This window comes from Chelatococcus sp. XZ-Ab1, assembly GCF_029309855.1.
Taxonomy (GTDB): domain Bacteria; phylum Pseudomonadota; class Alphaproteobacteria; order Rhizobiales; family Beijerinckiaceae; genus Chelatococcus_A; species Chelatococcus_A sambhunathii.
On sequence record NZ_JARKII010000011.1, the window covers coordinates 113,539 to 158,219 of the forward strand.

At 67.2% G+C, this 44,681-nt stretch carries 47 protein-coding genes and 1 pseudogene (1 of these 48 running past the window's edge); 29 read left to right on the forward strand and 19 right to left on the reverse strand.

Features of this window, described 5'->3' with window-relative positions; translation table 11 throughout:
• From P2T65_RS16475 to P2T65_RS16500, 6 genes are all read left to right on the forward strand, one after another.
• Positions 1–219: the final stretch of a circularly permuted type 2 ATP-grasp protein gene (locus P2T65_RS16475; protein ID WP_276200224.1), read on the forward strand. 1,200 nt of this gene lie to the left of the window's left edge; the window shows 219 of its 1,419 coding nt (coding positions 1,201–1,419); its start codon lies off the left edge, out of view; it ends in the stop codon at positions 217–219.
• 13 nt (positions 220–232) lie between these two features.
• Positions 233–1,180, forward strand: a complete 948-nt coding sequence (locus P2T65_RS16480) for an alpha-E domain-containing protein (RefSeq protein ID WP_055460486.1) — start codon at positions 233–235, stop codon at positions 1,178–1,180.
• Positions 1,181–1,188: 8 nt separating this feature from the next.
• Positions 1,189–2,016: a transglutaminase family protein gene (locus P2T65_RS16485; protein ID WP_055460487.1), complete on the forward strand. Its 828-nt coding sequence runs from the start codon at positions 1,189–1,191 to the stop codon at positions 2,014–2,016.
• A 101-nt stretch (positions 2,017–2,117) separates the two neighbouring features.
• Complete coding sequence (locus P2T65_RS16490) at positions 2,118–2,855, forward strand: peptidase (RefSeq protein ID WP_063187065.1); 738 nt, start codon at positions 2,118–2,120, stop codon at positions 2,853–2,855.
• A 466-nt stretch (positions 2,856–3,321) separates the two neighbouring features.
• Positions 3,322–4,599, forward strand: coding sequence for a multidrug effflux MFS transporter (locus tag P2T65_RS16495; protein WP_276200225.1), 1,278 nt, complete (start codon positions 3,322–3,324; stop codon positions 4,597–4,599).
• A gap of 105 nt (positions 4,600–4,704) precedes the next feature.
• Positions 4,705–5,709 (forward strand): aldo/keto reductase, encoded by a 1,005-nt coding sequence (locus P2T65_RS16500; RefSeq protein WP_276200239.1) that lies wholly within the window; start codon positions 4,705–4,707, stop codon positions 5,707–5,709.
• Positions 5,710–5,737: 28 nt separating this feature from the next.
• Here P2T65_RS16500 and P2T65_RS16505 read toward each other — a convergent pair whose 3' ends face one another.
• The 18 genes from P2T65_RS16505 to P2T65_RS16590 all read right to left on the reverse strand — a co-directional run bounded on the left by P2T65_RS16505 (position 5,738) and on the right by P2T65_RS16590 (position 24,591).
• Positions 5,738–6,322 carry a HupE/UreJ family protein gene (locus P2T65_RS16505; protein WP_276200226.1) on the reverse strand — a complete coding sequence of 195 codons (585 nt, stop codon included), beginning with the start codon at positions 6,320–6,322 and terminating at the stop codon, positions 5,738–5,740.
• A 57-nt stretch (positions 6,323–6,379) separates the two neighbouring features.
• Positions 6,380–7,003 carry an urease accessory protein UreG gene (gene ureG, locus P2T65_RS16510; RefSeq protein ID WP_063187059.1) on the reverse strand — a complete coding sequence of 208 codons (624 nt, stop codon included), beginning with the start codon at positions 7,001–7,003 and terminating at the stop codon, positions 6,380–6,382.
• A 28-nt stretch (positions 7,004–7,031) separates the two neighbouring features.
• Positions 7,032–7,778, reverse strand: coding sequence for an urease accessory protein UreF (locus tag P2T65_RS16515; protein WP_245316238.1), 747 nt, complete (start codon positions 7,776–7,778; stop codon positions 7,032–7,034).
• Positions 7,723–8,325, reverse strand: coding sequence for an urease accessory protein UreE (locus P2T65_RS16520; RefSeq protein ID WP_055460492.1), 603 nt, complete (start codon positions 8,323–8,325; stop codon positions 7,723–7,725). The genes P2T65_RS16515 and P2T65_RS16520 overlap by 56 nt, the downstream gene beginning before the upstream one ends.
• A gap of 93 nt (positions 8,326–8,418) precedes the next feature.
• Positions 8,419–10,128, reverse strand: a complete 1,710-nt coding sequence (gene ureC / locus P2T65_RS16525) for an urease subunit alpha (protein ID WP_071924212.1) — start codon at positions 10,126–10,128, stop codon at positions 8,419–8,421.
• 15 nt (positions 10,129–10,143) lie between these two features.
• Positions 10,144–10,536 (reverse strand): type II toxin-antitoxin system VapC family toxin, encoded by a 393-nt coding sequence (locus P2T65_RS16530; protein WP_055460494.1) that lies wholly within the window; start codon positions 10,534–10,536, stop codon positions 10,144–10,146.
• Positions 10,533–10,820: an AbrB/MazE/SpoVT family DNA-binding domain-containing protein gene (locus P2T65_RS16535; RefSeq protein WP_055460495.1), complete on the reverse strand. Its 288-nt coding sequence runs from the start codon at positions 10,818–10,820 to the stop codon at positions 10,533–10,535. Before P2T65_RS16535 ends, P2T65_RS16530 begins: the two co-directional genes overlap by 4 nt.
• A 52-nt stretch (positions 10,821–10,872) precedes the next feature.
• A complete protein-coding gene (locus P2T65_RS16540) occupies positions 10,873–11,493 on the reverse strand; it encodes an urease subunit gamma (RefSeq protein WP_276200227.1) in 621 nt (206 codons plus the stop codon).
• 14 nt (positions 11,494–11,507) lie between these two features.
• Positions 11,508–12,275 (reverse strand): urease accessory protein UreD, encoded by a 768-nt coding sequence (locus tag P2T65_RS16545; protein ID WP_276200228.1) that lies wholly within the window; start codon positions 12,273–12,275, stop codon positions 11,508–11,510.
• A gap of 85 nt (positions 12,276–12,360) precedes the next feature.
• Positions 12,361–13,056: an urea ABC transporter ATP-binding subunit UrtE gene (gene urtE / locus P2T65_RS16550; protein ID WP_071924209.1), complete on the reverse strand. Its 696-nt coding sequence runs from the start codon at positions 13,054–13,056 to the stop codon at positions 12,361–12,363.
• Between the two features lie 6 nt (positions 13,057–13,062).
• Positions 13,063–13,818, reverse strand: coding sequence for an urea ABC transporter ATP-binding protein UrtD (gene urtD, locus P2T65_RS16555; RefSeq protein WP_063187051.1), 756 nt, complete (start codon positions 13,816–13,818; stop codon positions 13,063–13,065).
• Between the two features lie 4 nt (positions 13,819–13,822).
• Entirely contained in the window at positions 13,823–14,968 is a 1,146-nt protein-coding gene (gene urtC / locus P2T65_RS16560) for an urea ABC transporter permease subunit UrtC (protein WP_063187049.1), read from the reverse strand.
• Complete coding sequence (urtB, locus tag P2T65_RS16565; protein WP_276200229.1) at positions 14,965–16,563, reverse strand: urea ABC transporter permease subunit UrtB; 1,599 nt, start codon at positions 16,561–16,563, stop codon at positions 14,965–14,967. Before urtB ends, urtC begins: the two co-directional genes overlap by 4 nt.
• Before the next feature lie 61 nt (positions 16,564–16,624).
• On the reverse strand, positions 16,625–17,926 hold the full coding sequence (gene urtA / locus P2T65_RS16570; protein WP_276200230.1) for an urea ABC transporter substrate-binding protein: 1,302 nt from the start codon (positions 17,924–17,926) through the stop codon (positions 16,625–16,627).
• 230 nt (positions 17,927–18,156) lie between these two features.
• Positions 18,157–21,441, reverse strand: coding sequence for an error-prone DNA polymerase (locus tag P2T65_RS16575; protein ID WP_276200231.1), 3,285 nt, complete (start codon positions 21,439–21,441; stop codon positions 18,157–18,159).
• Complete coding sequence (locus P2T65_RS16580; protein WP_276200232.1) at positions 21,438–23,024, reverse strand: DNA polymerase Y family protein; 1,587 nt, start codon at positions 23,022–23,024, stop codon at positions 21,438–21,440. Before P2T65_RS16580 ends, P2T65_RS16575 begins: the two co-directional genes overlap by 4 nt.
• Entirely contained in the window at positions 22,915–23,706 is a 792-nt protein-coding gene (locus P2T65_RS16585; protein WP_055460503.1) for a hypothetical protein, read from the reverse strand. Before P2T65_RS16585 ends, P2T65_RS16580 begins: the two co-directional genes overlap by 110 nt.
• 174 nt (positions 23,707–23,880) lie before the next feature.
• Positions 23,881–24,591: a protein phosphatase CheZ gene (locus P2T65_RS16590; protein WP_082464887.1), complete on the reverse strand. Its 711-nt coding sequence runs from the start codon at positions 24,589–24,591 to the stop codon at positions 23,881–23,883.
• 174 nt (positions 24,592–24,765) lie between these two features.
• On the opposite strand from P2T65_RS16590, the gene P2T65_RS16595 reads away from it, so the two are divergent.
• From P2T65_RS16595 to P2T65_RS16705, 23 genes are all read left to right on the forward strand, one after another.
• A complete protein-coding gene (locus P2T65_RS16595) occupies positions 24,766–25,152 on the forward strand; it encodes a response regulator (protein ID WP_055460505.1) in 387 nt (128 codons plus the stop codon).
• A gap of 286 nt (positions 25,153–25,438) precedes the next feature.
• Positions 25,439–26,059: a helix-turn-helix domain-containing protein gene (locus tag P2T65_RS16600; protein ID WP_071924204.1), complete on the forward strand. Its 621-nt coding sequence runs from the start codon at positions 25,439–25,441 to the stop codon at positions 26,057–26,059.
• A gap of 659 nt (positions 26,060–26,718) precedes the next feature.
• A complete protein-coding gene (locus tag P2T65_RS16605; RefSeq protein ID WP_055460507.1) occupies positions 26,719–27,393 on the forward strand; it encodes a response regulator transcription factor in 675 nt (224 codons plus the stop codon).
• A gap of 241 nt (positions 27,394–27,634) precedes the next feature.
• Positions 27,635–28,603 carry a flagellin gene (locus tag P2T65_RS16610; protein ID WP_071924203.1) on the forward strand — a complete coding sequence of 323 codons (969 nt, stop codon included), beginning with the start codon at positions 27,635–27,637 and terminating at the stop codon, positions 28,601–28,603.
• A 656-nt stretch (positions 28,604–29,259) separates the two neighbouring features.
• Complete coding sequence (locus P2T65_RS16615; protein ID WP_071924202.1) at positions 29,260–30,231, forward strand: flagellin; 972 nt, start codon at positions 29,260–29,262, stop codon at positions 30,229–30,231.
• Between the two features lie 222 nt (positions 30,232–30,453).
• Entirely contained in the window at positions 30,454–32,085 is a 1,632-nt protein-coding gene (gene fliF, locus P2T65_RS16620) for a flagellar basal-body MS-ring/collar protein FliF (RefSeq protein WP_063187202.1), read from the forward strand.
• Entirely contained in the window at positions 32,085–32,720 is a 636-nt protein-coding gene (locus tag P2T65_RS16625) for a hypothetical protein (protein ID WP_276200233.1), read from the forward strand. Before fliF ends, P2T65_RS16625 begins: the two co-directional genes overlap by 1 nt.
• Positions 32,717–33,943 (forward strand): flagellar motor protein MotB, encoded by a 1,227-nt coding sequence (locus tag P2T65_RS16630; protein ID WP_055457859.1) that lies wholly within the window; start codon positions 32,717–32,719, stop codon positions 33,941–33,943. Before P2T65_RS16625 ends, P2T65_RS16630 begins: the two co-directional genes overlap by 4 nt.
• Positions 33,940–35,352, forward strand: a complete 1,413-nt coding sequence (locus P2T65_RS16635; protein WP_055457858.1) for a hypothetical protein — start codon at positions 33,940–33,942, stop codon at positions 35,350–35,352. The genes P2T65_RS16630 and P2T65_RS16635 overlap by 4 nt, the downstream gene beginning before the upstream one ends.
• Positions 35,349–36,695, forward strand: coding sequence for a flagellar hook-length control protein FliK (locus tag P2T65_RS16640; RefSeq protein WP_063187163.1), 1,347 nt, complete (start codon positions 35,349–35,351; stop codon positions 36,693–36,695). The genes P2T65_RS16635 and P2T65_RS16640 overlap by 4 nt, the downstream gene beginning before the upstream one ends.
• A complete protein-coding gene (locus tag P2T65_RS16645) occupies positions 36,646–37,206 on the forward strand; it encodes a transglycosylase SLT domain-containing protein (RefSeq protein WP_055457950.1) in 561 nt (186 codons plus the stop codon). Before P2T65_RS16640 ends, P2T65_RS16645 begins: the two co-directional genes overlap by 50 nt.
• An 83-nt stretch (positions 37,207–37,289) precedes the next feature.
• On the forward strand, positions 37,290–37,673 hold the full coding sequence (flgB, locus tag P2T65_RS16650; RefSeq protein ID WP_055457856.1) for a flagellar basal body rod protein FlgB: 384 nt from the start codon (positions 37,290–37,292) through the stop codon (positions 37,671–37,673).
• Positions 37,673–38,095: a flagellar basal body rod protein FlgC gene (flgC, locus tag P2T65_RS16655; RefSeq protein WP_055457855.1), complete on the forward strand. Its 423-nt coding sequence runs from the start codon at positions 37,673–37,675 to the stop codon at positions 38,093–38,095. The genes flgB and flgC overlap by 1 nt, the downstream gene beginning before the upstream one ends.
• Positions 38,092–38,421 (forward strand): flagellar hook-basal body complex protein FliE, encoded by a 330-nt coding sequence (locus tag P2T65_RS16660; RefSeq protein WP_055457854.1) that lies wholly within the window; start codon positions 38,092–38,094, stop codon positions 38,419–38,421. The genes flgC and P2T65_RS16660 overlap by 4 nt, the downstream gene beginning before the upstream one ends.
• Before the next feature lie 10 nt (positions 38,422–38,431).
• Positions 38,432–39,220, forward strand: coding sequence for a flagellar basal-body rod protein FlgG (gene flgG / locus P2T65_RS16665; protein WP_055457853.1), 789 nt, complete (start codon positions 38,432–38,434; stop codon positions 39,218–39,220).
• Between the two features lie 17 nt (positions 39,221–39,237).
• Entirely contained in the window at positions 39,238–39,723 is a 486-nt protein-coding gene (gene flgA, locus P2T65_RS16670) for a flagellar basal body P-ring formation chaperone FlgA (protein ID WP_245282592.1), read from the forward strand.
• An 8-nt stretch (positions 39,724–39,731) separates the two neighbouring features.
• Positions 39,732–40,832 carry a flagellar basal body P-ring protein FlgI gene (flgI, locus tag P2T65_RS16675; RefSeq protein ID WP_245280461.1) on the forward strand — a complete coding sequence of 367 codons (1,101 nt, stop codon included), beginning with the start codon at positions 39,732–39,734 and terminating at the stop codon, positions 40,830–40,832.
• A gap of 90 nt (positions 40,833–40,922) precedes the next feature.
• Complete coding sequence (locus tag P2T65_RS16680) at positions 40,923–41,429, forward strand: MotE family protein (RefSeq protein WP_055457851.1); 507 nt, start codon at positions 40,923–40,925, stop codon at positions 41,427–41,429.
• Positions 41,429–42,145, forward strand: coding sequence for a flagellar basal body L-ring protein FlgH (gene flgH / locus P2T65_RS16685; protein WP_055457850.1), 717 nt, complete (start codon positions 41,429–41,431; stop codon positions 42,143–42,145). Before P2T65_RS16680 ends, flgH begins: the two co-directional genes overlap by 1 nt.
• Positions 42,146–42,172: 27 nt before the next feature.
• Complete coding sequence (locus P2T65_RS16690; RefSeq protein WP_072249414.1) at positions 42,173–42,670, forward strand: flagellar basal body-associated FliL family protein; 498 nt, start codon at positions 42,173–42,175, stop codon at positions 42,668–42,670.
• 73 nt (positions 42,671–42,743) lie between these two features.
• Positions 42,744–43,454 (forward strand): flagellar type III secretion system pore protein FliP, encoded by a 711-nt coding sequence (fliP, locus tag P2T65_RS16695; RefSeq protein ID WP_276200240.1) that lies wholly within the window; start codon positions 42,744–42,746, stop codon positions 43,452–43,454.
• A gap of 101 nt (positions 43,455–43,555) precedes the next feature.
• Positions 43,556–43,969 carry a DUF6152 family protein gene (locus P2T65_RS16700; RefSeq protein WP_245316233.1) on the forward strand — a complete coding sequence of 138 codons (414 nt, stop codon included), beginning with the start codon at positions 43,556–43,558 and terminating at the stop codon, positions 43,967–43,969.
• Positions 43,966–44,451 carry a DUF2214 domain-containing protein gene (locus tag P2T65_RS16705; RefSeq protein ID WP_276200234.1) on the forward strand — a complete coding sequence of 162 codons (486 nt, stop codon included), beginning with the start codon at positions 43,966–43,968 and terminating at the stop codon, positions 44,449–44,451. The genes P2T65_RS16700 and P2T65_RS16705 overlap by 4 nt, the downstream gene beginning before the upstream one ends.
• Before the next feature lie 102 nt (positions 44,452–44,553).
• Here P2T65_RS16705 and P2T65_RS16710 read toward each other — a convergent pair.
• A pseudogene (locus P2T65_RS16710) lies at positions 44,554–44,681 on the reverse strand (IS5/IS1182 family transposase); the annotation flags it as partial.

A 44,681-nucleotide genomic window follows, 5' to 3' on the forward strand; every position in this document is an offset into this window, starting at 1 on the left:
ATCGCCCAGCCGACGCTGGCGCTCTCCACCTGCCCGACCTTCGTCGGCTCGGGCATCGCCCCGCGTCACGTCGACCTGCGCCCCTTCGTGCTGACCGGCGCCGACAAGGTGCGCATTGTCCCCGGCGGGCTGACACGGGTGGCGCTCGTCGAAGGCTCGCTCGTCGTCAATTCGAGCCAGGGCGGTGGCACGAAGGACACCTGGATCCTGGGCGAATGATGGCGAACGACCGATGACGCTTCTCTCCCGCACGGCCGACAATCTGTTCTGGATGGCGCGCTACATGGAGCGGGCCGACAGCGTGGCGCGCATTCTCGATGCCGCCTATCGCCTTTCCTCGCTGCCGACCGCTTACGGCGGGCTGACCAGCGAGTGGGATTCGGCGATCGCCACGGCGGGCTGCACCGCTGCCTACGCCGCCGCGCACGAGAAGGTGACGCCGGAGGCGGTGGTCCACTTCCTGGCCGTCTCGCCGGAGAATCCCTCCAGCATCCGGCGCTGCCTCGAGATCGCTCGCGCCAATGCCCGCGCCGAGCGCACGGCGCTGACCATCGAGATGTGGGAGGCGATCAACGACAGCTATCTGACCATGCAGGGTTGGGTCGACCGCGGCGTGTCGCTCGCCGATCTGCCGCGCTTCCTCGCCTTCGCCAAGGAGGCGGCACTGCGCTTCGACGGCTCGGCCCATCGGACCATGCTGCGCACGGACGCCTTCTGGTTCACCTGCCTTGGCCTGTGCACCGAGCGCGCCGACAATACCGCCCGTATCCTGGACGTGAAATACCATGTGCTCCTGCCGGATCATGCACGAGTCGGCGGCGGGCTCGACTATTACCAGTGGGCCTCCATCCTGCGCTCCGTCTCGGCGCTGACGAGCTATCGCTGGGTCTATCGCGACAGCGTCAAACCTTGGCTCGTGGCGGATCTCCTCATCCTCAAGGAAGACATGCCACGCTCGCTTGCTGCCTGCTACCGCAGCATCAACGGCTATCTCGACGAGCTCTCCACGGCCTATGGCTGGCAGGGCAACAGCCAGCGCCTCGCCCGCAGTGTTCACATGCGTCTCGGCAACACCTCCATCGAGACCATCTTCCAGTCGGGCCTGCATGAATTCGTCGAGAGCTTCCTCGCCCAGAACAACGAGCTCGGTGCAGCCATCGCCGAGCAATACCTGAGCTGAACCGGGCCATGCGCATCCGTGTGTCGCACACCACCCGCTACGATTATTCCCCGCCCGCAAAGTCGGCGATCCAGCTTCTGCGCCTGACGCCGCGCGGCCACGAAGGCCAGCACGTGCGCCACTGGCGCATCGATGTCGACGCCCCGTGCCGGCTTAAGGCGGGGGAGGACGCGCTCGGCAACATCACCCATGCCTTCACGCTCGAGGGGCCGATCCAGTCCTTCTCGGTGACCGTCGATGGGGAGGTGGAGACGCAGGACAGCGCCGGCGTCGTGCGCGGCACGGTGGAGCGCTTCCCGCCCGGCCTCTTCCTGCGCACGACGACACTCACCGAGCCAGACGATGCGATCCTCGCGCTTGCGGGCGAGGTGCGCGAGGCGATGAGGCGGGATCCCATCGTCGGTTTACACGACCTGTCGGGCATGATCCACGCCCGCATGGCCTTCGACACCGAGGCGACGACCACGGCGACGAAGGCGGGCGCGGCGCTCGCCCTCGGCCACGGCGTCTGCCAGGACTTCGCTCACATCTTCATCAGTGCCGCGCGCGTTCTCGGCGTGTCGGCGCGCTACGTGTCCGGCTATCTTCTGCGTCATGACGGGCTCGTCGTGCAGGAGGCGGGGCACGCCTGGGCCGAGGCCCATGTCGGCGGACTTGGTTGGGTCGGCTTCGACCCCGCGCACGGCCTCTCGCCAACGGACGCCTATGTAAGGCTCGCCGCCGCGCTCGACTACCACGGGGCCGCGCCGATCCTCGGCAGCCGCTACGGTGGCGGGCAGGAGAGCCTCGACGTCAGCGTGCGCGTGGAGCACGCCCGGCGCCAGATCCAGAGCTGAGGGTAGACGCGGGCTTGCCTCGGGGCGCGGCTTCGTTCTATCGCAACGTCGCCGCCCGAAAGCCGGCGGCGAGGGATATTGCGGGAAAGGCGGGCGCAGCCATGACCTATTGTGTCGGCATCCTGGTGCGCGAGGGGCTCGTGATGCTGGGCGACACCCGCACCAATGCCGGGCTCGACAACATCGCCACCTTCCGCAAGCTCACCGTGCTGGAGGAGCCGGGCGAGCGCGTGATCATGCTCGCCACCGCCGGCAACCTGTCGATCTCCCAATCGGTCATGACCCTGCTCACCGAGGGCATCGAGACGGACGCGGGCATGCGCAGGACGCTGATGGACGTCGAGAGCATGTTCGAGGCGGCGACGCTCGTCGGCGATGCGATCCGCAGGGTCTACGGCACCTACGGCGAGGCCCTGCAGCAGCAGAGCATGTCCTTCGACGTGACCTTCCTGATCGGCGGTCAGATCAAGGATCGCCGGCTGCGTCTCTTCCAGGTCTATGCCGCCGGCAACTTCATCGAGGCGACGCAGGACACGCCCTATTTCCAGATCGGCGAGCACAAGTACGGCAAACCCATCCTCGACCGTTCGATCTCCTATGACGTCGAGTTGCTCGATGCGCTGAAGCTCGCGCTCATCTCGATGGATTCGACCCTGCGCTCCAACCTGAGCGTCGGCCTGCCGGTCGATGTGGCGGCGTGCCGACGCGACGAACTGAAGGCAGCCATCTCCTATCGCATCGCGCCGGACGAGCCCTATTTCCGCGACCTGCGCGAGCGCTGGTCGAAAGCCCTGCGCCAGGCGCATCTCGCCATCCCGCGCCCGCCGTGGATCGGGTGATCGCTGCCCACGGCTGGTGGTTATCACTTTGCGTGGTGCGAAGTGGAGGGCCGCGGAGCGCAACGGCCCCCGTCTTGGCCGGACTTGCCCAAAGCAGGTTGGGCCTGCCCGATTTGCGTCACTTCGAAGAGACGCAACGGGCGCGTTGCTGTTGCCATTCAAGCCTTTCAGCTTAGTGCCGGCGTGTGTGGAGGTCGCGATAAGCGCGGGCGGGACGGGGAGGGCGAGCCGGAGCGTTTTTCGGCATGGGCGCGCTTCGCATGAACCGACGGCCGCGCCGCGCTGGCATCATGCGCCATACGCGCCTCTTTGACGGCATTAAGACGGGCGACATGCATATCATGCATATATTTCCCCGCAGCTAGGTCTCGTCCTTCCTTGCCGGCGCGGGGCGGTCGCGGGTAGAACGGTCATCATCCTGAGAATGGCCGCACCCGCCTGCCGGCAGGGATGCGACGGATTTGTCATGCGAACCGACCTGTCGACCCAGCCCCAGACCGGTGGCGAGCGTTTCGCGCCGGCCTACCCGCCGTTCTTCGAGTTCGTGGCGCTCGTCGCGCTGCTGATGAGTCTTGCCGCCTTTTCGATCGACAGCATCCTGCCGGCCTTCGGCCCCATCCAGCAGGAGTTCGGCGTCGTCGACGGCAACGACCTGCAACTCGTCGTCTATGCCTATATGGCGGGCTTCGGCATCATGCAGCTGTTCTTCGGCCCGGTGGCCGACGTCGTCGGCCGCCGGCCGACGCTGATGGCGGGTCTTGCCATCTATGTCGCCGGCACCGGGCTCGCTTTGATGGCCGACGGCTTCCACATGCTGCTCGTGGCGCGCTTCGTGCAGGGCACGGGGGCGGCGGCGGCGCGCGTGCTCGTCGTCACCCTTGTGCGCGACCGCTATTCCGGTCGCGAGATGGCGCGCGTCATGTCGCTCGTCATGATGCTGTTCATCACCGTGCCGATTATCGCGCCGGCCGTCGGCAGCGCCATCCTCGCGGCGAGCGAGTGGCACATGATCGTCGTCGCCATGTTCGTCATGGCCGTCCTCATCTTCACCTGGTTCGCGCTGCGCATGCCGGAGAGCCTCAACCCGGCCTATCGCAAGCCGGCGGCGGTCAGGCCGATCCTCGTCGACGTGCGCCGCATCCTCGCCTCGCGCCTGTCCTTCGGCTACGCGAGCGCGATCATGCTGATGCAGGGCTGCATCATGATCTACATCGGCCTTGCGGCGCAGGTCTTCGAGACCGACGGCTACCGCCTCGGCCCCGTCGGCTTCCCGCTCGTCTTCGGCCTGCTCGGTATCATGCAGGGCGTGGCGTCCTACCTCAATTCGCGGCTCGTCGGCCGTTTCGGCATGCGCCGCATGTCCCATGCCGCGCTCTGCGGCTTCTGCGTGACGACGGGGCTGCTGCTCGTCATCGCCCTTGCCACGGGCGGGCTGCCGCCGCTCTCCGTCTTCGTCGGCCTGCTGGCTGTCAGCCATTTCCTCTTCAGCCTGACGATGCCCAATTTCAACGCCATGGCGATGGACGAGCTCGGCGACATCGCCGGCACCGCCTCGTCCTTCATTGGCTTCTATTCCACCGTTGCGAGCGCGATCACCGGCGCCCTCATCAGCCGCACCTTCGACGGCACGGTCATTCCCCTGTGCGGCGGCTATCTCGGCCTCGGCCTTGCCTGCCTCGCCGTGGTGCTGTGGGCGGAACGGGGCCGACTGTTCAATCCGCACCAGGCCGAAGCAACGCGATAGAGCAATGCCCGGCCGGGTTGTCCGGCCTGGGCTTTCATGGTCTCATCGCGCCTCTTTCCGGGCCTCAGGCCCCACAGCTTGCGGGATGATCCCATGACGCAGACGATGCCCATGCGGCGGCTCGGCCGCTCGGGCCTGACGGTGTCGCGCCTCGTCCTTGGCACCATGATGTTCGGCGGGCGCACGGACGAGGCCGAGGCGGGCCGCATCATCGCCCATGCGCGCGAGGCGGGCGTCAATTTCATCGATACGGCGGACGCCTACAATGACGGCCGCTCGGAGGAGATCGTCGGCCGCGCCATCCGGGCGCAGCGCTTCGACTGGGTGCTGGCGACCAAGCTCGCCAATCCGATGGGCGAGGGGCCCAACCGGCGCGGCCTCTCCCGCCGTTGGATCATGCAGGCGACGGAGGATTCGCTGCGGCGCCTCGGCGTCGAGACCATCGACATCCAGTACCTGCACAAGGAAGACAACGAGACGCCGCTCGAGGAGACCGTGCACGCCATGGCCGACCTCATCCGGGCCGGCAAGGTGCGCTATTTCGGCGTTTCCAACCACCGGGCCTGGCGCGTGGCACGCATCGCGGCGCTGTGCGACGAGATCGGCATCGACCGGCCGGTGGTGTGCCAGCTCTATTATCATGCGCTCTATCGCCCGGCGGAGGTTGAGTTGCTGCCGGCCTGCGCGGCACTCGGCATCGGCACGGTCGCCTACAGCCCGCTGGCGCGCGGCGTGCTGACGGGCAAGTATGCGCCCGGTGCCGCCGCCCCCGAGGGCAGCCGGGCCGCGAGCGGCGACAAGCGCATGGGCGAGACAGAGTTCCACCCCGCCAATCTCGAAGCTGCCGCGCGGCTCAAGGCCCATTGCGACCGGCGCGGCCATGACATGGGCGCCTTCGCCGGCGCGTGGGTACTAGCCAATCCGCTGATGACCGGCGTCATCGCCGGGCCGCGCACCATGGAGCAGTGGCAGGCCTATCTCGCCGCGCTCGATCTTTCCCTCGACGCGGACGACGAAGCGGCCGTCGATGCCGTGGTGCGGCCCGGGACGACGGCCATTCCGCAATATATCGACCCGGCCTATCCGGTGGAGGGGCGGCCGGTCGCGTGACGCACTGCCGCCCGATCGGGCATTCTGCCTAGAGAACGAGCAGACCGATGCCGGCGAGTGCCATCGCCCCGCCGGCCGCGCGCGTCGCCATGAGCGGCAGGCGCGGCACGGCGCGGGGGGAGAGCGTGATGCCGATGCCGTGCAGCAGGGCCGTGGCGGCGACGAAGCCCACGGTATAGCCGGCCGCATCGGCGCCGGCCGCCATCTCGGCCCCGTGCGCATGGCCGTGGAAGACGGCGAAGGCCGCCACAAGTGCGGCGCCCGCGGCCGCCGGCAGCTTCAGGCCGAAAGCGAGCGCCGCCCCGAGCACCACGACGGACAGGGCGATGCCGATCTCGACGGCGGGCAGGCCGACATCGGCGATGCCGAAGAGGCCGCCGACTACCATGAAGGACAGGAAGGCGAGGGGATAGGACCAGACCGCGCGGCCGCCCGAGACGCCGGCCCACAGGCCGACGGCGACCATGGCGAGGACATGGTCGAGGCCACCGAGCGGATGGAGGAAACCGTCCATGAAGCTCGCGGCAGCGCCCGCTCCGGTGTGGGCGAGTGCCGGGGATGCGGCGAGGGTGAGGACGCCGAGGGCGGCAAGGCGGGCGGTTCTGGTCGGCATGGATGCTGGCCTCGTTGGTTGCGCTGTTGCTGCCGCATCACGCAAATGTCGGGCCATTCACGCAGCCGATTTCAGCCCGCCGGCCTCCTCGATGAAGCGCGCCACCGTCTCGACGCCTTCCCCGCTGCGGATGTTGGTGAAGACGTAAGGCCGCGACGGACGCATGAGCCTGGTGTCATGCTCCATCACGGCGAGGCTCGCGCCGACATGAGGCGCAAGGTCGATCTTGTTGATGACGAGGAGGTCGGAGCGCGTGATGCCGGGCCCGCCCTTGCGCGGGATCTTCTCGCCGCCCGAGACGTCGATGACGTAGATGGTGATGTCGGCGAGCTCGGGCGAGAAGGTGGCGGCGAGATTGTCGCCGCCGGATTCGATGAGCACGAGGTCGAGCCCGGGGAAGCGGCGCATCATCTCGTCTACGGCGGCGAGATTGATGGAAGCATCCTCGCGGATGGCCGTGTGCGGGCAGCCGCCGGTCTCCACGCCCATGATGCGCTCGGCCGGCAGGGCGCCGGTGCGCGTCAGGATCTCGGCGTCCTCTTTCGTGTAGATGTCGTTGGTGATGGCGCACAGGTCGTAGGTGCCAGCGAGGCGCTTGCACAGCGCCTCCATCAGCGCCGTCTTGCCGGAGCCGACGGGGCCGCCGATGCCGACGCGCAGGGGACCGTTGGGGGAGGGCATGGGTTCGTCTCCTTGAGGCTCGGCCCGTTCACGAGCGGAACAGGCGGGTATATTGCGTCTCGTGCCTGAGCGAGGCGAGATCGGAGCGGAAGGCGGCGCCGCCGAGATCGTCGAGGCCCGCCGCCTCGGCCTCGCCCGCCACCTGCCGGCAGAGGGGCACGAGCGCGGCCGTCACCGCCTGCCCGTCGGTCTGGCCGACGACCCCGAGGCGCACGGCGGCCGAGACGAGATTGGCCGTGAAGGCGGCGAGAAAGGCTTCAAGCGTCATGGCGAGCGGCAGGCCGTGGCCCGCCGCCGCGACGCCGAGCGCGACGGGATAGGCGACGTCGCCCTCCCACGCGCCGTTCAGCAGGTCGAAGGCGGGCGTCGGCCAGGTCTTGCGGGCCGTAAGCACGAAGGCATTGCCCTGGGTAACGGTCTCCAGCAGCCGCTCGCGGGTCGTGGCGAGGGCGAGCGCCAGCTCCGCGACGCCGGCGAGGGCAGCTCGGTCGCGGGCCGTCACAGCCCGGTGGGACGCGGCGAGCAGGATGGCGTCGTTGCGGCCGGCGCCGTGGGCGAGGATGTCGGCGAGCCAGTTCTCAAGGCTCGCCGCATCCCGGATATCGCCGGCCTCGGCCGCCCATTCGAGCCCGTGGCTGTAGGCGAAGGCGCCGACCGGGAAGGCCGGGGACAGCCACGTCATCAGGGTCAGCATGGGCGAGGCGCCGGCGGGCGCCGCCTCACCTGTGGTCATGCCCGTGATCGTGATGGTGGTGGCCATGCTCGTGATGGTCATGGTCGTGATGATCGTGGCCGCAATCGCAGGCGCCATGCTCATGGTGATGCGCGTGGTCGTGCCCATGGGAATGATCAGGCCCGTGGCTGTGACCATGCCCGTGATCGTGCCCGCCGTGATCGTAGGCGCCGCGCTCGGGGCGGAAGGGGCGTTCCACCCTGGCGACGGCGCAGCCGAGACCGCGCACCATCTCGGCGAGTACAGGGTCGTCGGAGATAAAGATGGCGTCCGCCGTGATCTCGGCCGGCGTGTGGCGGTTGCCGATGTGCCAGGCGACCTTGAGTAGCCTCAGCGGGCTCTCGGCGCGGATCTCAATGAGCTTTTCCGGCGCGGCGCGCACGGCGACGAGCCGCCCGTCCTCGAGCTTCAGGGCGTCGCCGTCGTCGAGCACGGTCGCCTTGTCGAGGTCGAGCAGGAAGGAGAGGCCGCCGTCGGCGGTCAGGGTCACGCGGCGGCGGTGGCGGTCGTCATGAACGAGGGTGACGGTGTCGACGACGCGCTCGGCCTTGACGGCCGGGCGGCGGACGACGGAAGCGGCACGGAGCATGATGTTCTCCAGTTCAGTCGGGCGATGTGCCCGCGTTAGTAGCAGGAAACGGCGTTTGTGCTACTAACCTGCCCGATGTCGGATGTATCTGCATCAGAACAGGAAATACCGCTGCGCCATGGGCAGCACCTTGGCCGGCTCGCAGACAAGCAGTTCCCCGTCGGCCGTCACGGCATAGGTCTCCGGATCGACATGGATATCCGGCGTCGCGCCATTGTGGATGAGCGAGGCCTTGGAGATGCCGGAGCGGGTGTTGTCGACGGGCAGCAGCTTCTTCTCGACGCCCAACCTGTGATCGATGCCGCGGTCGAGGGCGGCCTTGGAGACGAAGGTGACGCTCGTCTCCGTCAGGGCCTTGCCGAGGGCGCCGAACATGTGTCGGTAGTGCACCGGCTGCGGCGTCGGGATGGAGGCGTTGGGGTCGCCCATGGCGGCGGCCGCGATGGTGCCGCCCTTGACGATGAGGTCCGGCTTCACGCCGAAGAAGGCCGGCGACCACAGCACGAGGTCGGCGAGCTTGCCGACCTCGACCGAGCCGATGTGGGCCGAGACGCCGTGGGCGATGGCCGGGTTGATGGTGTATTTGGCGATGTAGCGCTTGACTCGCTGATTGTCGTTGCCGCTCTCGCCGGGCAGATGGCCGCGCTGCACCTTCATCTTGTGCGCCGTCTGCCAGGTGCGGGTGATGACCTCGCCGACGCGGCCCATGGCCTGGCTGTCGGAGGACATCATCGAAAGGGCGCCGATGTCGTGCAGGATGTCCTCGGCCGCGATCGTCTCCTTGCGGATGCGGCTCTCGGCGAAGGCGAGGTCCTCGGGGATCGACGGATCGAGGTGGTGGCATACCATGAGCATGTCGAGATGCTCGTCGAGTGTGTTCACCGTGAACGGTCGTGTCGGATTGGTGGAGGAGGGCAGCACGTTCGGCAGGCCCGCCACCTTGATGATGTCCGGCGCATGGCCGCCGCCGGCTCCTTCCGTGTGGAAGGCATGGATGGTGCGGCCCTTGAAGGCGGCGATGGTGTCCTCGACGAAGCCTGACTCGTTGAGCGTGTCGGTGTGGATCATTACCTGCACGTCGTAGTCGTCGGCGACGGAGAGGCAGCAGTCGATGGCCGCGGGCGTCGTGCCCCAGTCCTCGTGCAGCTTCATGGCGCAGGCGCCGGCCTCGATCTGCTCGACGAGCGCGCCTGGCAGCGCGGCATTGCCCTTGCCGGCGAAGGCAAGGTTCACCGGCAGCGCGTCGGCGGCGCGGATCATCTGCTCGATGTGCCAGGGGCCGGGGGTGCAGGTGGTCGCATTGGTTCCCGTCGCCGGGCCCGTGCCGCCGCCGAGCATCGTGGTGATGCCGGACATCAGGGCATCTTCCACCTGCTGCGGGCAGATGAAGTGGATGTGGGCGTCGAAGCCGCCGGCGGTGAGGATCTTGCCCTCGCCGGCGATGACCTCGGTACCCGGGCCGATGACGATGGTGACATTCGGCTGGATGTCCGGGTTGCCGGCCTTGCCGATCGCCGCGATGCGCCCGCCCTTGAGGCCGACGTCGGCCTTCACGATGCCCCAGTGGTCGACGATGAGCGCATTGGTGATGACGGTGTCGACCGCCCCCTGCGCGCGCGTCGCCTGGCTCTGGCCCATGCCGTCGCGGATCACCTTGCCGCCGCCGAACTTCACCTCCTCGCCATAGGTGGTGAAGTCGCGCTCCACCTCGATGAAGAGCTCGGTGTCGGCGAGGCGCACCTTGTCGCCCGTGGTCGGGCCGAACATGTCCGCGTAAGCCGCGCGGGAGAAGGGGAAGGGCATGGGCGTCCTTTCTGGCTAGACGGGACGGAAGAGCCGGCTTCGGCTCGCCTTTCCGTCGAAGGTCAGGGTGCCGTCGCAGCCTGCGCGCTTGTTCAGGGCGGCGATCAGGGCGTCGGCGAAGTCGAGTTGCTCCGCTTTCATGATTTCGAGGCCGTCGATGACGGCATCGCGGTCCGCGATGACATAGCCGGGGCTTTCCAGCAGCGCCTCGATGGCCATGATCACGTCGGTGCGGCTCGCCCGGTAACGCCGCTGCAGGTTCCAGACGAGCTCGACAAGGACGACACTGTTGACGAAGCCCGGCGCCTCGGCGCTCAATGTCTCGAGCAGCCGCACCGCTTTCGGCGATTGCGCCGGGTCGTCGTTGGTCAACGCCCGCAGCAGGACGTTCGTGTCGAGCCCGATCACGGGGCTTCATCCGAAGCGGAGCGCTTCGACCTTTCGTCACGCGCAGCCGTTTCCGCGGCAATGGCCTCATCGTCAGACCCGAAACGAGGATCGGGCTTGAGATGGGCCAGCATGCCGGCGAGCGCCGCGGCGCTCTTGGCCCTGATGCGCATCCTGATCGTGCCGTCGTAGCCCTCGAAGAACTCGACGAGGTCGCCGGACCTGATGCCGAACTTGTCGCGCAGGGAGGCAGGAAGGGTTATCTGCCCCTTGCTGGTAACCGTAGAGGCGCCTATGTGCGTCATATTAGATATCTCCTTACAAATTTGAAGGAGGATAGCATTTTAACGGTACGCCTTACAGTCTGCCCATCACCTGCTGGCGGAAGCCGTAGACCTTGCGCTCGCTGGCGAGCGCAACGAGCGTGACCTCGCGCGTCTGGCCGGGCTCGAAGCGCACGGCGGTACCGGCGGGGATGTCGAGGCGCATGCCGCGGGCCTTGTCACGGTCGAAGGACAATGACGGGTTCGTCTCGTAGAAATGGTAGTGCGAGCCGACCTGGATCGGTCGGTCGCCGGTGTTGGCGACGGTGAGCGTCACGGTCTCGCGGCCTTCGTTGAGGACAAGTTCGCCCGGCCCGGCCAGCGTTTCGCCCGGCTGGAGCGCGCCGGTTGCGCCACGGATGGGGTTGTGCACGGTGACGAGCTTGGTGCCGTCGGGGAAGGTCGCCTCCACCTGTACGTCGGGGATCATCTCGGCGACGCCGTCCATCACCTGTTCCGGCGTGAGCACATGGGCGCCCGCTTCCATGAGGTCGGCGACCGAGCGGCCGTCGCGCGCGCCTTCGACCACGAAATCGGTGATGAGGGCGATGGCCTCGGGGTAGTTCAGCTTGACGCCGCGCTCCAGGCGCCGGCGGGCGACCATGGCCGCCACGGCGATCAGGAGCTTGTCCTTCTCACGCGGGGTGAGGTTCATCGCATCTCCTCCAGCTACCAGTAGCGCGGCACGCTGCGGCCGCGGAAAGCTTCGATCGTGCGCACGAGGTCGGCGCGCAGGGCCGCCGGGTCGGGTCCCATCAGGCGGGCGACGAGCAGGCCGTTCCAGGCGCTGGCGGCGCATTCGCTCGTCGCGCCGGCGAGAGTCGCGCGCATGGCGTCGAGCTGCGCCTCGGCGTCGGGGGCGACGTGGAGGATCGTGGCGAGCGCGCGTGCTTCACCGCCGATGGCCGGGCGTGCGAGCCGGGCCGCGATGCCGCCGTCGAGCCTGACCGCCTCCGCGAAGATGAGCCGGCCGTCCCGGCGGATCGACCAGCGGTCGTCGAGACGCCCTTCGGTAACCGCCTCGCCCATGGCGGTGCGGCCGAAGACGAGGCTCTCCGCGAGGGTGAGCGAGGCGTCCGGCGCCATCTCGACGTCGAGCCGGCGCACGAGCCGCGCCCGGTCGAAGAGGATCATCTCCTGTGGCAGCCAGGCAAGATGGCTGCCCGCGCCGAGTCTGAGCGCGATGTCGATGCGGGTGGGAGCATCCTCGGCCCGGTAGAGTTTCTCCGCTGCCTGGCTCGTGACGAGGGCTTGCGCGCCCGGGGCGAGGGCGATGTCGACGCGCATGTGGTCGCCGCCCGCCATGCCGCCGCCGGTGTTGATGAGGGTGCCTTCGCAGATGTCGGCGTTCCGCGGGAAGCGGATGCGGTAGCCCCCGCTCTCGGCCACCGTCAGCGCCTGTGTGCGCTCGCCGGCTGTCCCGAATGCGACGCGCACGCCGCCTTTCGCGCGCACGAAAGCGGGCACGCCGGGGACAGATGCGGCCGGAGCCGCGCCGGCGTGGCCCATGTCGGACCGCATATCAGACCGCAAGGCGCTGGCGGACATCGTCCTCCACCATGGTGTCGCGCGTGCCGGAAAGGACGATCTGGCCGCGCTCCATGACGGCGAAGGTATCGCACAGGTCGCGGGCGAACTCGAAGAACTGCTCGACGAGCACGATCGCCATGTCCCCCTTGCCGCGAAGATAGTCGATGGCGCGGCCGATGTCCTTGATGATGGAGGGCTGGATGCCCTCCGTCGGCTCGTCGAGCACCAGCACCTTCGGGCGGGTGACGAGCGCGCGCGCGATGGCGAGCTGCTGCTGCTGGCCGCCGGAGAGGTCGCCGCCGCGCCGGCCGAGCATGTCCTTCAGCACGGGGAAGAGCGTGAAGATCTCGTCCGGCACGTGCCGGTCGCCGCTCTTCAGGGGCGCAAAGCCGGTCTCCAGGTTCTCGCGCACGCTGAGCAGCGGGAAGATCTCGCGGCCCTGCGGCACGAAGGCGATGCCGCGGCGGGCACGATCATAGGGCTCGAGCCGCGAGATGTCCGCGCCGTCGAGGCCGATGCGGCCGGCGGAGATCGGCTGGCGGCCGACGATGGCGCGCATCAGCGAGGTCTTGCCGACGCCGTTGCGGCCGAGCACGCAGGTGACCTTGCCCGCCTCTGCGTCGAGCGAGACCCGGCGCAGCGCCTGGGCGGCACCGTAGTGCAGATCGATGGAATCGACGCTCAGCATGGCATTCTACCGTCCGAGATAAACTTCGATGACGCGCTCGTTGGCCGAGACCGCGTCGATGGAACCTTCGGCCAGCACCGAGCCCTCATGCAGGACGGTGACCTTGCAGCCGAGGTCGCGGACGAAGGCCATGTCGTGCTCGACGACGACGACCGAATGCTCGCGGGCGATCTCCTTGAGCAGATGCGCCGTCTCGGCGGTCTCCGCGTCGGTCATGCCGGCGACGGGCTCGTCGACGAGCAGGAGCTTCGGATCCTGCGCCAGCAGCATGCCGATCTCGAGCCACTGCTTCTGGCCGTGCGAGAGATCGGCCGCGAGGCGCCCGCGATGCTCGGTGAGGCGTACGGTCGACAGAATGGTGTCGATGCGCTCCTCGGCGATGCGGTTGCGGGCGCCGAAGAGGGCCGAGAAGGGCGAGCGCGCGCCGGCGAGCGCCAAGCGGATGTTGTCGGCCACCGTGTGGCTCTCGAACACCGTCGGCTTCTGGAACTTGCGGCCGATGCCGAGTGCCGCGATCTCGGCCTCGTCGAGCATGGTGAGGTCGATCATGCCGCCGAAGAACACCTCGCCCTCGTCGGGTCGTGTCTTGCCCGTGATGATGTCCATCATCGTCGTCTTGCCGGCGCCGTTGGGGCCGATGATGGCGCGCATCTCGCCCGGCGCTATGGCGAGCGAGAGCTTGTTGATGGCGCGGAAGCCGTCGAAGGTGACGGAGACGCCGTCGAGATAGAGCACGGTGTTGGTGAGGGTGGGGCTGGTCATCGCTTCACTCCGCCGCCTCGGCCGCGATCCCAGCGGTCTTTGCCGTGGCCGTCGCCTTGCGCTTCTCTCGCCGCTCGGAGAGCGTGCCGACGATGCCCTTCGGCAGGTAGAGCGTGACGACGATGAAGAGCGCACCAAGGGCGAAGAGCCACAGCTCCGGCAGAGCGCCGGTCAGCCAGGATTTCGCCATGTTGACGACGACGGCGCCGAGGGCCGCGCCGACAAGCGTGCCGCGGCCGCCGACGGCGACCCACACCACCGCCTCGATGGAGTTGGCGGGCGAGAACTCGCTCGGGTTGATGATGCCGACCTGCGGCACATAAAGTGCGCCGGCGACGCCCGCCATCATGGCCGAGACGGTGAAGGCGACGAGCTTGTAGTGCTCTACCCGGTAGCCGAGGAAACGCGTGCGGGATTCAGCGTCGCGGATGGCGATGAGCACCTTCCCGTAGGTGGAGGTGACCATGTAGCGCGCCACGCCATAGCCGAGAGCGAGTGCGATGACCGTCGCGACGAAGAGCGCAAGCCGCGTGCCCTGCGCCTGCACGGAAAAGCCGAGGATATCCTTGAAATCGGTGAGGCCGTTGTTGCCGCCGAGCCCCATGTCGTTGCGGAAGAAGGCGAGCATCAGGGCGAAAGTCATCGCCTGGGTGATGATGGAGAGATAGACGCCCGTGACGCGGGAGCGGAAGGCGAGCCAGCCGAAGACGAGGGCGAGGAGGCCCGGCACGGCGAGCACCATCAGGGCCGCGAAGGGGAAGATGTCGAAGCCCGACCAGTACCACGGCAGTTCCTGCCAGTTGAGGAAGACCATGAAGTCCGGCAGCACGGGGTGGCCGTAGACGCCGCGCGGGCCGATCTGGCGCATGAGATACATGCCCATGGCGTAGCCGCCGAGGGCGAAGAAGGCGCCGTGGCCGAGCGAGAGGATGCCGCAGTAGCCCCAGACGAGGTCGAGCGCCAGGGCGAGCAGCGCGTAGGAGAGATACTTGCCGAGGAGCGAGACCGCATAGGTCGGCACGTGCAGCGGCGATGTCTCCGGCAAGAAGAGGTTCGACAGCGGCACGAGGACGGCGAGGGCGGCGAGGACACCGAGGAAGATGGCGCCCTTGCCGTCGAGCATCGCAAGGAGGATGGGGCGTCGCGTCATGCTTCCACCGCCCGTCCCCTGAGGGCGAAGAGCCCGCGCGGGCGCTTCTGGATGAAGAGGATGAGGAAGACGAGGAGCAGGATCTTGCCGAGCACGGCGCCGGCGAAGGGCTCGAGGAACTTGTTGGCGATGCCGAGGGTGAGCGCCGAGACGAGCGTGCCCCACAGGTTGCCGACGCCGCCGAAGACGACGACCATGAAGCTGTCAACGATATAGCTCTGGCCGAGGTTGGGCGAGACGTTGTCGATCTGCGACAGGGCCACCCCGGCTACCCCGGCGATGCCCGAGCCCAACGCAAAGGCCATGGTGTCGACCCATGATGTGCGGATACCCATCGAGGCGGCCATGCGCCGGTTCTGCGTCACGGCGCGGATCTTGAGGCCGAAAGAGGTGGCCTTCAGCGCGACGATGAGGGCCGAGAAGACGGCGAAGCTGAAGACGATGATCCAGAGCCGGCCGTAGGTGATGGTGAGGCCGCCGAGGTCGAAGGCGCCGGCCATGTAGGAGGGGGCGCCCACCTCGCGGTTCGTCGGCCCGAAGAGGGAGCGCACCGTCTGTTGGAGAATGAGGCTGACGCCCCAGGTGGCGAGCAGCGTCTCCAGTGGGCGGCCGTAGAGATGGCGGATGATGCCGCGCTCGATCGCCACGCCGACGAGCGCGGCGACGAGGAAGGCCATGGGGATGGCGAGCGGCAGCGTCCAGTCGAACAGGCCGGGGGCGTGAGTGCGCGCCAGCTCCTGGATCACGAAGGTGGTGTAGGCGCCGATCATCACCATCTCGCCGTGGGCCATGTTGATGATGCCCATGACGCCGAAGGTGATGGCGAGGCCGATGGCGGCGAGCAGCAGCACGGAGCCGAGCGATAGGCCGTACCAGACATTTTGCAGCATCGACAGCACGGCAAGCCGCCGCTCGACGGCGGTGATGGCGCCTTCCGCAGCCTCGCGCACCGTCGGCGATCCCTGCGCGGCGGCAGCGCGCAGGAGCGCGAGCGCATCCTGGTCGGCCCGTGTGGCGAGGATGTCGACGGCCTCGATCTTCTGAAGGTCCGAGGCTCCGGCATCGCCGAGCAGGATGGCGGCGCGGGCCTCGCCCATTAGGCGCCGGATGCCGGCGACCTCCTCGTGGGCGATGGCCTCGTCGAGCGTTGCGAGGGCAGTGGCATCGCGCGAGCGGAAGACTGCTTCGGCCGCCTGGCGGCGGGCGGCGGCGTCGGGCGCCATCAATGTCAGGGCGCCGAGCGCGGCCTCGACGGCGCGGCGGATGCGGTTGTTGAGGCGCACGGCCTTGGGCGAGGGAGGCGCTTCGGCAAGGGCTTCCCCCGTCGCCGCGTCCGACCAGCCGCCGTTCGCGCCCTCGATGACCACGCGCTTGTCGGCGGCGACCGCGAGGCGGCCGTCGCGCAGTGCCTCAATGATGGCTTGCGTGCGGGCATCGCCCGAACGGGCGAGGAGATCGACGCCCTTCTCAATGTCGGGGAAGCGGCCGCTGGCGATGAGGAGGAGCGCGTCCCCGGTATCGGCCGGTGCCGCGCAGACCGGCGCGGCAAAAAGGCCGCAGGCGAGCGCAAGGATGAGGCAGATGAGGCGTGACATCGCGCGTCTTTCGGGAGAATGACCGGCGGCCTGGATGCCGCCGGCCTGGTGCGTCGGGCGCCTACTGGGCGACTGGGCCCTGGCCGCCGCACTTGCCGGTCTTGACGTTGAAGTTGCCGCAGGAGAGCGGGGCGCGCCAATCGGCGATGAGGTCCTTCGACCCGTCGAGATAGTCCGACCACTCGTCGCCGACGACGAGGCCCGGCGTCTGCGAGACGACGGAGAATTGGCCGTCCTCCTGGATCTCACCGATGAGCACCGGCTTGGTGATGTGGTGGTTCGGCATCATCGTGGAATAGCCGCCCGAGAGATTGGGCACCGAGACGCCGATGAGCGCGTCGATGACGGCGTCGGGATCGGTCGTGCCGGCCTTCTCCACCGCCTTCACCCACATGCTGAAGCCGATGACATGCGCCTCCATCGGGTCGTTGGTGACGCGCTTGTCATTCCTGGTGAAGGCCTTCCACTTGGCGATGAAATCGTTGTTCTCGGCCGTGTCGACGGACTGGAAGTAGTTCCAGGCCGCGAGATGGCCGACGAGCGGTTTGGTATCGATGCCGGCAAGCTCCTCCTCGCCAACCGAGAAGGCGACGACCGGGATGTCGGTGGCCTTGATGCCCTGGTTGGCAAGTTCCTTGTAGAAGGGCACGTTGGCGTCGCCGTTGATGGTGGAGACGACCGCCGTCTTCTTGCCGGCGGAACCGAACTTCTTGATGTCGGCGACGCGGGTCTGCCAGTCGGAATGGCCGAAGGGCGTGTAGTTGACGGAGATGTCCTCGTCCTTGACACCCTTGGCCTTGAGATAGGCCTCGAGGATCTTGTTGGTCGTGCGCGGGTAGACGTAGTCCGTGCCCTCCAGCACCCAGCGCTCGACGCCCTCGTTTTCCATCAGGTAGTCGACGGCGGGAATGGCCTGCTGGTTGGGCGCGGCGCCCGTGTAGAAGATGTTGCGGGAGGATTCCTCGCCCTCGTACTGGACGGGGTAGAAGAGGATGCCGTTCAACTCCTCGAAGACGGGCAGGACGGATTTGCGCGACACGGAGGTCCAGCAGCCGAAGGTGGCGGCCACCTTGTCCTTGGTGAGGAGTTCGCGCGCCTTCTCGGCGAACAGCGGCCAGTTGGAGGCTGGGTCGACGACGACGGCTTCGAGTTTCTTGCCGAGGAGGCCACCTTTCTTGTTCTGCTCCTCGATGAGCATCAGCATCACGTCCTTCAATGTCGTCTCGCTGATGGCCATCGTGCCCGAGAGCGAATGCAGGATGCCGACCTTGATGACGTCCTGAGCGCTGGCGCCTGCGGCCGGCAACGCGATTGTCGCCGCCGTCGCGAGCGTTGCGAGTATCTTCTGGAAACGATTTCGCATTGTCGTTGCTCCACCCCCGGATGATTGTTGCCTCGGGAGGGCAGCAAGCCCCGTGCCAGCCGCGCCGGCGGCGCGCAGGCTGCAGGCGGGGCCCGATCGACAAACGCGCTGATGATTTTTTGGGCAGAGCGATGCCCGTTTGCTGCGCGCCCGTGCGTCCGGCAGTTGCAGCAACCGGGGTGTGGGCATCTTTCCTGCGCGGGGGGAGGTGTCGCATCCTTCTCCGGTGCTCAGTGAAAATCGCGCGACTTGGGCAGGATGCGCACGTTGCGCGGATGGCCCGCGGAGCGCGGATGTTGTGGATGGGCGGACTCGTCGGCGCGCGACAGCGTCGTGCGCGCCTCGTGCGCCTGCGACAGCGCGGCAAGGTCCTGCGAGCGGTCGTCCACCACCTCGGCCATGAGGTGGACGACGCCCTCCGGGCTCTTCTGCACCCGCCCGGCAACAAGGGCGAGCCGCGCGCTCATGACCTGCCGGCGGAAGCGCTCGAAGCGCCGCGTCCACAGGACGACGTTGGTGATGCCCGTCTCGTCCTCCAGCGTCATGAAGATGGCGTTGCCCTTGCCGGGGCGCTGGCGCACCAGCACGACGCCGGCGACCTTGGCGAAAGCGCCGTCCGGCAGGGCCGCGATCTCGGCCGTGGTCCTGACGCCCTTGCGCCGGAAGCCCTCGCGCAGGAAGGCCATGGGGTGAGCCTTCAGCGACAGGTGCAGCATCTGGTAATCGGCCACCACATGTTCCGACAGCGGCATGGCCGGCAGGGCGGCATCGGTTTCGTCCGCCAGTTCGCGTGCCGCGGCGGCGGCGAAGAGCGGCAGGGGCGCGTCGTCGGGCAGGCGGCGCACGGCCCACAGGGCCTCCCGCCGGTCGAGCCCGATGGAGCGGAAGGCATCGGCATCGGCGAGGATCTTCAGGGCTCGCTGCGGCAGGCGAGCGCGCTTCCACAGAGCTTCGACGCTGTCGTAGCCGACCCCGCGCGCGGCCAGGAGCGCCTTCGACCAGTCCGCGCTGAAACCGTCCACTTGGCGAAACCCCAACCGCAGGGCGAGCGCGCCGTCCGGGCGTTTCTCGAGCGTGTTGTCGTGGACGCTTGCGTTGATGTCGACGTTGCGCACCTCGACACCGTGTTCGCGCGCATCGCGTACGATCTGCGCCGGGGCATAGAAGCCCATGGGCTGGGAATTGAGCAAAGCGCAGGCGAAGACGGCCGGGTGGTGGCATTTGATCCAGGCCGAGATGTAGACGAGCTTGGCGAAGGAGGCGGCGTGGCTCTCGGGAAAGCCGTATTCGCCGAAGCCCTTGATCTGGTTGAAGCAGCGCTCGGCGAAGGCGCGCTCGTAGCCGCGCGCCACCATGCCCTCGACCATCTTCTTCTCGAAGGTATGGATGGTGCCGACATGGCGGAAGGTGGCCATGGCGCGGCGCAGGCCGTTCGCCTCTTCGGGCGTGAAGCCGGCCGCCACCATGGCGATCTTCATGGCCTGCTCCTGAAAGAGGGGCACGCCGAGGGTGCGGCCGAGCACCTGTTTCAGTTCGTCCGGCGGGCCATGTTCTGGCGAGGGAGCGGGATAGCTGACCTCCTCCTCGCCGTTTCGCCGGCGCAGGTAGGGATGCACCATGTCGCCCTGGATGGGGCCGGGGCGCACGATGGCGACCTGGATGACGAGGTCGTAGAATTCCCTCGGCTTGAGGCGCGGCAGCATGTTGATCTGCGCCCGGCTCTCCACCTGGAAGACGCCGATGGAATCGCCCTTGCAAAGCATGTCGTAGACGGCGGGATCCTCCCTCGGCACGGCGGCGAGATCGAGGTCGAGGCCGCAGTGGCTGCGCAGAAGATCGAAGGCCTTGCGGATGCAGGTGAGCATGCCGAGGCCGAGCACATCGACCTTCATGAGGCGGACGGCGTCGATGTCGTCCTTGTCCCACTCGATGAAGGTGCGCTCGTCCATGGCGGCATTGCCGATGGGCACCGTCTCGTCGAGGCGGCTGCGCATCAGCACGAAGCCGCCGACATGCTGGGAGAGATGGCGGGGAAAGCCGAGGAGTTGCGTCGCAAGGTCGACCGCGCGGCGGATCACCGGGTTCTTCGGGTCGAGCCCAGCCTCGCGGATGTGCTTGTCGGCGATCGGCGAGCCCCAGCTCCCCCAGACCGTGCCGGCGAGGCGGGCGGTCACGTCCTCCGTCAGGCCGAGCGCCTTGCCCACCTCGCGGATGGCGCTGCGCGGGCGGTAGCTGATGACGGTGGCGGCGATGCCGGCGTGGTCGCGGCCGTAGCGCTCGTAGATGTGCTGGATCACCTCCTCGCGCCGCTCATGCTCGAAGTCGACGTCGATGTCCGGCGGCTCGCGCCGCTCGCTGGAGATGAAGCGGGCGAAGAGGAGGTCGTTATCCTCCGGGTCGACGGCGGTGATGCCGAGTACGTAGCAAACGGCGGAATTGGCGGCCGAGCCGCGCCCCTGGCAGAGGATGCCATGATCCTCCGCATAGCGCACGATGTCGCGGATGGTGAGGAAGTAGCGCGCATAATCGAGTTCGGCGATGAGGGCGAGTTCCTCCCGCAGGAGCTTCTCCACCTTCTGCGATATCCCCTGCGGATAACGCAAGGCGGCGCAGCGCCAGGTCAGCTCCTCGAGCCAGTCCTGGGGGGTCCTGCCGGGCGGCACCGGCTCCTCCGGATAGTCGTATTTCAGTTCGGAGAGCGAAAAGTCGATACGGTCGAGGACCTGCAGCGTTTCGCCGATCGCCTCAGGCGCATCGCGGAAGAGCCGCGCCATTTCCTGCGGGGGCTTCAGGTGCCGCTCGGCATTGGCGGCCAGGAGGCGCCCGGCCGTGTGGATGGTGACGCCCTCGCGGATGCAGGTCAGCACGTCCTGCAGCGGACGCTGGGCGGGTTCGTGATAGAGCACGTCGTTGACGGCGAGGAGCGGCACATCGGCCCGGGCCGCGATCGCTTTCAGCCCGGCGAGGTCGCGCCGGTCGCTGCCGCCATGGGCCATGGCGGCGGCGAGCCAGGTGGCGCCCGGAGCGGCTTCCTTCAGTTCGCGGAGGATGTCGAGGGACATGCCCTCGGGCTGGCCGGGCATGACGATGAGGAGGAGGTTCCGCGCATCGGCCACGAGATCGGCGCGGGTGAGGATGCACTCGCCCTTGTCCGCTTTCAGCTTGCCCATGGTGAGGAGGCGGCACAGGCGCCCCCAGCCGGTGCGGTTCACCGGATAGGCGAGGATGTCGGGCGTGTCGTCGGCGAAGACGAGGCGGGCACCGACGACGACCCTGAAGGGAGGCAGCGTCTTGCCCTGTTCCTGCAGAAGCGTCCTGATCTCCTCGAGCGCCGAATGGGCCCGCACCACGCCGGCGACCGTGTTACGGTCGGCGATGCCGATGCCGGCAAGGCCGAGGAGGAGCGCCTGCTTGACGAGGTCCTCGGCCTTGGAGCCGCCGCGCAGGAAGGAGAAATTGGTGGTGACAGCAAGCTCGGCATAGGCTGCCGCCGGCATTGGGGCATGAGCGCTCATGCGAAGATCCCGTGCAGGAACCAGCGCGGGGCGGGCGCTTCGCCGAAGAGGCCCTGGCGGAAGACCCAGAAGCGCCGTCCCCTCGCATCCTCGACGCGGTAGTAGTCGCGCGTCGGCTCCTCACCCGCCTCGTCGCGCCACCATTCGGGCGCGATCCGCTCCGGTCCCTCGGCGCGGGCGATCTCGTGCAGCACGCGCCGCCAGCGGAAGCGCAGCGGCGGCCCGTCCGGCACCTCGGCAAGCGCCTCGATGGGCTGTGGCGGATCGAAGAGATGGACCGGCCGCGCCGGGGGATCGGCCGGCCGCTCGACGGGCCAGCCGCAAGGTGGCGCCGTCCCGTCGTCGTCGAGAGCCGCCGGCACCATGCGCACGGCCCTTTCGGGAATGTGCGTGTCGACGAAGGCCGGGCGGAGGACGGCCGCCCCGCCGAAGCGGGCACCGAGCCGATCGACGAGGGCGGCGACCTCCTCGTCCTCGACCATTCGCCCGTCGAGGCTCACCTGGCTCTCGCCGAGCGGCTCGCAGGCCGTGACGGCAAGGCGCAGCAGGTCGAAGCCGAAGCCGGGGTCGAGGGGATCGGCGAGCGCCGCGAGCCGCTCCCGGAACAGGCGCATGACGACGGCCGCGTCGCGCGCCGGCCGGCCGGTGGCGACCGCAAGGCGCGTGACCCGCCCGTCGGCGCGGAAGAAGGCGGCCTCGAAGCGCCGTCCGCCCTCGCCGCGCTCCGCGAGGATGCGGCCGGCGCGGTGGGCGAGCCCGGCGAGGGCGGCGTCGATGTCCTCCTCGCGGGCCACGGGCTCGGCGAAGCGCCGCTCGACGAGGCAGGGTGGCAGCGGCCGGCGCGGCGAGATGCCGATGTCCTCCTGGCCCAGGATACGCGCGAGACGGACCGGCAGGTCCGCGCCGAAGCGGGCGGCAAGCGGCGCGCGCGGGCGCTCCGCCAGGTCGCCCACGGTCTTCAGCCCCGCCCGGGTGAGGGCGAGCAGTACTTCCGGCGAGACGCCGAGCGCGGCCGCCGGCAGCGGCCGCACCGCCATCTCCTCCTCGCCGGGCGGGACGATGTCGTGCCGCCCGAGCGCCTTGCGGCCGAAGCGGGCGAGCGCCGCTGCCGCCTGGGGCGTGCCGGCGACGCTGCCCCGCACGGTCAGTCCACCGCGGGCGAGGCCCTGCATCACCGTCCGGCGCAGGCCGGCCTCGCCGGCGAAGAGATGGACGCAGCCGGTGATGTCGAGCACGAGGCCGTCGGGCTCCTCGACGGTGACGAGCGGCGTATAGCGGTCGCACCAGTCGGCGAGGCGGGCGAGCAGGGCGGCATCGGCCGCGCGGTCCATGTCCACCGCGACGAGATGGGGAATGCGGGCGCGCGCATCAGCCAGGGTGAGGCCGGGGGTGAGGCCGAGCAAGAACCCCTGCCGGTCGACGGCGGCAAGGCGCAGCGCGCTCGAGACCTTCTCGACGAGGACGAGCGGCGCCTCAGCCTGTGCGGGCGAGGGGGGCGAGGTCCGGCGCTGCCGGTCGGCCGGCAGGAAGGGGAACCACAGGGCGAGATAGCGGCGCGGGCTCGCGGAAGAGACGGTGCTCACGGTGCCACTCCAGGCGCCAGCGGCGGCCCTCAAGGCCGGCGCGATGGCGCAGCAAGGTGATGTCGAAGGCGGGATGGCCGGGGGCGTTGGCGGCCAGCGGCCGGGACGGGGCGGCGGCGGCCGACCAGCGTGTCGCCGCCGCGCTCGGCCGGGGCGTCGCCGCGATGCGCAGCAGAAGGGCGGGAACACCGGATTGCTCGGCCGCGAGCGCGAGGCGGCGGCTCGCCGTCAGGTCGAGGGATTTCGGGTCGCCCCACGGCTCGATGACGACGGCGCCGAGCGCCGGGCAGCGCAAGGCCTCCGCCCCCGCCTGCAGCACGCAGGTGGCATCGGGCCCCGTCACCACGACGAGCAGGCCCGGGTCGAGCCCGAGGGCGGCAAGGCCCGGCGCGTGAAGCGCGCCGGTTTCCGCCACGGAAAAACCCTGCCGCACCCAGACCACGCGGCGGTCATCCGCCGCGGCTCGCGCCGCAAGGGCGGCGGCAAGACCGGCAGCGGCGCCGGCATCCGCCTCCTCGTGCGCGAAGATCTCGTGCACCGCGGCCCGGAGGAAGCCGCCGCCCAGCAGCCCATCCACGGCCGGCGCCCCGCATGTGAAGCGCCGGCCTGTTTCGGAAGCCGCCGGTTCGATCGCGGCAATGCTCCGCCGCAGCGCCTGCAATGTATCCTGCACCGCGCTCATGATTTTTGTTCCTGTTTCGTTCTATAACGACTCAGGAGAACGCGAGAGTCAATGCCGGGCCCGCGAGCGCCGTCAGTCGACAGCCGGCATGAGCGGCCGTACCTGGCGGCGGCCGTTCATGCCGCCGCCAGCAGATGTCCGATGGCGAAAGGGAAATGAGAGTGGGGATGCTCTTCAGCGGAAGAGGGAATCGACGTCGTCCTGCGACACGACGTTCATGTCGCCGGCGAGCGGCGGCCCGTTGAGCAAGGCCTCGTCGCCCTTCTCCTCCTCTTCCTCCACCTCGGCCTCGGCAAGGCTCGAGAGGCTGTCCGGCCCGCCCCAGATTTCCATCATGCTGGCGACACGCTCCTCGATGAACTTGAGCGTGCCGACCACCTTGCCGATGCGCTGGCCGGTGAGATCCTGGAAGTTGCAGGCCTCGAAGATGCGGATAACCTGCTCGTAGATGTGGTTGGCGAGTTCCTGCTGCTCGCCCGTGAGCTGCTCCATCAGCACGCCTGTGGCGTCGTTGATGGCCTCCGCCGAGGAGAGGATCGTCTCCGTGGCGCTCTCGGTGTCCGAGACGACGGCGTCGAGCTCGTCTGTCACGCGGCTCTTCTGCTCGCCGCGCAGACCCTTGGCATGAAGTGTCGCGAGCTCCAGCTTCGTCCTCTGGATGCTGCGCTGGATGGCGTCGACATCCTGCCAAAAGGCGCCACCTTCCGAGATCTGACCGATTCGCTCGTCGCGGCTGTTGATGGCTTCGACCAGAGTGCGCAACTCGGCGAGCTGCTGCGTGATCTGTTCGAGCTGCGCCGACACCGCCGGGCTCCCCATGAGTGTGTCGCCGAAACCGGTCTCGACCATGGATTCGATGCGAAACGGCCGATGGCCCGCAGTCATCGGCACCTCCCTTTTTAAGGATTGGTCAATTCAGGGCGTTACTATACGTGCTCGGCTTCAACCAAGGCAAACGGTCCGGCTTCCGTCATGCAAGCTTCGTGCAAGTTTTCTGCAAGAGTCTCCGCGCAGCGAAATGCGCCCCTGTCAACAAAGTGCAAAGCGGTGGAGTGAACTATGGCGCTTGATCTTTCGATGCCGATCCTCGTGGTCGACGATTATAAGACCATGGTTCGCATCATCCGCAACCTGTTGAAACAGCTCGGCTTTCAGGATGTCGACGAGGCGGCTGACGGCACCGAGGCCTTCGCCAAGATGAAGGAGCGCGACTATGGTCTCGTCATCAGCGACTGGAACATGGAGCCGATGACTGGCTACGAACTGCTCAAGCAGGTCCGCGCCGACGAGAAGCTCGCCCACACGCCCTTCATCATGGTGACCGCCGAGGCGAAGTCCGAGAACGTCGTCGCTGCCAAGAAGGCCGGCGTCAACAACTACATCATCAAGCCGTTCAATGCGCAGACACTGAAAGGCAAGATCGAGGCGGTCTTCGCTGAGCAGTAATCCTCTGCGCATTCGTTCGAATGGGCCTGTGGCGCACGCCCTGCCGGGGGCAGGGCGTGCCACTTTGTATTTTAAGCGTGTAAATCCGATGGTTTCTGCTGGTCGAGACGGTCTGGCAGGCTGCTGCCGGTCCGGCTTGTCTTACCTGGCAGCAACTTTTAATATCAGAGACTTGTAGATGGGCGCGGCTCGACTTCGAGCGGATGCCCTCGACGATTGGGGGGCGGAAGTTGCGTCGTCCTGCGGCGTCTCGTTCCTGCTGGGCCTCCTCCTGCCGGGGGCCGGAATGAATTCCGAGAACAGCATCGCTCAGCGCCTCCGGGCGGCCCGGCGCCGCGCGGGCTTTGCCAGTGCGGCTGCGGCGGCGCGGGCCTTCGGCTGGAGTGAGGTGACCTACCGCGCCCATGAGAACGGCTTGCGCGGCATTCGGTCTGCCGTTGCCGAGCATTATGCGGCGTGTCTCAACGTCAGTCTCGCCTGGCTCCTGACCGGGGAGGGCCGACATCCCCGGCGACACCATCTCGACATCGCCGGGGAGGTCGGCGACGGCGGCAGCGTCCGGCCCCGGCTGAGGGCGGGGCCGCCGCGTGCGGTTTTCAGCGTCGAGACGCCCGTCGCCATGTCGCCACAGGCCATAGGCTTCCGGATCGCCGGGACGGCGCTGCAGCCGCGCTACGATCCCGGCGACATCGTTGTCTGTGACCGAACGGGGGATAGTCCGCGTAACCTCATCGGTCGGGAAGCCGTCGTGATCACCAGCCAGGGCCGCGGCTACCTGCGCATCGTGCGCAAGGTCATGCGCTCGGGCCTCGTCGATCTGCAGTCCGGCGACGGGCATGTGACGCGCGCCGTCCACGTCGCCTGGAGCGCGGCAGTCACATCGGTGGTGCGCTCCCGCCGGGGGTGACGGCTGGCCGCGATGCTGCCGCGCGCCCATGACACCCTGCCGGGACGTTCCCGCATCGCTGATGTCCCGCGCGTTCTCCACCGCACTCCAGGGCTCAAGTCATCGGGTCGGCTGAAGGCTGATGAGATGGCCGTTTCAAGCGCTTTTCGCGCGCTGGTGGCATGGCGCTGCCGTTAAAATTTTAGCGATAATTGTAGCGGACCGATGCAAAAATGACTCAGTGCAGCACATGCATTCCAAATCGATACAAAACGTATTGACCCTTAACGGATGATTAATAATTCTTGAATTGCTGATTCGCTGTTGGCGCGGCCGTTTCAGGTGTCGTCGTCAAGGCTTCAGGATCGCTGCGGCGTGTTGGGTGTCGTCGACGGATGATCGGTCGCTCCATGTGACGGCATCTTCCGTGCTCAGGCTTGTCCGGGCATTGCCTGTCGCTGTCGGCGGTCGAGTGCGGGGTGGAGTGCGTATTCCTCTCTCACGAGAGGGGAGATATGGAGCTGATATCTACAGAACGATAAAATCGCAGATATTATAATTGTGTAATGACCAAACGATATATGTCGCCTTATCAAGGTAAATCAGTGCTGCGTGCCTGATCTTGATTGATCGGGTGTGGCGTGATGACTGATTTTTCGAACGGGCTGGGGGGTCAGGCTGTGTATATCGTTGTTGACGAAAGGCAACTTGTCACATCCGGCTATGTGGCAAGCTTCGGACGCGAGGGCGTGCCGTCCATGGGCTTCTACTCGGGCGAGTTCCGGGAATGGCTGGAGACGGCATCGACCGTGGATCTCAATGCGGTGCAGGGGTTCGTGCTCGGCGACTTTGCCGACCGCTCGAGCTATCCCGAGCTCATCCGCAACCACAGCCGTGCGCCGATCATCGCGTTGAGCGAGACGCGCTCGCTGGAACAGACGCTCGAGCTCTTTACCGCCGGGATCGACGACGTGGTTCGCAAGCCGGTCCACGTAAAGGAAATCCTGGCGAGGGCAGAGGCCGTGTGGCGGCGCGTGAACAGCGCCGAAGAGAAGACCACGATTGGCCGGCTCAAGGTCTTTTACGACGGCCGCGATCCGGAGATCGACGGCGAGGCGGTGACGTTGCCTCGCCGCGAACGTCACATCCTGCAATATCTGGTGCGCGCACGCGGCCGGCGCGTCAGCAAGATGCAGCTGTTCAACGCCATTTACGGTCTTTACAACGAGGCGGTGGAAGAGAGCGTGGTCGAAGGCCACGTCAGCAAGCTGCGCAAGAAGCTGCGCGAGCGGCTCGGCTACGACCCGATCGAGGCCAAGCGCTATATGGGCTACATGTTCGTCGACCGCGGCTGAGCTGCCGCACGCCCTTATCCCCTTGAAGGCGCTTCCTCGCCGGCCGGCGAGGAAGCGCTTCTATTTTTGGCGTGCACGCATGGCAACAAACCGGTAATATTTGCAAGCTAAGGTGGAAAACATAGCGGATTGAGGCGGTCCTAGCTTGCGCCTCAAAGGCATGATGCCGCTCCGCTATGCCGGTTCAAATCCGGCATGTCCCTTTCAAACAATCCACATCTCAATGTGAAGGGACGAAAGCATGTCCAGCTTGCTGACCAATGCCTCGGCGATGACTGCTCTGCAGACGCTGACGGCCACCAACAAGAACATGACCGCGACGCAGACTCGCATCTCGACGGGCATGCGCGTGTCGACGGCGTCGGACAACGCCGCCTACTGGTCGATCGCCACCACCATGAAGTCCGACAACGCCGCCCTCTCGGCGGTGAAGGACGCCATCGGTCTCGGCGCCGCGACCATCGATACGATGTACACCGCGCTCGACACGACGAAGGAAATCGTCACCGAGATCAAGAAGAAGCTCGTCGCTGCCCGTGACGCCGGCGTCGACCGCGCCAAGGTGCAGACCGAGATCACCGACCTGCAGAACCAGCTCAAGAGCTCGGCCTCGTCGGCGGTGTTCAACGGCGAGAACTGGCTCGACGTCGACTCGAGCGCGACCGCCTACAACGCGACCCGCGCCGTCGTCGCCTCGTTCTCGCGGGCCGGCGGTGCCGTTTCGATCGACAAGATCGACATCGACATTTCCAAGATGCACCTGTTCGATGCGAACGGTCAGGTCGGCCTCTACGACGAGGCACTTGAGGATGATACCGGCACTGCCTACACGTTCACTGCCGTGACCCAGCGTACGGGCACTGCCGGCGCGAAGATTTCGGTCTTCACCTTCGACATCAGTGGCGTGACGAACGCTGCTGCGGACCTCACGGAGCTTGAGAACGTCACGAAGGGCGTCGATGCAGTCCTCAACCAGCTGACGGACTCGGCCTCCTACCTCGGCTCCGTCAAGAAGCGCGTGGACATCCAGAACGACTTCGTCACTGCGCTGTCGGATGCTGTGACGCGCGGCATCGGCCAGCTGGTCGACGCCAACATGGAAGAGGAATCCACCAAGCTGCAGGCGCTGCAGGTGCAGCAGCAGCTCGGCATCCAGGCCCTCTCCATCGCCAACTCCTCGACGCAGAACATCCTGTCGCTCTTCCGCTAAGACGACGGTAAGCTGCACCGTGAAGGGGTCGCGCTTCGCAAGAAGCGCGGCCTTTGTCTATGAGGATGCTTCCATAAGTATCCGCCACGGCTGCGCGGCGGTTCGATTGACGGATGCTGGAGCGGGGGTTGCGAAGCGCAGCATTTCCCATCCTCGTGCCCGTGCTTGTCGCGGGCATCTACGCCTGGAACTTCGAGCAGCGTTGGAGGCGTGGATGGCCGGGACAAGCCCGGCCAAGACGAATAGGCAGGGTGTGCTGCACTCCCAGCCAAGATACCTGAACGGCGGTTCCCGGCGTCATGCCCGCGCTCGTCGCGGGCATCCACGTCTTGAACCGTCGGGCAACGTTGGGGGGCGTGGATGGCCGGGACAAGCCCGGCCATGACGACATATAGCTGGCTCAGTGCTGTCATAGGCTGGATGTTTGTATGTAGGGTGGCAGGGATGATCGGCTCCCTGTGTCCTGCAGTGCCGGCACCCGCCACCACGCAAGCCCCGCACAAGCTTGCCCTTCTAATCTCGGCTCACCTATAGCGGATTGAGGCTGCGCTGTGCCGCGGCGCCCCTCAAAGGCATGATGCCGCTCCGCTATGCCGGTGCGAGCCCGGCATGTCCCTTTCAAACAATCCACATCTCAATGTGAAGGGACGAAAGCCATGTCCAGCTTGCTGACCAATGCCTCGGCGATGACTGCTCTGCAGACGCTGACGGCCACCAACAAGAATCTCTCGTCGGTCCAGAATCGCATCTCGACGGGCATGCGCGTGTCGACGGCGTCGGACAACGCCGCCTACTGGTCGATCGCCACCACCATGAAGTCCGACAACGCCGCCCTCTCGGCGGTGAAGGACGCCATCGGTCTCGGCGCCGCGACCATCGATACGATGTACACGGCGCTCGACACGACGAAGGAAATCGTCACCGAGATCAAGAAGAAGCTCGTCGCTGCCCGTGACGCCGGCGTCGACCGCGCCAAGGTGCAGACCGAGATCACCGACCTGCAGAACCAGCTCAAGGCCTCTGCCTCGTCGGCGGTGTTCAACGGCGAGAACTGGCTCGACGTCGACTCGAGCGCGACCGCCTACAACGCGACCCGCGCCGTCGTCGCCTCGTTCTCGCGGGCCGGCGGTGCCGTGACGATCGACAAGATCGACATCGACATTTCCAAGATGCACCTGTTCGATGCGAACGGTCAGGTCGGCCTCTACGACGAGGCGCTTGAGGATGATACCGGCACTGCCTACACGTTCACTGCCGTGACCCAGCGTACGGGCACTGCCGGCGCGAAGATTTCGGTCTTCACCTTCGACATCAGTGGCGTGACGAACGCTGCTGCGGACCTCACGGAGCTTGAGAACGTCACGAAGGGCGTCGATGCAGTCCTCAACCAGCTGACGGACTCGGCCTCCTACCTCGGCTCCATCAAGAAGCGCGTGGATATCCAGAACGACTTCGTCACTGCGCTGTCGGACGCCATCACGCGCGGTGTCGGCCAGCTGGTCGACGCCAACATGGAAGAGGAATCCACCAAGCTGCAGGCGCTGCAGGTGCAGCAGCAACTCGGCATCCAGGCCCTCTCCATCGCGAACTCCTCCATGCAGAACGTCCTGTCGCTCTTCCGCGGCTAATACTGACGCTTTGCCGAATGCGAAAGGCCGCGCCCGCCGGGCGCGGCCTTTTTCTTTGCAACCTCCGGACAAGGTTCGCGCGGGAGACTGCGGCACCACAACGCGACGTTGTGCGCCGAGGTATTGCGGCGGGATGCGCGGCATTGGTCTCTCGCCCAAAACCGCAGCGGTCCGCATCGCAAGGGCGACAAGAGCATTTTTGGCAGGAGCAAGAAGCAGTTCATGACCTCTCGTGCACAGGCCGAACAGCTCTGGGCCAACATCCGGGACCTGGGGACGCGGCGTCTGATCGCGCTCGGCTTCATCGGCCTTGCCGTCTTCCTCGTCGTCGGGCTCGGCGCCTATTACCTCAGCCGCCCGCAACAGGAGCCGCTCTACACCGGCCTGACACGCGAGGACGTGTCGCGCATGGGCGCCGTTCTCAAGGATGCCGGCATCCCGTTCGACGTGAGTGCCGACGGCACGTCGGTGCTGGTCAACTATGGCAACACGGCCCGCGCGCGCATGCTGCTCGCCGAGAAGGGCCTGCCGCAAAGCGCCAATTCCGGCTATGAGCTTTTCAATGATCTCGGTTCGCTCGGCCTCACCTCCTTCATGCAGGAGGTAACGCGCGTGCGCGCGCTTGAGGGGGAACTCGCACGCACCATCCAGACGATGAGCGGCATCAAGGCCGCGCGCGTGCACATCGTGCTGCCGGACCGCGGCTCCTTCCGGCGCGAGGAGCAGCCGGCCTCCGCCTCCGTCGTCATCCGTACGGAGACGGCCGACAGCGTCACGCCCGCGCGCGCCATCCGCCACCTCGTCGCAGCCGCCATTCCGGGCATGAGCATCGACAAGGTGACGGTGCTCAACACCGACGGCACGCTGGTGCTCGCCGGCGACGACGCAGCGAGCGCCGCAACCGGGCGGATGGCCAATCTCGAGCGCACCGTGAGCCTCGAGATCCAGGATAACATCCGCAAGACGCTCGTTCCCTATCTCGGCCTCAGCAATTTCGAGGTCAGCGTCGCCGCGCGTCTCAACACCGACCGCACGCGCACGAATGAGACGATCTACGACCCCGAGTCGCGGGTGGAGCGCTCGATCCGCACCATCCGCGAGACCGAGGTCTCGCAGAACAGCAACAACCAGAACCCGACGACCGTGCAGCAGAACCTGCCCAACGAGCAGGTGCAGGCCAACGGCGGCGAGGTGTCGAGCGAGGACAACCAGCGGCGCGAGGAAGTCACGAACTACGAGATCTCCAGCAAGACGGTGGAGACCGTGCGGGACGGCTACCGCGTCGAACGGCTGTCGATCGCAGTGCTCGTCAATCGCGAGCGCCTCGCGTCGCTGGCCGGCGAGGGCGCAACCGATGCGGCGATCGCGCAGCAGATCCGGGAGATCGAACAATTGGTCGCATCGGCGGCGGGAGCGATCACGGACCGCGGCGATCAGGTCAAGGTGTCCTCCGTCAGCTTCGTCGCCGATTCGCGCAATCTGGAGCCTGTCCCGCCGATCGGCATCGGCGAACTCCTGGTGCGCCAGTCCGGCAACTTCATCAATGCCGCGACCATCCTTGTCGTCGCCCTGCTCGTCATCTGGTTCGGTCTGAAGCCGGCCGTCGCCGCCATCCTCGCCCGTCCGCCAGCCGAGGAGACGCAAGTCGCTGCGGCGACCGGCGAGCCCGCCCTGCCACCCGGGACGGAGGTGCCGCAGATCGCCGGTCCGGCTGAAGGAGCCAATCTCATCGAGGAGCTCACCATACGCATGAACCAGTCGCCGCAGCGCCGGCTGGAGCAGATGGTCGAATTCAGTGAGGAACAGGCGGCGGCCATCCTCAAGCAATGGCTGTATCAGGAGGATGCCGCCTGATGCCGCGACCGCCGCTGGTCAGCTTTCTCATCGATTTCGACGCGGAGGAGCGCCGGCTGCCACAGCCGGCGCCCCGGCGCGCCGGGCCACCGCCCTTCGTGCAACCGCCGACACGTGATACCGAGATCATGATCGCCCAGGCGCTCGACAAGGGGCGCAACGAAGGCTGGGCCGCCGCCGAAGCTGCCTGGGAGGACAAGCTGCGCGTGGAGCGCGAGCAGTTTCAGGAGCAGTTGGCGGCGGCGCGGGCCGAATGGGCGCGTACGGAAGGCGAGGCCCTTGCCGGGGCGATGCACACTGCCTTCGATTCCATGCAGTCGCGCTTGTCGGCCGCGCTGGCGCGGACGCTGACGCCATTCCTGGAGCAGGCCCAGCGCCAGCGCTCGCTGGCGGCGCTTGCCGATGCCGTGCGCACCCTGGCAGAGACGACACGGCACGAGCTGATCGAGATCAGTGCGTCGGACGACCTCGCCGCCGCACTCGCCAGCCATCTGGGCGATCTGGCGGCCTCCGTGCGCTTTGTGCCCGGCGCCGGGCCGGACGTGCGTGTCGTCGCCGACGACACGGTCATCGAAACGCGGCTCGCCGGCTGGGCGGCCGAGCTCGCGGCAGCCGTTGGGCAGGACGCGTCATGAACGACAAGACCCCTTCCGAAATCATCCTCGTCCGGCGCCAACTGGATGAAGAGGAAGCCCACCACGGCGGCGTGTGGAAGATTGCCCATGCCGATTTCATGACGGCGATGATGGCGTTCTTCCTGGTCATGTGGCTGATCAACGTGACCGATCAGACGACCCGCAGCGAGGTCGCGAAATATTTCAACCCGCTCAAGCTCGCCGACAGTGTCACGGACCGCAAGGGTCTGCGCGACCCGACCGTGGGTCACCCGTCCGGAGAGCCGGACAACCAGGGCCAGCCGCTCAACGTACAGCCCGGTCAGGGGCCGGGGGCAAGCACCGACGACGGCCGCCAGCCCCGGGAGCAGGGACCGGGCGCCGGGGAAGGCGTTGCCAGCCGCAGTGCGCAGGCGCCCCAGGCCCGGTACAAGGACAGCGCCCTCTTCCAGGATCCTTACGCCATCCTGGCGCAACTCGCCTCCGAAACAGCCGCAACAAACGATCCGAAGCCGGTCCCGACGAGTGTTGACCTCGTCATGGGCGAGACGGCGGACATTGGCATCACCGGTGGCGAGGCCCACCGCGATCCGTTCGATCCGACCTACTGGCGCACGGTACCGCTTCGGCCTGCGCGCGAGGAAACCCCCGGCGAGCCGCGCACCGTGAACGAGGCGCCGAAGGGGGTCAAACCGGACGCATTGGCGCGCGATGCGGCGGGCGTCCCGGCCGCGACGAGCGAGAGCGCGGCCGGTGAAAAGGCTGCTGCGGTTGCCGAGACCGGCGACGAACTGGCGGCCCTTCGGCAGGAGTTGCAGGCGGCCTTCTCCGGCGAGGGGGCGGCCGTGCCCCATCTCCAGATCGAGAAGTCGGGCGAGGGCACGCTGATCAGCCTCACCGACGAGGCCAATTTCAGCATGTTCGCCATCGGCTCGGCCGAGCCGCAGCCGCAGGTGGTCCGCATCATGCAGCGCATCGCCGAGACGCTGTCGAAGCGTCCGGGCAAGGTCGTCGTGCGCGGGCATACCGATGGCCGCCCCTTCCGCTCGGCGGATTACGACAACTGGCGCCTGTCGACGGCGCGCGCGCACATGGCCGTCTACATGCTGGTGCGTGGCGGGTTGTCGGACAGCCGGGTCGAGCGGGTGGAGGGCCATGCGGACCGGCTGCTGAAGGTTCCCGATGATCCGAATGCGGCGGAGAACCGGCGCATCGAGATTCTCCTCAAGGAGGAGAGCCCGTGAGGGCGCTGGCCGCCGCCGTTCTTGCCGGCTTCATTGCGCTCGCAGGGGCCGCGCCGGCCGCTGGGGAGGAGATGGAGGCCCAGCCATACGAGCTGGTGCGGACGCTGCAGCGCATGCAGGATCAGATCGCGGCGGGCTCGACGGCGGCCCATACCGGCCAGCGTGCCCTGCTCAAGCTGATCGAGGAGCGTTTCATGGCGGCGCCGGCGACGGTATGGCAGGAGCCGCGGAACGCGCGGGCTGCCGTCGTCTACCTGCTCAGCGGTGGACAACCAAGTGTCATCCGCCACCTCCTCGGCTTCGAGCAGAGGCCCAATGTGGACGAACGGCTGCTTCTCGGTGCGCTTGCCTATGTCGAGGGACGGGAGGACGAGGCACGCAACCTGCTCCAGCCGGTGGCGCCACGCGGCCTGGCACCGGGTCTCGGCGGGCAGATCGCCCTTGTCAAGGCGGCCCTCATGGTGCGTGACAAGCCGTCCGAGGCCATGGAAATGCTGGCCGTTGCCCGCCTGCTGATGCCGGGAACCCTGGTGGAGGAGGCGGCCCTGCGCCGCGAAATCTTTGTTGCCAGCCAGCTCGGTGACCTCGATCGTTTCGAGATGCTGGCGGAGCGCTACATGCGCCGCTATCGGCATTCCGTCTATGCCGGCAATTTCCAGCAGCGTTTCGCCGCCGCTCTGACGCGTCTCGATTTCACGAAGGATCGGGACCGGTTCGGCCGCCTCGATGGCATGCTCTCGGGTCTCGACCCGGCCACCCGGCGCGATCTCTATCTGCTCGTCTCGCGCGCCTCAGTTTACGAAGGGCGCATCGAGGCGGCCATCCATACGGCCCGGCAGGCACTGGCCCTTTCTCGTCCGGGTGAGGAAACGGCTGAACGTGCACGCCTCTATCAGGCTGCAGCCAAGATCGTGACCGAAAACGGCTATGACGAAGCGCGCGCGGAGTTGCGCCGCATCGATCGCACGCGCCTGTCGGCGGCGGATCTCGAACTGCTCGACATTGCGCAAGGGCTCGCAAGGCATATTCGCCAATGGCCGGCTGCCCTGCCGGAAACGGGCGAGATCGACGAGCCGATCGCGCCGGAGCCGAAGCAGAAGGAGGAACCGAAGCCGAAGGCCGGACAGGTGCGCCCTGGCGCGAAGCCTGCGGCGACGGCTGGCGCTGAGGCACCCCGTCCGACGCCGGCCAACCGGCCCCCCTCCGCTCGGGCACCGCAACGCGCGGCATCGCCGCCCGCCGATCCCCAGCAGCCGCTGCAGGCGGGGACGCCGGCCGCCAGTCCGGCTCGGCCGACGCCCGTTGCAACATCCGTCGTACAGCAGCCGACGCCAACGATCACGCGGGCGCAGGAACTCATCGGAGCGGTGGATGCCCTGCTCGAAGGGGCGAAGGGAGACAAAGAATGACGATGCTCGATCCGTCCTTCCTGCGCATGCCGGCCCAGCGCGATGTGGCGGCCGACAGTGGCGCGAGGGGCGAGGCTTACGACAAGCAGGGGGGGGATGCCTTCAGGACCCTCCTCGAGAAGGTACAGGGCGCGGGAGCGCGCGGCGCCGCAGCCCAGGCGGAGGACCGGGCCGACGCCATGCCCGCACGATCGCTGCGGGCGCTGGTCGAGCGGCTCGGCGAAGCGGCAGGCGCGGGGGAAGAAGCCGGGCCCCTCGATCCTCGCTCCGCCGAGGGTGAGGGTGCTGAAGCGCTGCCGGACAACGCGGAAGGAAAGGCGGGCGGTGGTGTGGAGGGCGGCGTTCGCCACACGCGGACAAGCGGGGCCGAAGGGCTGAGCCTGCCGGTGTCGGACCGACCAGGGCCGAAACAGGCCGCCGCCGAGCCGGACGGCGCGGCATTGCAGGAGGCGGAGGTCGACAAGCGTCCTGCAGCCGCCCAGCGGCTGACCGATACGAAGCAGGGCTTCGGCGTCGACATTGCGCCGCAGCCGAAGGAGCGCCCCTTGCCGAAGATGACGGTGGCCGGGCGCGAGACGCATTTCGAGCCGGTCGGCATGGTGAAGCCGCAGACCGGAGAGGGCGAGCCGGTCGAGGAGGCGCTGCCGCGGGTGAAGGGACGCATCGAGAGCGCGCCGCCTGTCGCGCTGCGCGAAGGCCGGCGCCAGGCCATTCCGGCGGCCGAAACAGCTGCACTGCGTGCCCCGAAGGTCGCGGTACAGAACGCAGGAAACGGGCAGGGGGAGGGGCTGCCGGCCCCGACGCTGCAGCGGCTCGGCGAGCGGCTCGCCGGGGAAATGCGCAGCCTGGCGTCCGGCAATGCGCAATCCGGCGCGGCGACGATGGCCGCGCATCAGGCGCAGACGGGACAGCACGCAGGTGGGCCGGTCCGGATCCTGCATATCCAGCTGCATCCGGCCGATCTCGGCAGCGTGAGCGTGCGTCTGCGGCTCGTCGGCGATGGCATCGAGGTGCACATGCGCGCCAGCGATGCGCGCACCGTGCAGATGCTGCAGAACGACAGCGAGGCGCTCACCGGCGTTCTGCGCGCGGCCGGATACCGGCCCGAAGTGGTAACGCTCCAGATAAGCTCGGCCGATGCCGGTTCCGGCCAGTTGCAGCAGGGCGGCGGTCAGCAGACTGCTGGCCAGCAGGCGTTCCAGGGCGAGACTTGGGGGGGCGGCCGTGGCGCCTCGTCGTCGCGGGGCGAGGAACAGGCCCAGGGATCCCGGCGTGAGGGAGGGGGCGATGGCCATGCGGGCCGGGTTTCTGATCGCGATAGCAGCAGCGGCATCTATCTCTAACGCGGGCGCTTCCGCCAGTGGCGGCTCCGTCTGCGAGGGCGAGATCACCCGGGCCGCCGCCAAGTACGGCGTACCAGTCGGTGTACTCTATGCCGTCGGCCTGACGGAGACGGGCCGGCGCGGCTCCATGCAGCCCTATGCCATGAACATCCACGGCACGGCCTATTTTGCGCCAGATGCACAGGCGGCCGTGCGCCGCTTCCACGAGGCGCGTCGCGACGGCATCAAGCTGATCGACCTTGGCTGCATGCAGATCAACCACCACTACCACAGCGACCGCTTTCCCTCGCTCGAGAGCATGCTCGATCCGCGCCGCAACGTCGAATATGCCGCCCGCTTTCTCAAGGAGTTGAAGGAGCGCGAGGGAACCTGGACGATGGCCGTGGCGCGCTATCACGCGGGGCCGAACAATGATGCAGCGCAGAAGCGCTACGTCTGCCGTGTCATTGCCAACCTCGTCGCTGTCGGTTTCGGCGCCTGGACGCCCAACGCGCGCAGTTTCTGCGGCTGAGCCACGGGGAAAGGTCCCGGACAGCTTCGTGCAAGGTTAACAACCTATAAACGCCTCGGCATTCGACAGCAGGAGGCGTTCTGTTGGACCCCGTCTATCTCTTCAAGGTCGCGGCCCGCCAGGCCGACTGGCTTTCGGTCCGGCAGTCGACGGTCTCGGGCAACATCTCCAACGTCAATACGCCGGGCTACAAGGCGCGGGACGTCCTGCCCTTCGAGGAGGTCATGGACAAGACGCGCCTGACGCTCGCCGCCACCAACGCGCGGCATATCAGCATCGACGAGGCGGGCGCCAGGACGACGAAGGTCGGCAAGGGCGACAGCTGGGAGATCGTCCATTCGGGCAACAGCGTCAGCGTCGAGCAGGAAATGCTCAAGGCCTCCGAGATCAACCGCGACTACTCGTTGAATACGAATATCGTGCGGTCTTTCCACCGCATGTACCTGATGAGCGTGAAGGGATCCTGATGATCGACCCGCTACAGGCTTCCGCCCGTCTTTCCGCTGCGGGGCTCGAGGCCCAGTCGGTGCGTCTGCGCATCGTCTCCGAGAACATCGCCAACGCCCAGTCGACCGGCTCGACCGCCGGGGCCGAGCCGTATACGCGAAAGACCGTCACCTTCAAGGGTGAACTCGACCGCGCTCTCGGTGCCGCGACCGTCAAGGTCGACCGCATCGGCAAGGACAAGGCGCCCTTCCGTGTCGAATACGAGCCGGGCAACCCTGCTGCCGATGCGGATGGCTACGTCAAATATCCCAACGTCAACATGCTGATCGAAATGGCCGACATGCGCGAGGCCAATCGCTCGTACGAGGCGAACCTGCAGATGATCAAGCAGGCGCGCTCGATGATCTCCATGACGATCGACCTGCTGAGAAGCTCCTCATGATTGACCAGATCTCGTCCCTGACGTCGAACCTCGGCGGCTTGCAGTCGATCTCCCAGGCACGGCTCTCGGCGATGCAGGCGGTGAACGCCGCCGCCACCGTGCGCCAGACCACGAATTTCAGCGAAATTCTGGCGCAAGTCGCGGGCCAGGCGGTGGAGACCATGCGCACCGGGGAGGCAACGGCTCTCTCCGGCATCCAGGGGCAGGCCTCAGTCCAGCAGGTCGTGCAGGCCGTGATGTCGGCCGAACAGACGCTGCAGACGGCCATCGCGATCCGCGACAAGGTCGTTTCGGCGTACCAGGAAATCAGCCGGATGGCGATCTGAGGAGGATCCGATGAGAGCACTCGCCATCGCGGCGACGGGCATGAACGCCCAGCAGACCAATGTTGAGGTCATCGCCAACAACATCGCCAACATCAACACCACGGCCTACAAGCGGGCGCGTGCCGAGTTCGCTGACCTGCTCTATCAAGTTGAGCGGATGCAGGGCATTCCGAACGTCGCCGATACGGCGCCGATCCCGGAAGGGGCAACGCTCGGCCTCGGCGTGCGGGCGGCGGCCATCCGCTACGTGCACCGGCAGGGGCCGCTGACCCAGACGACGAACGAGCTCGATCTTGCCATCAACGGCCGCGGCTGGTTCCAGGTCACGGGGCCGGATGGCGAGCTCCTCTATACGCGCGCGGGCTCCTTCAACAAGAATGCCGACAGACAGCTCGTGACCATCGAGGGCTATCTCGTCCAGCCGAACATCGTGGTGCCGGAAAACACCATCGAGATCTCGGTCAATGCCACCGGCCAGGTCTTCGCAAAGGTGGCGGGCGAGGCAGCGCCGCAGGAACTCGGCCAGCTCGTCATGGCGAATTTCGCCAATGATGCCGGACTCGAACCTCTCGGCGACAACCTCTACCGCGAGACGACCGCTTCTGGAGAGGCCGTCCTCGGCGTGGCCGGCGACCCTGGCTACGGCAAGATCCTGCAAGGCTATCTAGAATCCTCGAACGTGGATCCGGTCAAGGAGATCACAGAACTCATCAGCGCCCAGCGCGCCTACGAGATGAACTCGAAGGTCATCCAGGCTGCGGACGAGATGGCGGCCACCGTCTCCAAGGGCATCCGTTGATCGGACTGGTGATCGCCATGGCAACCGGCACAGCATCGCGCATGTCCGGCATGATCCGGCCCCTGGCCGGCCTCATTGCCATGTTGGCGGCGCTCACGCCGACGCTTGTGCGCGCTGACATGCTGCCGGTCCCGGCGATGACCATCCGGCCCGGCGATGTCATCACGGAGAGCATGCTGACCGAACGAGCCTTCCCGCCCGGCTACACGGCCCGCTTCGCCAGCGTCGTGGACGCTGGGCAGGTGATCGGCAAGAGCGCGCGGCGCATGCTGCTTCCGGGCAACCCGATCCCCTACAACGCGGTGAGCGAGCCCGAAATCGTGAAGCGCGGCGTTGCCGCACGGCTCGTCTTCGAGGCGGACGGGCTCATCATCACGGCGCTCGCGACGCCCCTGCAGTCGGCGGGCGCGGGAGAGCATATCCGCGTGCGCAATGTTGACAGTGGGCTCATCGTCTCGGGCGTCGTGCAGCCGGATGGATCGATCCGGGTGGGCGTCCCATGATGCGGCCCATGTTTGCCATCGCCACCTGCGTCATCGGCGCATTATTGCTCGGCGGGCCCGCGGCGGCTGCAACGCGCATCAAGGATATTGCCAGCATCCAGGGCGTGCGCGACAACCAGCTCATCGGCTACGGCCTCGTCACCGGCCTGTCCGGGACAGGCGACACGCTGCGCAACTCGCCCTTCACCGAGCAGTCGCTACAGTCGATGCTCGACTACATGGGCGTGAACGTGCGTGGCAGCAACCTGCGCACGCGCAATGTCGCCGCGGTGATGGTGACGGCCAACATCCCGGCCTTCGCCGGTGTCGGCTCGCGTATCGACGTCACCGTGTCCTCCATGGGCGACGCGACATCGCTGCGGGGTGGGACGCTGCTCGTGACGCCGCTGACGGGCGGCGACGCCCAGGTCTATGCCGTGGCGCAGGGGCCGATCGCCGTGTCCGGCTTCTCGGCTCAGGGCGAGGCGGAGACGTTGACCCAAGGCGTACCGACGGCCGGCCGCATCCCGAACGGCGCGCTCGTCGAGCGCACGGTGCCCGGCGGGCTGCGCGACATCGGGCGGCTCGTCCTGCAACTGCACAACCCGGACTTCAGGACGGCGGCAAGCATCGCTGATGCCATCAACGCCTATTCCATGCGCCGCTTTGGCCGGCGCGTCGCAGGGGAGCGCGATTTCCGCAGTGTGGTCCTGGAGCGGCCAGCGAACGTCAATCCGGCCCGTTTCATCGCTGAGATAGGCGAACTGAGGGTGGCGCCGGACACACCGGCGCGCGTGGTTATCGACCAGCGCACCGGTACTGTCGTCATCGGCGCCGACGTGCAGATATCGACCGTTGCCGTGACCCACGGCAACCTGACGGTCCGGGTCACGGAAACGCCGATGGTCTCGCAGCCAGAGCCGTTCTCGGAGGGTCAGACCGTCGTCGTGCCGCGCACGGAGGTGCAGGCGCGCGAGCAGACGGGCCGCGTCGGCATCATCGAGGGCTCCAACCTGCAGACGCTCGTGCGCGGTCTCAACCAGGTCGGCCTGAAGCCGAGCGACATCATCTCCATCCTGCAGGCCATCAAGACGTCCGGCGCCCTGCAGGCCGACCTCGTCGTGCAGTGAGACCCTCGTGAAGTGCGGCGGAAGGACAGGCGGACAGTGGATGCGGGAAGACACGCTCGACCCGCGCGACGGGAGGAAAGGTCGCTGATCATGCGCATGTTTGCCACGATCACCGTTGCGGGTGCGATTGCCGGGCTCGGCTACGGGGCCGCGGCCCAGGATGCGGTGCAGACGGCGCGCGCCCAGGCGGAGGCGGCCCGCACCAATCCCTATTGCGCCAATGTGGCCGACGCAGCGGCAGACGCGCGCTTCGCCTGGCAGATGCAGACACTCTCCTCGCTCGAGAAGGACATCGAGCAGCGCATCGTTCAGCTGGAGAAGAAGCGGGCCGAATACGAGGAGTGGCTGCGCCGGCGCAACGAGTTCCTGAAACAGGCGGACGAGGGGCTCGTCGCCATCTTCAGTCGCATGCGGCCCGATGCCGCGGCCCAGCAACTCGCCAGTCTCAAGGACGAGAAGGCCGCCGCCATCATCGCCAGGCTCAACCCGCGCATCTCCAGCGCCATCCTGAACGAGATGGAGCCGGGGCGCGCCGCCCAGCTCACGGGCACGCTCATCGACAGTGCCCCGCGTGAGCGAGCGGCGGAGAAATCGTGATGAAGACGACCCTTTGCGGCACTTTCGCCGTTCTCCTCGCGCTGTTCTCCGGCGGCTGCGCCGTCAAGGTGGACGAGATCGGGCGCGAGCCCAACATGACGCCGGTAGGCTACGGCCTCAATGTGCAGCGTGAGCCGCTGCCCACGACCGCCTATGCCGCCTACAAGCGGCCGGGCAGCTATCATTCGCTGTGGTCTGATCGCACGCGCGACCTTTTTGCCGATCCGCGCGCGCGTCAGGTCGGCGATGTCATCACCGTCACCATCCTGATGGACGACAAGGCGCAGTTCGACAACGAGAGCGATCGCTCGCGCAATTCGAACGTCAACTTTGGCCTCGACCTCGGTTACGGCAACAGCACCACGAGCGACTCGATCTTCGGCAACCTCGCCATCAATTCGCGCTCGAACACCAAGGGCAAGGGGCAGATCGACCGTTCCGAGAAGCTGCGGCTCACGGTGGCTGCCGTCGTGACGGAGGTACTGCCGAACGGCAACCTCCTCATCAGCGGCTCACAGGAGGTTCGTGTCAACTACGAACTGCGCGTCCTCAACATCGCCGGCATCGTGCGGCCGTCCGACATCTCGCGCCACAACACCATCGCCTACGACAAGATCGCCGAGGCGCGGGTTTCCTACGGCGGGCGTGGGCGCAGCATGGAGGTGCAGCAGCCGGCGCTGGGACAGCAGATCTACGATCTCATCGTGCCGTTCTGACGCGGCGGGCAGGCGAGAGGCAGGCACATGGCGCGGGCGCCGTTATTGAAGAAGCGGAAGAAGGAGGCAGGCGGCGGCGAGCGCTGGCTACCTGCGCTTGTCATGCTGACGCTGATCGCGCTCGGTGTCGGCAGCTTGTCGGGCATTCACCTCGCCAATACCGTCAAGCGCCTCGCCAACGCGGAGAAGGAGGCGGCGCAGGGTACACCGCGTCCGCTCAAATATTCCGGCAACACCGTCATCAAAACGCTCGAGCCGGTGGTGGCGAACCTCTCCGAGCCGGCCGACGTGTGGGTGCGCCTCGAGACCTCGATCATCTTCGACAACGGCACCATCGAGAATCCGGACGTCATGGGCGGCGAGATCCGCCAGGACATGATGGCTTATGTGAAGACGTTGACGCTGGCCCAGATCGAGGGGCCGAGCGGTCTGCAGCACCTGCGCGAGGATCTCAACGAGCGGGCCCGCGTGCGCGCCGACGGTCGCGTGCGCGAGCTGCTGATCGAGACGCTGATCGTGCAGTGAAGGGTGACCGGTCATGAAGTTGCGTAGCCGACCGTTCCTCGCTGCAGGGCTCGCCCTGCCTGTCGTCGCCCTGATGGCGGGCGCCGCCTTCGCCCAGGCCAACAACCAGCTGCCGGACCTCGGCCAGCTCCTGCCGGGCGGCGAGGGCGCGATGACGGGCCGCATCGTGCAGATGATCGTGCTGCTTACGGTGCTGTCGCTGGCGCCGGGGCTGCTCATCATGGTGACGAGCTTCACCCGCTTCGTCATCGCGCTGTCGTTCCTGCGCTCGGGCCTCGGGCTCCAGAGCACGCCGGCGAACATCGTGATGATCTCGCTCGCGCTGTTCATGACCTTCTACGTCATGGCGCCGACCTTCGACAAAGCCTGGGAAGAAGGCCTCAAGCCGCTGACGGAGAACCGGATCTCGCACGAGGAGGCGTACCAGAAGGTCACGACGCCGTTCCGCGAGTTCATGCTGCGCCATGTGCGCGAGAAGGACCTGCAGCTCTTCGACGACCTCTCCGCCGGTTCCTTCGCGCCGCGCGCCGAAGGCGAGGCGATCGACCTGCGCATCATCATTCCGGCCTTCATGATCTCGGAGCTGCGCCGCGGCTTCGAGATGGGCTTTCTCATCCTCCTGCCCTTTCTCGTCATCGACATGATCGTGGCGACACTCGTCATGTCCATGGGCATGATGATGATGCCGCCAACGGTGATCGCCTTGCCGTTCAAGGTGCTGTTCTTCATCCTCATCGACGGCTGGAACATGCTTGTCGGCGGACTGGTGCGATCGTTCTTCTGAGGACTCGTCGCTCGCCGATAGTTGATCGGCCGGTCGTTGACCGGACGTAGCGCCCTCCCTACCGTTTGCGTCCGCTTGCATCCGCCGCAAGGGAGCGCACCATGGGCTCGCAGCGCACTGCAGGACAATTCGCGCGCGTAATCGTGGCGCGCCTCTTCGTCGCATCGATGTTCGTGCTGCCGGTGCTGGCCGGCGCCGCGGCCCATCACGGCTGGTCATGGGCGGATGCAGACCAGATCGAGCTCAAGGGCACGATTCGCGACATCTATATCGGTCCCCCGCATCCGACCCTCGACATCGAGACCGCCTCCGATGGCGTATGGCGCGTCGAGCTCGGCAATCCGCGCCAGACGGAGCGGGCGGGCTTCGTCGAAAGCTCGGCCAAGGTCGGCGATGAGATCGTCGCCATCGGCAACCGCTCGCAGGATGCGGGCGAGAAACGGATGAAGGCCGTGCGCATCACTGTTGGCGGCAAGACCTACGACATTTATCCTGAACGCATCAGGACCAATTGAGCGGGTTCTTCAGCGAGGCGCTCCAGGCACTCGCCGCCTGGCCGGGCGCGGCGCTGCTGCGGCGCTCGAGCCTTGCCTATCTCCTTCTCAACGCGGCGCATATTGCCTCGATTGGACTCATCGTCGGCGCCATCGTGCCGCTCGATCTGCGGCTCGTCGGCCTCTTCCGGCGCCATCCGCTCCCGGTGCTGGCGTCCTTCCTGACGCGCATCGCGGCGGTGGGCATCGTGCTCACCGTTCTGACAGGCGTGCTCCTGTTCTCGGTGCGCCCGGCCGAATATGTCGCGAACCCGGCCTTCCTCACGAAGCTCGGCCTCGTCGCCATCGGTGTCGCCAACGCGCTCCTGCTGCGCCGCCGGAATTCCTGGCAGGCGGCCACCGCGGGCGGGCCGGTTCATCCCGGCGTGCGGGCTGCGGCGGCGTTGTCGCTCGTCACCTGGATGGGTGCCATCGTCGCAGGGCGGTGGATCGGGTTTCTGTGAAGTGAGGGGAGTGAATGGTGGTGGAAATACCCGCGGCAGATAAGGCGTACTGCCCACGAATCTGGGAGGTCTCCTGAACCCCATGCAGAACCAAGTTGGATTTTAGGCCGTAGACTCATAACCGCGTAGCCAGATGCGGATGGACGCGAGCTTCACGGCGGCGAGGAAGTTTTCCGCCGTCTTGTCGAAGCGGGTGGCGATACGGCGGAAGTGTTTGATCTTGTTGAAGA

What these genes read in the sequence shown, in the direction of transcription:
- P2T65_RS16500 (WP_276200239.1), top strand. Translation starts at nt 4,705, where the DNA reads ATGCCCATGCGGCGGCTCGGCCGCTCGGGCCTGACGGTGTCGCGCCTC.
- P2T65_RS16610 (WP_071924203.1), top strand. Translation starts at nt 27,635, where the DNA reads ATGTCCAGCTTGCTGACCAATGCCTCGGCGATGACTGCTCTGCAGACG.
- P2T65_RS16645 (WP_055457950.1), top strand. Translation starts at nt 36,646, where the DNA reads ATGCGGGCCGGGTTTCTGATCGCGATAGCAGCAGCGGCATCTATCTCT.
- P2T65_RS16690 (WP_072249414.1), top strand. Translation starts at nt 42,173, where the DNA reads ATGGCGCGGGCGCCGTTATTGAAGAAGCGGAAGAAGGAGGCAGGCGGC.
- flgC (WP_055457855.1), top strand. Translation starts at nt 37,673, where the DNA reads ATGATCGACCCGCTACAGGCTTCCGCCCGTCTTTCCGCTGCGGGGCTC.
- flgG (WP_055457853.1), top strand. Translation starts at nt 38,432, where the DNA reads ATGAGAGCACTCGCCATCGCGGCGACGGGCATGAACGCCCAGCAGACC.
- P2T65_RS16660 (WP_055457854.1), top strand. Translation starts at nt 38,092, where the DNA reads ATGATTGACCAGATCTCGTCCCTGACGTCGAACCTCGGCGGCTTGCAG.
- urtB (WP_276200229.1), bottom strand. Translation starts at nt 16,563, where the DNA reads ATGTCACGCCTCATCTGCCTCATCCTTGCGCTCGCCTGCGGCCTTTTT.
- P2T65_RS16600 (WP_071924204.1), top strand. Translation starts at nt 25,439, where the DNA reads ATGAATTCCGAGAACAGCATCGCTCAGCGCCTCCGGGCGGCCCGGCGC.
- P2T65_RS16595 (WP_055460505.1), top strand. Translation starts at nt 24,766, where the DNA reads ATGGCGCTTGATCTTTCGATGCCGATCCTCGTGGTCGACGATTATAAG.
- flgI (WP_245280461.1), top strand. Translation starts at nt 39,732, where the DNA reads ATGTTTGCCATCGCCACCTGCGTCATCGGCGCATTATTGCTCGGCGGG.
- P2T65_RS16515 (WP_245316238.1), bottom strand. Translation starts at nt 7,778, where the DNA reads ATGACCATCACGAGCATGGCCACCACCATCACGATCACGGGCATGACC.
- P2T65_RS16680 (WP_055457851.1), top strand. Translation starts at nt 40,923, where the DNA reads ATGCGCATGTTTGCCACGATCACCGTTGCGGGTGCGATTGCCGGGCTC.
- P2T65_RS16630 (WP_055457859.1), top strand. Translation starts at nt 32,717, where the DNA reads ATGAACGACAAGACCCCTTCCGAAATCATCCTCGTCCGGCGCCAACTG.
- urtD (WP_063187051.1), bottom strand. Translation starts at nt 13,818, where the DNA reads ATGACCAGCCCCACCCTCACCAACACCGTGCTCTATCTCGACGGCGTC.
- P2T65_RS16490 (WP_063187065.1), top strand. Translation starts at nt 2,118, where the DNA reads ATGACCTATTGTGTCGGCATCCTGGTGCGCGAGGGGCTCGTGATGCTG.
- fliP (WP_276200240.1), top strand. Translation starts at nt 42,744, where the DNA reads ATGGCGGGCGCCGCCTTCGCCCAGGCCAACAACCAGCTGCCGGACCTC.
- P2T65_RS16590 (WP_082464887.1), bottom strand. Translation starts at nt 24,591, where the DNA reads ATGACTGCGGGCCATCGGCCGTTTCGCATCGAATCCATGGTCGAGACC.
- urtC (WP_063187049.1), bottom strand. Translation starts at nt 14,968, where the DNA reads ATGACGCGACGCCCCATCCTCCTTGCGATGCTCGACGGCAAGGGCGCC.
- P2T65_RS16485 (WP_055460487.1), top strand. Translation starts at nt 1,189, where the DNA reads ATGCGCATCCGTGTGTCGCACACCACCCGCTACGATTATTCCCCGCCC.
- P2T65_RS16585 (WP_055460503.1), bottom strand. Translation starts at nt 23,706, where the DNA reads ATGAGCGCGGTGCAGGATACATTGCAGGCGCTGCGGCGGAGCATTGCC.
- ureG (WP_063187059.1), bottom strand. Translation starts at nt 7,003, where the DNA reads ATGCCCTCCCCCAACGGTCCCCTGCGCGTCGGCATCGGCGGCCCCGTC.
- P2T65_RS16700 (WP_245316233.1), top strand. Translation starts at nt 43,556, where the DNA reads ATGGGCTCGCAGCGCACTGCAGGACAATTCGCGCGCGTAATCGTGGCG.
- urtE (WP_071924209.1), bottom strand. Translation starts at nt 13,056, where the DNA reads ATGCTGAGCGTCGATTCCATCGATCTGCACTACGGTGCCGCCCAGGCG.
- P2T65_RS16535 (WP_055460495.1), bottom strand. Translation starts at nt 10,820, where the DNA reads ATGACGCACATAGGCGCCTCTACGGTTACCAGCAAGGGGCAGATAACC.
- P2T65_RS16615 (WP_071924202.1), top strand. Translation starts at nt 29,260, where the DNA reads ATGTCCAGCTTGCTGACCAATGCCTCGGCGATGACTGCTCTGCAGACG.
- P2T65_RS16625 (WP_276200233.1), top strand. Translation starts at nt 32,085, where the DNA reads ATGCCGCGACCGCCGCTGGTCAGCTTTCTCATCGATTTCGACGCGGAG.
- ureC (WP_071924212.1), bottom strand. Translation starts at nt 10,128, where the DNA reads ATGCCCTTCCCCTTCTCCCGCGCGGCTTACGCGGACATGTTCGGCCCG.
- urtA (WP_276200230.1), bottom strand. Translation starts at nt 17,926, where the DNA reads ATGCGAAATCGTTTCCAGAAGATACTCGCAACGCTCGCGACGGCGGCG.
- flgH (WP_055457850.1), top strand. Translation starts at nt 41,429, where the DNA reads ATGAAGACGACCCTTTGCGGCACTTTCGCCGTTCTCCTCGCGCTGTTC.
- flgA (WP_245282592.1), top strand. Translation starts at nt 39,238, where the DNA reads ATGGCAACCGGCACAGCATCGCGCATGTCCGGCATGATCCGGCCCCTG.
- P2T65_RS16540 (WP_276200227.1), bottom strand. Translation starts at nt 11,493, where the DNA reads ATGAACCTCACCCCGCGTGAGAAGGACAAGCTCCTGATCGCCGTGGCG.
- P2T65_RS16480 (WP_055460486.1), top strand. Translation starts at nt 233, where the DNA reads ATGACGCTTCTCTCCCGCACGGCCGACAATCTGTTCTGGATGGCGCGC.
- P2T65_RS16505 (WP_276200226.1), bottom strand. Translation starts at nt 6,322, where the DNA reads ATGCCGACCAGAACCGCCCGCCTTGCCGCCCTCGGCGTCCTCACCCTC.
- fliF (WP_063187202.1), top strand. Translation starts at nt 30,454, where the DNA reads ATGACCTCTCGTGCACAGGCCGAACAGCTCTGGGCCAACATCCGGGAC.
- P2T65_RS16495 (WP_276200225.1), top strand. Translation starts at nt 3,322, where the DNA reads ATGCGAACCGACCTGTCGACCCAGCCCCAGACCGGTGGCGAGCGTTTC.
- P2T65_RS16640 (WP_063187163.1), top strand. Translation starts at nt 35,349, where the DNA reads ATGACGATGCTCGATCCGTCCTTCCTGCGCATGCCGGCCCAGCGCGAT.
- P2T65_RS16520 (WP_055460492.1), bottom strand. Translation starts at nt 8,325, where the DNA reads ATGCTCCGTGCCGCTTCCGTCGTCCGCCGCCCGGCCGTCAAGGCCGAG.
- P2T65_RS16575 (WP_276200231.1), bottom strand. Translation starts at nt 21,441, where the DNA reads ATGAGCGCTCATGCCCCAATGCCGGCGGCAGCCTATGCCGAGCTTGCT.